General features: G+C 65.9%; 53 protein-coding genes and 1 pseudogene (2 of these 54 only partly in view). 28 read left to right on the top strand and 26 right to left on the bottom strand.

What is annotated here, in order from left to right; genetic code table 11:
* Positions 1-437, bottom strand: partial view of a proteasome-activating nucleotidase Pan1 gene (gene pan1 / locus NKH51_RS02560; protein WP_254763672.1) — the beginning only. Its footprint begins 781 nt before the window's first position; the window shows 437 of its 1,218 coding nt (coding positions 1-437); it begins with the start codon at positions 435-437; its stop codon lies off the left edge, out of view.
* A gap of 126 nt (positions 438-563) precedes the next feature.
* Between pan1 and NKH51_RS02555 the strand changes: the two genes are divergently transcribed.
* From NKH51_RS02555 to rad50, 4 genes are all read left to right on the top strand, one after another.
* Positions 564-833 carry a MarR family transcriptional regulator gene (locus tag NKH51_RS02555; protein WP_254763671.1) on the top strand — a complete coding sequence of 90 codons (270 nt, stop codon included), beginning with the start codon at positions 564-566 and terminating at the stop codon, positions 831-833.
* A 158-nt stretch (positions 834-991) separates the two neighbouring features.
* The gene (locus NKH51_RS02550; RefSeq protein ID WP_254763670.1) at positions 992-1,708 is read left to right on the top strand and encodes a hypothetical protein; all 717 of its coding nucleotides are present in this window, start codon (positions 992-994) and stop codon (positions 1,706-1,708) included.
* A gap of 97 nt (positions 1,709-1,805) precedes the next feature.
* Entirely contained in the window at positions 1,806-3,113 is a 1,308-nt protein-coding gene (gene mre11 / locus NKH51_RS02545) for a DNA double-strand break repair protein Mre11 (RefSeq protein WP_254763669.1), read from the top strand.
* The gene (gene rad50, locus NKH51_RS02540) at positions 3,110-5,794 is read left to right on the top strand and encodes a DNA double-strand break repair ATPase Rad50 (protein ID WP_254763668.1); all 2,685 of its coding nucleotides are present in this window, start codon (positions 3,110-3,112) and stop codon (positions 5,792-5,794) included. Before mre11 ends, rad50 begins: the two co-directional genes overlap by 4 nt.
* A gap of 21 nt (positions 5,795-5,815) precedes the next feature.
* Here the strand turns inward: rad50 and NKH51_RS02535 are convergent, their stop codons facing one another.
* From NKH51_RS02535 to NKH51_RS02525, 3 genes are all read right to left on the bottom strand, one after another.
* The gene (locus tag NKH51_RS02535) at positions 5,816-6,265 is read right to left on the bottom strand and encodes a DUF7346 family protein (RefSeq protein ID WP_254763667.1); all 450 of its coding nucleotides are present in this window, start codon (positions 6,263-6,265) and stop codon (positions 5,816-5,818) included.
* 105 nt (positions 6,266-6,370) lie between these two features.
* Positions 6,371-6,802 carry a DUF7322 domain-containing protein gene (locus tag NKH51_RS02530; RefSeq protein WP_254763666.1) on the bottom strand — a complete coding sequence of 144 codons (432 nt, stop codon included), beginning with the start codon at positions 6,800-6,802 and terminating at the stop codon, positions 6,371-6,373.
* A 51-nt stretch (positions 6,803-6,853) separates the two neighbouring features.
* Positions 6,854-7,039 (bottom strand): DUF7331 family protein, encoded by a 186-nt coding sequence (locus tag NKH51_RS02525; RefSeq protein ID WP_254763665.1) that lies wholly within the window; start codon positions 7,037-7,039, stop codon positions 6,854-6,856.
* 187 nt (positions 7,040-7,226) lie between these two features.
* Between NKH51_RS02525 and NKH51_RS02520 the strand changes: the two genes are divergently transcribed.
* The 7 genes from NKH51_RS02520 to NKH51_RS02490 all read left to right on the top strand — a co-directional run bounded on the left by NKH51_RS02520 (position 7,227) and on the right by NKH51_RS02490 (position 16,646).
* Entirely contained in the window at positions 7,227-8,795 is a 1,569-nt protein-coding gene (locus NKH51_RS02520) for a carboxylesterase/lipase family protein (RefSeq protein WP_254763664.1), read from the top strand.
* A gap of 75 nt (positions 8,796-8,870) precedes the next feature.
* A complete protein-coding gene (locus tag NKH51_RS02515; RefSeq protein WP_254763663.1) occupies positions 8,871-11,609 on the top strand; it encodes a DNA-directed DNA polymerase in 2,739 nt (912 codons plus the stop codon).
* Positions 11,610-11,844: 235 nt separating this feature from the next.
* The gene (locus NKH51_RS02510; protein WP_254763662.1) at positions 11,845-12,753 is read left to right on the top strand and encodes an ABC transporter ATP-binding protein; all 909 of its coding nucleotides are present in this window, start codon (positions 11,845-11,847) and stop codon (positions 12,751-12,753) included.
* 61 nt (positions 12,754-12,814) lie between these two features.
* Positions 12,815-14,245, top strand: coding sequence for a Fe-S cluster assembly protein SufB (sufB, locus tag NKH51_RS02505; RefSeq protein WP_254763661.1), 1,431 nt, complete (start codon positions 12,815-12,817; stop codon positions 14,243-14,245).
* Between the two features lies 1 nt (position 14,246).
* A complete protein-coding gene (gene sufD / locus NKH51_RS02500) occupies positions 14,247-15,467 on the top strand; it encodes a Fe-S cluster assembly protein SufD (protein WP_254763660.1) in 1,221 nt (406 codons plus the stop codon).
* A 131-nt stretch (positions 15,468-15,598) separates the two neighbouring features.
* On the top strand, positions 15,599-16,093 hold the full coding sequence (locus NKH51_RS02495) for a ferritin-like domain-containing protein (protein ID WP_254763659.1): 495 nt from the start codon (positions 15,599-15,601) through the stop codon (positions 16,091-16,093).
* A 124-nt stretch (positions 16,094-16,217) separates the two neighbouring features.
* Entirely contained in the window at positions 16,218-16,646 is a 429-nt protein-coding gene (locus tag NKH51_RS02490) for a metal-dependent transcriptional regulator (protein ID WP_254763658.1), read from the top strand.
* 24 nt (positions 16,647-16,670) lie between these two features.
* Here the strand turns inward: NKH51_RS02490 and NKH51_RS02485 are convergent, their stop codons facing one another.
* From NKH51_RS02485 to NKH51_RS02475, 3 genes are all read right to left on the bottom strand, one after another.
* Positions 16,671-18,476, bottom strand: a complete 1,806-nt coding sequence (locus NKH51_RS02485; RefSeq protein WP_254763657.1) for a phospholipase D-like domain-containing protein — start codon at positions 18,474-18,476, stop codon at positions 16,671-16,673.
* A 67-nt stretch (positions 18,477-18,543) separates the two neighbouring features.
* Complete coding sequence (locus NKH51_RS02480) at positions 18,544-19,884, bottom strand: HEAT repeat domain-containing protein (protein ID WP_254763656.1); 1,341 nt, start codon at positions 19,882-19,884, stop codon at positions 18,544-18,546.
* Between the two features lie 66 nt (positions 19,885-19,950).
* On the bottom strand, positions 19,951-20,676 hold the full coding sequence (locus tag NKH51_RS02475; protein ID WP_254763655.1) for a protein sorting system archaetidylserine synthase: 726 nt from the start codon (positions 20,674-20,676) through the stop codon (positions 19,951-19,953).
* 109 nt (positions 20,677-20,785) lie between these two features.
* Between NKH51_RS02475 and NKH51_RS02470 the strand changes: the two genes are divergently transcribed.
* A complete protein-coding gene (locus NKH51_RS02470) occupies positions 20,786-21,223 on the top strand; it encodes a cupredoxin domain-containing protein (RefSeq protein WP_254763654.1) in 438 nt (145 codons plus the stop codon).
* 84 nt (positions 21,224-21,307) lie between these two features.
* Complete coding sequence (locus tag NKH51_RS02465; protein WP_254763653.1) at positions 21,308-21,613, top strand: putative quinol monooxygenase; 306 nt, start codon at positions 21,308-21,310, stop codon at positions 21,611-21,613.
* Positions 21,614-21,736: 123 nt separating this feature from the next.
* Here the strand turns inward: NKH51_RS02465 and NKH51_RS02460 are convergent, their stop codons facing one another.
* From NKH51_RS02460 to NKH51_RS02420, 9 genes are all read right to left on the bottom strand, one after another.
* Complete coding sequence (locus tag NKH51_RS02460) at positions 21,737-22,378, bottom strand: 30S ribosomal protein S3ae (protein WP_254763652.1); 642 nt, start codon at positions 22,376-22,378, stop codon at positions 21,737-21,739.
* Positions 22,375-22,680, bottom strand: a complete 306-nt coding sequence (locus NKH51_RS02455; protein WP_254763651.1) for a KEOPS complex subunit Pcc1 — start codon at positions 22,678-22,680, stop codon at positions 22,375-22,377. Before NKH51_RS02455 ends, NKH51_RS02460 begins: the two co-directional genes overlap by 4 nt.
* Positions 22,677-23,891 (bottom strand): exonuclease, encoded by a 1,215-nt coding sequence (locus NKH51_RS02450; RefSeq protein WP_254763650.1) that lies wholly within the window; start codon positions 23,889-23,891, stop codon positions 22,677-22,679. Before NKH51_RS02450 ends, NKH51_RS02455 begins: the two co-directional genes overlap by 4 nt.
* 6 nt (positions 23,892-23,897) lie before the next feature.
* Positions 23,898-24,371: a 30S ribosomal protein S15 gene (locus NKH51_RS02445; RefSeq protein WP_254763649.1), complete on the bottom strand. Its 474-nt coding sequence runs from the start codon at positions 24,369-24,371 to the stop codon at positions 23,898-23,900.
* Between the two features lie 238 nt (positions 24,372-24,609).
* The gene (locus tag NKH51_RS02440) at positions 24,610-27,024 is read right to left on the bottom strand and encodes a DUF2309 domain-containing protein (RefSeq protein WP_254763648.1); all 2,415 of its coding nucleotides are present in this window, start codon (positions 27,022-27,024) and stop codon (positions 24,610-24,612) included.
* Positions 27,014-28,498 (bottom strand): proton-conducting transporter transmembrane domain-containing protein, encoded by a 1,485-nt coding sequence (locus NKH51_RS02435; RefSeq protein ID WP_254763647.1) that lies wholly within the window; start codon positions 28,496-28,498, stop codon positions 27,014-27,016. The genes NKH51_RS02440 and NKH51_RS02435 overlap by 11 nt, the downstream gene beginning before the upstream one ends.
* 1,340 nt (positions 28,499-29,838) lie before the next feature.
* Positions 29,839-30,321: an Lrp/AsnC family transcriptional regulator gene (locus tag NKH51_RS02430; protein WP_254763646.1), complete on the bottom strand. Its 483-nt coding sequence runs from the start codon at positions 30,319-30,321 to the stop codon at positions 29,839-29,841.
* Positions 30,322-30,435: 114 nt separating this feature from the next.
* Positions 30,436-32,514 carry a type II secretion system F family protein gene (locus tag NKH51_RS02425; protein ID WP_254763645.1) on the bottom strand — a complete coding sequence of 693 codons (2,079 nt, stop codon included), beginning with the start codon at positions 32,512-32,514 and terminating at the stop codon, positions 30,436-30,438.
* Positions 32,511-34,325 carry a type II/IV secretion system ATPase subunit gene (locus NKH51_RS02420; RefSeq protein ID WP_254763644.1) on the bottom strand — a complete coding sequence of 605 codons (1,815 nt, stop codon included), beginning with the start codon at positions 34,323-34,325 and terminating at the stop codon, positions 32,511-32,513. The genes NKH51_RS02425 and NKH51_RS02420 overlap by 4 nt, the downstream gene beginning before the upstream one ends.
* A gap of 169 nt (positions 34,326-34,494) precedes the next feature.
* On the opposite strand from NKH51_RS02420, the gene NKH51_RS02415 reads away from it, so the two are divergent.
* The 5 genes from NKH51_RS02415 to NKH51_RS02395 all read left to right on the top strand — a co-directional run bounded on the left by NKH51_RS02415 (position 34,495) and on the right by NKH51_RS02395 (position 39,965).
* Positions 34,495-34,965: a DUF5793 family protein gene (locus NKH51_RS02415; RefSeq protein ID WP_254763643.1), complete on the top strand. Its 471-nt coding sequence runs from the start codon at positions 34,495-34,497 to the stop codon at positions 34,963-34,965.
* A 106-nt stretch (positions 34,966-35,071) separates the two neighbouring features.
* Positions 35,072-36,238, top strand: a complete 1,167-nt coding sequence (locus tag NKH51_RS02410; RefSeq protein ID WP_254765105.1) for an ABC transporter ATP-binding protein — start codon at positions 35,072-35,074, stop codon at positions 36,236-36,238.
* Between the two features lie 133 nt (positions 36,239-36,371).
* On the top strand, positions 36,372-37,016 hold the full coding sequence (locus NKH51_RS02405; RefSeq protein ID WP_254763642.1) for a DUF998 domain-containing protein: 645 nt from the start codon (positions 36,372-36,374) through the stop codon (positions 37,014-37,016).
* 69 nt (positions 37,017-37,085) lie between these two features.
* A complete protein-coding gene (locus NKH51_RS02400) occupies positions 37,086-37,364 on the top strand; it encodes a UPF0058 family protein (protein ID WP_006181940.1) in 279 nt (92 codons plus the stop codon).
* A gap of 57 nt (positions 37,365-37,421) precedes the next feature.
* Positions 37,422-39,965: a DUF7527 domain-containing protein gene (locus NKH51_RS02395; protein ID WP_254763641.1), complete on the top strand. Its 2,544-nt coding sequence runs from the start codon at positions 37,422-37,424 to the stop codon at positions 39,963-39,965.
* 196 nt (positions 39,966-40,161) lie between these two features.
* Here NKH51_RS02395 and NKH51_RS02390 read toward each other — a convergent pair whose 3' ends face one another.
* On the bottom strand, positions 40,162-40,467 hold the full coding sequence (locus tag NKH51_RS02390) for a hypothetical protein (protein ID WP_006429686.1): 306 nt from the start codon (positions 40,465-40,467) through the stop codon (positions 40,162-40,164).
* Between the two features lie 358 nt (positions 40,468-40,825).
* On the opposite strand from NKH51_RS02390, the gene NKH51_RS02385 reads away from it, so the two are divergent.
* The 3 genes from NKH51_RS02385 to NKH51_RS02375 all read left to right on the top strand — a co-directional run bounded on the left by NKH51_RS02385 (position 40,826) and on the right by NKH51_RS02375 (position 43,122).
* Entirely contained in the window at positions 40,826-42,205 is a 1,380-nt protein-coding gene (locus NKH51_RS02385; RefSeq protein WP_254763640.1) for an adenylosuccinate synthase, read from the top strand.
* Positions 42,206-42,327: 122 nt separating this feature from the next.
* Positions 42,328-42,522: a methytransferase partner Trm112 gene (locus tag NKH51_RS02380; RefSeq protein ID WP_254763639.1), complete on the top strand. Its 195-nt coding sequence runs from the start codon at positions 42,328-42,330 to the stop codon at positions 42,520-42,522.
* A gap of 15 nt (positions 42,523-42,537) precedes the next feature.
* Positions 42,538-43,122, top strand: coding sequence for a DUF7524 family protein (locus NKH51_RS02375; protein WP_254763638.1), 585 nt, complete (start codon positions 42,538-42,540; stop codon positions 43,120-43,122).
* Between the two features lie 6 nt (positions 43,123-43,128).
* Here the strand turns inward: NKH51_RS02375 and NKH51_RS02370 are convergent, their stop codons facing one another.
* The 4 genes from NKH51_RS02370 to NKH51_RS02355 all read right to left on the bottom strand — a co-directional run bounded on the left by NKH51_RS02370 (position 43,129) and on the right by NKH51_RS02355 (position 46,148).
* Positions 43,129-43,545 carry a hypothetical protein gene (locus NKH51_RS02370; RefSeq protein ID WP_254763637.1) on the bottom strand — a complete coding sequence of 139 codons (417 nt, stop codon included), beginning with the start codon at positions 43,543-43,545 and terminating at the stop codon, positions 43,129-43,131.
* A gap of 87 nt (positions 43,546-43,632) precedes the next feature.
* Positions 43,633-44,796 (bottom strand): DR2241 family protein, encoded by a 1,164-nt coding sequence (locus NKH51_RS02365; protein WP_254763636.1) that lies wholly within the window; start codon positions 44,794-44,796, stop codon positions 43,633-43,635.
* 3 nt (positions 44,797-44,799) lie between these two features.
* The gene (locus NKH51_RS02360; RefSeq protein WP_254763635.1) at positions 44,800-45,699 is read right to left on the bottom strand and encodes a CbiX/SirB N-terminal domain-containing protein; all 900 of its coding nucleotides are present in this window, start codon (positions 45,697-45,699) and stop codon (positions 44,800-44,802) included.
* A 104-nt stretch (positions 45,700-45,803) separates the two neighbouring features.
* Positions 45,804-46,148: a BsuPI-related putative proteinase inhibitor gene (locus NKH51_RS02355; protein WP_254763634.1), complete on the bottom strand. Its 345-nt coding sequence runs from the start codon at positions 46,146-46,148 to the stop codon at positions 45,804-45,806.
* A gap of 123 nt (positions 46,149-46,271) precedes the next feature.
* On the opposite strand from NKH51_RS02355, the gene NKH51_RS02350 reads away from it, so the two are divergent.
* The 4 genes from NKH51_RS02350 (at position 46,272) to NKH51_RS02335 (ending at position 49,769) form a co-directional block, all read left to right on the top strand.
* Positions 46,272-47,033 (top strand): DUF2797 domain-containing protein, encoded by a 762-nt coding sequence (locus tag NKH51_RS02350; protein ID WP_254765104.1) that lies wholly within the window; start codon positions 46,272-46,274, stop codon positions 47,031-47,033.
* A gap of 380 nt (positions 47,034-47,413) precedes the next feature.
* Complete coding sequence (gene fen / locus NKH51_RS02345) at positions 47,414-48,391, top strand: flap endonuclease-1 (protein ID WP_254763633.1); 978 nt, start codon at positions 47,414-47,416, stop codon at positions 48,389-48,391.
* Between the two features lie 130 nt (positions 48,392-48,521).
* The gene (gene sp36, locus NKH51_RS02340) at positions 48,522-48,737 is read left to right on the top strand and encodes a Sp36 family protein (protein WP_254763632.1); all 216 of its coding nucleotides are present in this window, start codon (positions 48,522-48,524) and stop codon (positions 48,735-48,737) included.
* A 51-nt stretch (positions 48,738-48,788) separates the two neighbouring features.
* Positions 48,789-49,769 (top strand): DUF7972 family membrane protein, encoded by a 981-nt coding sequence (locus tag NKH51_RS02335; protein WP_254765103.1) that lies wholly within the window; start codon positions 48,789-48,791, stop codon positions 49,767-49,769.
* 176 nt (positions 49,770-49,945) lie between these two features.
* Here NKH51_RS02335 and NKH51_RS02330 read toward each other — a convergent pair.
* The 3 genes and pseudogenes from NKH51_RS02330 to NKH51_RS02320 form a co-directional block, all read right to left on the bottom strand.
* Positions 49,946-50,104 (bottom strand): annotated as a pseudogene (locus NKH51_RS02330) (NAD(P)/FAD-dependent oxidoreductase); the annotation flags it as partial.
* A gap of 433 nt (positions 50,105-50,537) precedes the next feature.
* Positions 50,538-51,521: a phosphomevalonate decarboxylase MvaD gene (mvaD, locus tag NKH51_RS02325; RefSeq protein ID WP_254763631.1), complete on the bottom strand. Its 984-nt coding sequence runs from the start codon at positions 51,519-51,521 to the stop codon at positions 50,538-50,540.
* Between the two features lie 40 nt (positions 51,522-51,561).
* On the bottom strand, positions 51,562-52,203 hold the full coding sequence (locus tag NKH51_RS02320) for a hypothetical protein (protein WP_254763630.1): 642 nt from the start codon (positions 52,201-52,203) through the stop codon (positions 51,562-51,564).
* A 129-nt stretch (positions 52,204-52,332) separates the two neighbouring features.
* Between NKH51_RS02320 and nth the strand changes: the two genes are divergently transcribed.
* A complete protein-coding gene (gene nth / locus NKH51_RS02315; RefSeq protein ID WP_254763629.1) occupies positions 52,333-53,016 on the top strand; it encodes an endonuclease III in 684 nt (227 codons plus the stop codon).
* Between the two features lie 85 nt (positions 53,017-53,101).
* Entirely contained in the window at positions 53,102-53,359 is a 258-nt protein-coding gene (locus NKH51_RS02310; RefSeq protein WP_254763628.1) for a hypothetical protein, read from the top strand.
* Positions 53,360-53,398: 39 nt separating this feature from the next.
* Here NKH51_RS02310 and NKH51_RS02305 read toward each other — a convergent pair whose 3' ends face one another.
* On the bottom strand, positions 53,399-54,214 hold the full coding sequence (locus tag NKH51_RS02305; RefSeq protein WP_254763627.1) for an NAD(+)/NADH kinase: 816 nt from the start codon (positions 54,212-54,214) through the stop codon (positions 53,399-53,401).
* 109 nt (positions 54,215-54,323) lie between these two features.
* Entirely contained in the window at positions 54,324-55,634 is a 1,311-nt protein-coding gene (locus NKH51_RS02300; RefSeq protein ID WP_254763626.1) for a M28 family peptidase, read from the bottom strand.
* A 139-nt stretch (positions 55,635-55,773) separates the two neighbouring features.
* On the opposite strand from NKH51_RS02300, the gene NKH51_RS02295 reads away from it, so the two are divergent.
* Positions 55,774-56,733, top strand: partial view of a polyprenyl synthetase family protein gene (locus NKH51_RS02295; protein WP_254763625.1) — the 5' portion only. 105 nt of this gene lie beyond the right edge of the window; only the first 960 of its 1,065 coding nucleotides appear in the window; the start codon lies at positions 55,774-55,776; its stop codon lies beyond the right edge, outside the window.

The raw sequence follows: 56,733 nt of genomic DNA, 5'->3' as shown, positions 1-56,733 counted from the left end.
ACCTCGGGGCTCTCGGTAACTTCCATCACGCGAGCGCGCACGTCGGTCTCGTTCGAGAGGGGCTTGACGATAGACAGCGAGTTGTTGACCGCGACCCGCGCGTCGGGCTCGAGATCGTCGCGCATCTCGTCTGTGACCTCGGTCAGGGCCTCCTGGTTGTTCCCGTGCTGTTTGATGATGACGCCCTCGTCCGTGATCTCCTGGACTGTGGCGACGAACAGCGGGGACTGCTTGAGTTTCTTGTTCTCGTGCGTGAGTCGCTCGAGTTTCTGCTGGTACTTGTTGTTCTCGGCGTTGGCGTCGAGGAGCTTGTCCCGCATCTCCTCGTTTTGCGCCTCGAGTATCTCCAGCCGTTCCTCGAGCGACTGGATTTTCTCCTGTTGGGACGCCTCGTCCTCGTCGTATGGGAGGTCGACGTCGTCCACAGTGTCGCTCATCACCCGACCTTTGGGTGTTGGTTCTTAAGAGGCTTCGGGTAGGTGCACTCAATCGCACGGAATTACTGCAGTGCATTAATTAGAATGGAAAATATTATCACCTCGTATTCGGAATGGGAGGGTAGGATGAGCGCTTCAGAGCCGCTTCGACAGGAGACCAGCGAGCGGGGAACGTGGGACGACGTGCGCGAGTTGCCGCCCAGTGCGAAACTCGTCGCGAAGGTCCTCGAGTACAACGACACGATGACCCAACAACAGATCGCCGACGAGACGCTGCTGCCCTCCCGAACGGTCCGGTACGCACTGAACCGCCTCGACGAGCAGAACGTCATCGACTCTCGCTTCTCGTTCTCCGACGCGCGAAAGCGCCTCTACAGCCTCGAGATCGAGTCCTGAGCGATCGATATCGCTCGGAGCCCTCGACGCTTCTCCTCTCGTCGCTTTGCCGATTCGGTTTCGCGGTAGAACAGTTAAGACACCGTAGTGTCTCTGCTCCGGAAACGATCGATCCATGACCACGATTGGCACGATTTCCGCTCGAGCGGGGAGAGACGATGCGTAACGCCGCCGCGGACCCGCACTGTCCGGAGTGTGGCGAACCCGTCGGGCAGACGGCGGCGTACTGTATGCACTGTTGGACCGACCTCCCCGACGGGCCCGGGGATACCGGGTCGGCAACCCTCGACACGGCCCCCGACGAAGCGTGGGGCGACTCGAACGCGGGGCCGGTGACCGCGAACGCGAGCAACGCCGTTTCGGGTACCCCGTCCGCCGCAACGGGCAGCGTTGATGCGACGTCGAGTGGCACCGCCACGGGTTCCGTCGATACTCGCCCATCCGTCGACGCGGAAGCGGACGAACTGCTGGACCCGAGCGGGCTCGTCGACAACACGCTCACCGCCGTCGTCGGGATCGTCGGCGGACTCATCGTCGGGATCGTCGGCATCTTCGTGCTCTCCATTATCGCCGGGGGGAGCTGGGCGGGGACGTTCGGTCTCATCGCGTGGCTCGGATCGACCGGCTACCTCGTCCGCCGCCGAACCGTCCAGGAAGCGGTCGCGAAGAGCGCCTACGCCGTCGCCCTCGTCCTCCTCTCGGTGCCGATCATCGCGTTCAGTCCCGCCGTTACGATGCAAGGCGGGCTCGAGGAACGCGGCGGCTTCTTCGTCGTGCTGTGCATCTTCGTCGCGGTTCCGGCGGCGGTCGCCGCCGCGATCGGCTGGGTGGCCTCGCGGTTCGTACCCTCCACGCCCGACGATGCGGCGACGTGACCGCTCTCGACGAACGTCTCGGTTCGAGTGACGTTCCGGCTTTAGTTTCACTCCGGTGACGGAACCCCTTTAGGGGCGACTCGCCAACGGGGGGACAATGACGCGGGTTATCCATACGGGCGATACCCACATCGGGTACCAGCAGTACAACTCGCCCGAGCGACGACGGGACTTCCTCGAGGCGTTCCGGAACGTCGTCGACGACGCGGTCGAAGACGACGTGGACGCCGTGGTCCACGCCGGCGACCTCTTTCACGACCGCCGACCGAGTCTGGTCGATCTGCAGGGAACCGTCGACGTACTTCGAACCCTCTCGGACGCCGACATCCCCTTTCTCGCCGTCGTCGGCAATCACGAATCCAAACGCGACGCCCAGTGGCTCGACCTCTTCGCGGACCTCGGCCTCGCAACCCGGCTCGGCGCCGAACCGGTCGTCGTCGGCGACGCCGCTTTCTACGGGCTGGACTTCGTCCCCCGATCGCGTCGCGAGGACCTCGAGTACGAGTTCGAGTCCGTCCCCGACGACGCAGATCACGCCACGCTCGTGAGCCACGGCCTCTTCGAACCCTTTGCCCACGCCGACTGGGATACCGAGACCGTCCTCGAGGAATCGACGGTCGATTTCGACGCCGTCCTGCTGGGGGACAACCACGCGCCCGATACCGCCGAAGTCCGCGAGACGTGGGTCACCTACTGCGGCTCGACCGAGCGCGCGAGCGCCAGCGAGCGCGAGGAGCGGGGCTACAACCTCGTCGAGTACGACGAGTCGGTCGCGATCAGCCGACGGGGACTCACCGACACCCGCGAGTTCGTCTTCGTCGACGTCGAACTCGAGGACGGCGAGGGAGTCGACCGGGTACAGGAACGCGTCCGCCAGCACGACCTCGAGGACGCGGTCGTCATCGTCACCGTCGAAGGCGACGGTCGGCCGGTCACGCCGGCCGCGATCGAGGAACTCGCGATCGATCGCGGCGCGCTGGTCGCCCGCGTGAACGACCGCAGGGAACTCCCCGACGAGGACGAGGAGGTGTCGGTGAGCTTCGCCGATCCGGACGACGCCGTCCGGAAGCGAGTGCGTGAACTCGGGCTCAGCGACGCCGCCCTCGGCATCGACGAGACCGTCCGGAACGACGACGTGGCCGATTCGAACGTCCGCGAGTCCGTCGAACGCCGGGTCCGGGAACTGCTCGAGGACGACGAGTCGGCGTTCGAACCCGCCCCGGAGCGCGAACCGGGCGACGCGGACGTGACGACGGTCGCCGATCAGCTCGCGGAGCCGAGCGAGTCCGCGGGTAGTGACGGTGAGGGCGAGACGGCCGCCGAGGCCGAACCAGAGGACGACGGGACCGACACCGGAGACGCAGACGGCGGGGCCGACACCGCATCGCTGGGTGATTTCGCGTGAGGGTCGACCGCGTTCGCCTGCTGAACTTCAAGTGCTACGGCGACGCCGACCTCTCGCTCGAGCGCGGCGTCACCGTCGTCCACGGCGTCAACGGCAGCGGGAAGTCGACGCTGCTCGAGGCGGTCTTCTTCGCGCTCTATGGCTCGAAAGCGCTGGACGATCGCACCCTAGACGACGTGATCACGACCGGCGAGGAGGAAGCCGAGGTCGAACTCTGGTTCACCCACGACAATCGTGAGTACCGCGCCGAGCGCCGACTGAAGCTGCGCGGCGACCGCGCGACCACGACGAAGTGCGTCCTCGAGACGCCCGACGGGGCGATCGAGGGGGCTCGCGACGTGCGCCGCGAGGTAACCGAACTCCTGCGGATGGATGCCGAGGCGTTCGTCAACTGCGCGTACGTCCGCCAGGGCGAGGTCAACAAGCTCATCCACGCCTCGCCGAGCGACCGACAGGACATGATCGACGACCTCCTCCAGCTCGGGGCCCTCGAGGAGTACCGCGAGCGCGGCAGTGAGGCCCGGCTGGGCGTCAAGACCGTCCTCGACGGGCAACGCGAGGTTCTCGAGAACGTTCGCAAACAGGTCGAGCAGAAAGCGGACAAAGACCTCCACGAGCGGCTCAACGGCCTCGAGTCGCGCCGGGCCGAGGTCGGCGAGGAGATCGACCGTTACGAGACCCAACGGGATCAGGCCGAGGAGACGCTCGAGACCGCCGAAGACGTCCTCGAGCGCCACGAAGAGACCCGCGAGGAAATCGCAGAACTCGAGGGGGAGATCGACGACCTCCGCTCGAAGATCTCCGAGACCGAACGCGAGCGCGAGGACGCGTCCGAGGAGATCCGCGATCTGCGAGAACGGCGCGAGGAACTCGCCGACGAACGCGCCGAGTTGCTCGCCGAGACTAATCTCGAGGGGACCAGCCCGGACGAAGAGACGGTCGCGGATCGCATCGCGGACCTCGAGGCCCGCGACGAGGAACTCCGCGACGACCTCGAGGACGTTCGGGTGACGATCACCGAGGGGAACAACGAGGCAGAGCGGCTCCGTGAGGAGGCCGACGACCTCGAAGTTCAAGCCGAGGCGGCTCGCGACGATGCGGACGATCTCGACGAGCGGATCGAGGCCGACGAGGAGGCCATCGCGGAGCGCGAGGCGAAACTGGAAGACTTCGACGAGCAGATCGAAAACGCGCGTGCGGCGTTCGACGACGCGCTGGTCGCCTTCGGCGAGGCGGACTCCCATCTCGAGGAACTCGAGGCCGAACGCGAGGATATCGTCGCGGACCTCAACGACGTGACGGCCGACATCCGGGCCGCGGAGAACGCCATCGAGGAGGGCGAACGGTTACTAGAGGAGGGGAAGTGCCCCGAGTGTGGCCAGCCGGTCGCGGACTCGCCCCACGTCGACGTACTGGACGACCGCCGCGAGGAACTGGCCGACCTCGAGGCGCGCCGCGAGGAACTCGAAGCCGAACGCGACGGACTCGACGAGCGGATCGAACGCGCCGAAGGGCTGCGAGAGGCAGAGCGGCGGGTCGACCGGCTCGAGGAGAACCGCGACAACCTGAAGCAGCTACTCGCGGAGAAACGCGAGGCCATCGACGACCGGCGCGACCAGCGCGGGCAGCTTCGGGCCGACGCCGAGGAGTACGAGTCAGAGGCGTCGGAGAAGCGATCCGCGGCCGCGGAACGCGAAGACGAGGTGGCCGACGCGCGAGCCGAACTGGGCGAGATCAACACCGAACGCGGGGAGATCAAGGAATCTCTGGAGGGGCTTCGTCGCGTCTCGGAGATCACCGACGAGCGCGACAGCCTCGAGAGCGAGATCGAGACCCTCCGCGAGCGCCGCCGAGACTGGGAGACGATGAACGACGAGCGCCGCGAGACGCTTTCGGCAAAGCGCGAGCGCAAGCGAGAGCTCGAGTCCAAGTTCGACGAAGAGCGAGTCGAGACCGCCCGTGCGGACAAGGAAAACGCCGAAAGCTACATCGGACAGGTCGACGCGAAGCTCGAGGAACTCGAGGAACGGCGCAACGAGATTCAAAACGCCATCGGAGCCGTCGAGAACGAACTCGACGAACTCGAGCGGCTCCGCGAGCGCCTCGAAACGGTCGAACAGCGCTGCGAGCGCCTCGAGTCGCTGTACGACGAGGCCGAGACGTTACAGACGACCTACGGCGAACTGCGGGCGGAACTGCGCCAGCGAAACGTCGAGACCCTCGAGCGGCTCCTGAACGAGACGTTCGATCTGGTCTATCAGAACGACTCCTACGCGGCGATCGATCTCGACGGGGACTACCGGCTGACGGTCTATCAGAAAGACGGCGAGGCTCTAGAGCCCGAACAGCTCTCGGGCGGCGAGCGGGCGCTGTTCAACCTCAGCCTGCGGTGTGCGATCTACCGGCTGCTCGCCGAAGGCGTCGAGGGGACCGCGCCGATGCCGCCGCTCATCCTCGACGAGCCGACCGTCTTCCTCGATTCGGGCCACGTCACGCAACTCGTCTCGCTGGTCGAGTCGATGCGGGATCTCGGCGTCGAACAGATCGTCGTCGTCAGCCACGACGAGGAACTCGTCGGCGCGGCGGACTCGCTCGTCCGCGTCGAGAAAGACGCCACCTCGAACCGCTCGCGCCTCGAGCGGGGCCAGCCGCCGGAGACGGCACTGCTCACGTCCGATTGAGCCCCGCGGCGGCGATCGACGCTACGTCGAGTCAGCGGGCTGCTCGAGGTTCGATCGAAGCACCGCGAGCGCGGTTTCACAGTCCTCGGAGAGTCGGTAGCCGCGCTCGCCAGCGATCTCGGTTTCCTCGAGCAAGCCGGCCGCCGAGAGGACGGTGAGCCGGCCGTGGAGGTCGCTCTCGCAGAAATCGTAGGCGTCGAGCAGCGTGCGAACGTCGAGCGGTCCCCGCTCTCCGAGTTCGATCAAGAGGCCGAGCGTCTCCTCGTCGTGGACGTTGGTCAGCAGCGTCAGTATCGGGCCGTCGACGCTTCGGGCAGCCGTCTCGAGGGGCGACTCGCCGTCGACGCTCTCGAGGCGGTCGTTCTGGATGTAACACTCGTTGCCGGTTTCGGGGTCGCGAACGAGACTCGCCTCGGTGGAGTGTTTGAGAAGGAGATAGCGCTTGCCGGTGTCGTCCTGGACGGATTTCATGATGAGCCTGAATCGTCGGTCGATCGCGTATGAGCTGTGTCGGAAGCGTCGGTATTCAGCGTTTCGCCCGTTCGTCCGTGGTGGCCGCGTCGGCCGTCTCTGCCGTCAGTTTGCGTCGTCCGTTTCGTCGGCGTCGGTGGTCCCCGTCGATTCGGCCGCAACGCGCTCGTACTCTCGGTAGCGGCGTGCGGCGAATCCGCCGAGAACGAGCCCGATCGCGAGCAGCAAGCCGCCTCTGTTCGTATTCCCCTCGAAGATGATATAGAGCGCCCCCAGCGAGGCGGCGAGGATCGCGCCGTTGATGACGAGCACGACGACCCAGAACGCCTCGAGGAGGTCCTCCGGTGCGTCGAGTTCGTCGGTGGTGACGGTCGGGATCCTGACCGAGTCCGCGTACGGTTCGTCGTCCGTCTCCGGCTTGGAATCCGGCGGCTCGATGCTGGGAATCGTGAGCGAATCGTGGTCCGGATCCCGAAACTGCGCTTCCGGGTCCGGCTCGTGATCCGCGGACTCGTCGTCGGACGGGTCGAATACCACGTCCGACCCAAGGTGAAACGACAGGAAAAACGTTCGCGTTTGGATTGCCGCTCAGGCGAGTTCCTCGAGGGTGAGGGGCCGGGTGGCCTCGACCCACGCGAGCGGATTCTGGGCGTCGTAGAAGACGACGCCGTCCTCGGTCTCGTAGGATTCGATGGTTGCGGTACCCTCGGGCACGCTGGTCGGTTCGGGCTGGTCCGTCGCGTCGTCGTTCACGTGGGTGGACACATCGATCACCTGTTTCTGTGGTATGTGTTACCACGTTAAATGTCTTCTTGCTCCCGCAACGCTTAGGACCGGAGCCCGCACATAAATAACACAGTATTAGAGGCAATGTATTAATATTATATGGTAAAGTATTATGTCTCGAAGTACGATAATGACACTACACAGGCGACGTTACGTCCGAGCGCTCCTCGGCGCGATGGCGATCGGCACCACCAGTGGAGTCGGCAGCGCATTCACGGGGTCCGGCCCCGAGGTGACGACCGAGAACGGACCGGTCGTCGGCGAAGAAGTCGGCGATACGAACGTGTTCAAAGGGATTCCGTACGCGAAACAGCCGGTCGGCGATCGCCGCTGGCGGCCACCGGAGAGGCCCGGCGAGTGGGAGGGGACGCTTGACGCGACCGAGTACGGCCCGGCCTGCGTCCAGAGCGGCGGCCTCTCGGGGGTTACCGGTGGCGAGACGGAGATTCGCGGGAGCGAGGCGTGTCTGAACCTGAACGTCTGGACACCGACCGACGCGACGCCGGACGAGCCGCGGCCGGTTATGGTCTGGATCCACGGCGGCGGCTATACGAGCGGGAGCAACCGGTACGAATCGCGACGGCTCTCCGAGTTCGGCGACGTGGTCGTCGTCACCATCAACTACCGCCTGGGACCGTTCGGCTTTTTCACCCACCCGGATCTCCTCGCGGAGAACCCACGAAACGTCAATCAGGGGTACCAAGACATGCAGGCGGCGCTGCGCTGGGTCCAGCGTAACGTCCGGGCGTTCGGCGGCGATCCAGACAACGTGACCATCTTCGGCGAGTCGGCCGGCGGAAACGCCGTCCTGACGCTGATGAGCGATCCGGCGACGGAAGGGTTGTTCGACCGCGTCATCTGTCAGAGCGGTCCCGTCGTCGGCGACCTCTACGACCGCGAGGAAGCAACACAGAACGGGGTCGAACTCGCGACGGAGCTGGGCTGTTCCGGGAGCGATCCGAGCGAGTGTCTGCGCTCGAAATCGCCTGCGGAGATCCTGAACGCGAACGCGTCCGGCTCCGGTCAGAGCACGTTGGACGGCCCGCTCGGCGTCACCGTCGACGGCGAGGTCATCGAGAAACACCCCGCGAAGCGGTTCGCCGACGGCGAGTTCAACGACGTGCCCCTGATCACGGGCGGCAACGCCGACGAAACGCAACTATTCCTCCTGCAGACCGACGTTCCGTCGGCCGATGCTTACGAGTCGATCCTCCGCGAGCGCTACGGCGAGATCGCCGATCAGGTCCTCGAGACCTACCCCGCATCTGCCTACGAGACGCCGAAGAAAGCGCTCATCGACGCGACGACCGACGCGACCTTCCTCTGTGCCGACCGACTGGTCGCGAAGTGGATCGACGAGAACGGCGGTACCGTCTACCGCTACCTGTTCGACGATAGGCCGACGTACCCGCTCACGGCGCTGTCGCTGCTCGCCGACGACGTGGGCGCCTACCACGCGTCGGAACTCGCCTACGTCTTCGGCGGCGAGGTCACGCAGGGCGATACGACGCTGGCACGACTCGGTATCAAGGATAAACTCCTCTCACGGCGGATGCGGGATTACTGGACGACGTTCGCCGAGACCGGCGACCCGAACAGCCGACTGCGCCCCGACTGGCCGCAGTTCTCGGCCGACGGGCAGGAACAGGTTCGACTGACCGAAGACTGGATCATCGAGCAGGCCGGACCGAAGCCGGAGTGTGCCCTCTGGGAGCCGGTCTATCGACAGCAGATCGGGCTCTGATCGGCCGCGGTCGGCGCCTCGAACGCGGACGGGGATTGCAGGGGTTTTTATCCGCCGCCTGCCAACCCCAGCACCATGACTGAGGCGGGCCAGACCGGACTTGCGGACTTCGGCGGCGAGCCCGACGATGCCGACGACCGGCCGGACGAGGAGGCCGTCGCCATCGCCGGCAACGGCGGCTCCGACGCCGCGGAGGTGATCGACGTCCTCGAGGAGACACTCCCCGAGGCCCAGGGCGAACTCGAACTCGCCGTGATGCAGGTCGACTACACCATCGCCGGCTACGGCGACGAGGAGCGACCGATCATGCACGTCTTCGGGCGCACGCCCGACGGCACCCTCGAGCACGTGCAGGTCGTCGGCTTCCGGCCGTACTTCTACGCGCCGACGGAAACGCTCGAGCGGACGCCAGAAGAACAGTACGACCGGCTAACCGGCAGCCGTGAGGTCGGCGAGGACGGCGAGCCCTACGAGAGCATCCGGGGCGAGAAGTTGACCAAGATCTTCGGCCAGACGCCCCGCGATGTCGGGCAGGTCCGCGACGAGTTCGAACACTACGAGGCCGACATCCTGTTTCCGAACCGGTTCCTGATCGACAAGGACATCCGCAGCGGCTTCCGCGTGCCAGAGCGCCGCGCGGACGACGACTCGCTGGTCGTCCCCCACGACGAGGTCGAGGCGACGCCGGTCGACGCCGAACCGCGCATCAACACGTTCGACATCGAGGTCGACGACCGCCAGGGCTTCCCGGAGGACGGCGAGGAGCCGATCGTCTGTCTGACCAGCCACGATTCGTACGACGACGAGTACATCATGTGGCTCTACGAAGCCCCGATCGGCGACGGCGAGATCCCGACCGAGATCACAGACTACGATCCGATCGAGGGCGAGATCGACCACGAGGTGCGGACCTTCGAGGAGGAAGAGGCGATGCTCGAGGCGTTCATCGAGTACGTCGACGAGACCGACCCCGACATCCTCACGGGCTGGAACTTCGAAGACTTCGACGCGCCGTACTTCCTCGATCGACTCGAGGAACTCGGCGGGCCACACCACGAGTACGACCTCTCGATCGACCGGCTCTCGCGTGTCGACGAGGTCTGGCGGAGCAACTGGGGCGGCCCCGACATCAAGGGTCGGGTCGTCTTCGACCTCCTCTATGGCTACCAGCGGATGGTTTTCTCCGAACTCGACTCCTACCGGCTCGACGCCGTCGGCGAGGCCGAGCTCGGCGTCGGCAAGGAACGGTACGCCGGCGACATCGGCGACCTCTGGGAGGGCGATCCGACCCAACTGCTCGCGTACAACCTGCGGGACGTGGAACTCTGCGTCGAACTCGACCGCCAGCAGGAGATCATCCCGTTCTGGGGCGAGGTGCGCTCGTTCGTCGGCTGCAAGTTAGAGGACGCCCCCACGCCCGGCGACGCGGTCGACATGTACGTCCTCCACGAGGCCCACGGCCGCTTCGCGCTCCCCTCGAAGGGCCAACAGGAGGCCGGCGAGGAGTACGAGGGCGGCGCCGTCTTCGAGCCGATCACGGGCGTCAAGGAGAACGTCACCGTGCTCGACCTGAAGTCGCTGTACCCCATGTGTATGACGACGATCAACGCCTCGCCAGAGACAAAAGTAGACCCCGACGAGTACGACGGTGAGACCTACGTCGCGCCCACGGAACCGGAGCCGATCCACTTCCGGAAGGAGCCCGACGGCGTCATGCGCGAGATGATCACGGAACTGCTCGCCGAGCGCGAGGAAAAGAAGGAGTTGCGCAACGAGCACGAGCCCGGAAGCCTCGAGTACGAGCAGTACGACCGCCAGCAGGGTGCGGTAAAGGTTATCATGAATTCGCTATACGGAGTGTCGGGTTGGGAACAATTCCGCCTATATGACAAAGAGGCAGCATCCGCAATCACGGCTACCGGGCGCGAAGTAATCGAATTTACGGAAACAGCTGCAACCGAACTCAACTATCAAGTAACGTATGGAGATACGGACAGCGTCATGCTCGAGCTCGGCCCCGACGTCTCGACGGAGGACGCCATCGAGCAGTCCTTCGCCATCGAGGAGCACATCAACGGCCGATATAACGATTTCGCGCGCGAAGACCTGAACGCGGATTCACACCGCTTCCAGATCGAGTTCGAGAAGCTCTACCGACGGTTCTTCCAGGCGGGCAAGAAGAAACGCTACGCCGGCCACATCGTCTGGAAGGAGGGGAAAGACGTCGACGACATCGACATCGTCGGCTTCGAGTACCAGCGCTCCGATATCGCCTCGATCACCAAGGAGGTTCAACACCGAGTCATCGAGATGATCGTCCGCGAAGGCGACATCGAAGGGGCAAAGGAGTACGTCAACGGCGTCATCGAAGACGTCCGGACGGGCGACATCTCCCTCGAGGAGATCGCCATTCCAGGCGGGATCGGCAAGCGACTCGACAACTACGACACCGACACGGCCCAAGTCCGCGGCGCGAAGTACGCCAACCTCCTGCTGGGGACCAACTTCCAGCGCGGGAGCAAGCCCAAGCGCCTCTACCTCGATCGGGTCGATCCGACCTTCTTCGAACGACTCGAGGACGAAGAGGGGTTCGACGCCCGCACCGACCCGCTCTACGGCGCGTTCAAGCGCGACCCGGACGTGATCTGCTTCGAGTACGAGGATCAGATCCCCGACGAGTTCGAGGTCGACTACGACACGATGCTCGAGAAGACGCTAAAGGGTCCGATCGAGCGCATTCTCGAGGCGCTGGACGTCTCCTGGAACGAAGTGAAAAGCGGCCAGGAGCAGAAAGGGCTGGACAGCTTCATGTGATCTTCCGAAGCACCTCGCCGAAACTCCTCGTTCAGGGGTTGTATCGACTCGATTACGTCCGTTTCGAGACGACGACCGTCTCCGACGTGCGGCCGGAAATCGTCGCTCTCGGTCGCGGCCCGGCCGCGACCTGGATTTCTATTTCGGAAAATTATTTTTGTTAAGCGGAACCGTATCCAATTGGATACGAAACCGTTATCAGTCATACGACCCACCATTCAAGTGACAGAGTACTATGGCACGTCTCGAACTACGCAACCTGCACGCGGAAGTAGCGGAGGGCGACGAGAAAATTCTCGAGGGCGTCGATCTCGAGGTCAAATCCGGCGAGATCCACGCCCTGATGGGGCCGAACGGCTCCGGGAAGTCCACGACCGCGAAGGTCATCGCCGGCCACCCGGCCTACGAGGTCACCGACGGCGAGGTCCTGCTCCACCTCGAGGAGGGCGAGTTCGGCGACGAGATCGAGATCGACGAGGACCAGCGCACGTGGGACCTGCTCGATCTCGAGCCCAACGAGCGCGCCGCGCTCGGCATCTTCCTCGGCTTCCAGTATCCCGCCGAGATCGAGGGCGTCACGATGACGAACTTCCTCCGCACGGCGCTGAACGCCAAGATCGAGGAGCGCGAGGAGCTCTTCGAGGACGAGGAAAGCGAAGAAGCAGAGGCCGAGGACGACGGCTTCGAGACCTCGCCGATGGAAGGCCCCGCCGACGAGGGCGAGGTCGGCGTCGCCGAGTTCCAGAAGATCCTGCAAGAGAAGATGGAGCAACTGGACATGGACGAAAAGTTCGCCCAGCGCTACCTCAACGCCGGCTTCTCCGGCGGCGAGAAGAAACAGAACGAAGTGCTGCAGGCAGCCATCCTTGAGCCGTCGATCGCCGTGCTCGACGAGATCGACTCCGGGCTCGACATCGACCGGCTGCAGGACGTCTCCGCCGGTATCAACGCGCTTCGCGACGAGCAGGGCACCGGCATCCTGCAGATCACCCACTACCAGCGCATCCTCGATTACGTCGAGCCCGATCACGTCCACGTGATGCTCGACGGCCAGATCGCCAAGAGCGGCGGTCCGGAGCTCGCAGAAGAGCTCGAGGACAAGGGGTACGACTGGGTCCGCGAGGAAGTCTACGGCACCGCGTAACCGGATTCGACTAGAACAACCGTAATAACGCTACAGCCGTAACCACTAACCACATCAACCAATGAGTTCCGATCAAGACCATCTCAAAGAGACCGACACCGAGGCCCGGTTCGAGTTCAAGAAAGAGCAAAACGCCGCGGTCAAATCCGACAAGGGCCTGACCGAGGAGGTCATCCGCATGATCTCCGAGGACAAAGACGAGCCCGAGTGGATGTTAGAGCGCCGCCTGCGCGCGCTCAAGCAGTACCACAACATGCCGATGCCGTCGGACTGGCCCGGCATGCCCGACCTCTCCCAACTGGACGTCGAGGAGATCATCCCCTACATCCGTCCGGACGTCGACAAGCGCGAAGGCGTCGACGACTGGACGGAGCTGCCCGACGAAATCAAAGACACCTTCGACAAACTGGGCATTCCGGAGGCCGAGAAGAACGCGCTCTCCGGCGTCGGCGCCCAGTACGAGTCCGAGGTCGTCTACCAGAACATGCAAGAACAGTGGGAGGAGAAGGGGGTCATCTTCATGAACATGGACCGCGCGGTCCAGGAGCACCCCGAACTCGTCAAAGAGCACTTCATGACGACCTGCGTGCCGCCGAGCGACAACAAGTTCGCCGCGCTGCACGGAGCCGTCTGGTCCGGCGGGTCGTTCGTCTACGTCCCCGAGGGCGTCACCGTCGAGATGCCCGTGCAGGCCTACTTCCGGATGAACTCCGAGGGGATGGGCCAGTTCGAGCACACTCTCATCATCGCTGAGGAGGGCTCCGAAGTCCACTACATCGAGGGCTGTTCCGCGCCCAAGTACGGCACCCACAACCTGCACTCGGGTGGCGTCGAAGTCTTCGTCGGCGAAGACGCACACGTCCAGTACTCGACCGTGCAGAACTGGTCGAAAAACACCTTCAACCTGAACACCAAGCGCGCCATCTGCGAGGAGAACGGTACGATGGAGTGGGTCTCGGGCAGCATGGGCTCGAAGGCCACCATGCTCTACCCGTGTACGATCCTCAAAGGGCGCGGTGCGACCGACACCCACATCACCATCGCCTTCGCGGGCGAGGGTCAGGACATCGACACCGGCGCGAAGGTCTACCACAACGCGCCCGACACGAGTTCGACCATCGAGTCCAAATCGATCTCCAAAGACGGCGGCCGCACCAACTACCGCGGCCTCGTCCACATCGCCGACGGCGCCGAGAACTCCTCGACCGCCGTCGAGTGTGACGCGCTGATGTTCGACAACGAATCCACCTCGGACACCATGCCGTACATGGAGATCGAGGAGTCGAAGGTCGACGTCGCACACGAGGCGACCGTCGGCAAGATCGGCGACGAGGACATCTTCTACCTCCAGAGCCGCGGTCTGGACGACGACGACGCCAAGAAGATGATCGTCGCCGGCTTCATCGAGCCGATCACGGAGGAACTGCCGATCGAGTACGCCGTCGAACTCAACCGTCTCATCGAACTCGAGATGGAGGGAAGCCTCGGATAATATGAGCGCCGGAACACAGGTACACGCCAATCTGACGGAAGCACAGGTACGCGAGATCAGCGAGGGACTCGACGAGCCCGACTGGCTCACGGAAACGCGTCTCGAGGCGCTCGCGGCGCTCGAGGACCTCGACATGCCGGACGTGATCCGGACGCCGGGCCGAGACTGGACGAACCTCCACGAACTGGACTTCGAGTCGCTCGTGGACCCGCTGAACGCGGCCGAGGACAAAGACCAGGTCGGCCCCGAGGACGCGGAGGTCCTCCCGTGGGCCGAGGCGGTCCAAGAGCACGAGGAGCTCCTCAAGGAGCACTTCGGCTCCATCGTCGATCCGCAGGAGAACTACCTGACGGCGCTGTCGACCGCACTCTTCAGCACCGGGACGGTCATCTACGTCCCCGAGGGCGTCGACGCCGAAGACGTCACCGTCCGCACCGAGCAGAACTCCCGCTCGCTGTTCAACTACACGCTCGTCGTCACCGAGGAGTCGTCCTCGGTCACGATCCTCGAGCGCCAGTCGACCGGCGCCGAACAGGACGAGCAGTACTACAGCGGCATCGTCGAGGTCGCCGCCGGTGAGAACAGCTACGTCCAGTACGGTAGCCTCCAGAACCTCTCGGAGGAGGCCTACAACTTCACCGTCAAGCGCGGCGTCGCCGACACCTACGCCACTATCGACTGGATCGAGGGCAACCTCGGCACCCAGCTGACGAAGACCGAAGTCTCGACGACGCTCAGCGGCGACTCGTCGGAAACGCAGATCGTCGGGGCCTTCTACGGCCACAACGACCAGCACTTCGACCTCGACGCGAAGGTCTGGCACCGGGCAGAGCACACGACGGCCGACCTCGTCACCCGCGGCGTCACCGACGACGTGGCCCGCTCGGTCTACGAGGGCGTTCAGGACGTCGGAAAGGACGCCTGGGACACCAGCTCCTACCAGCGTGAAAACACGCTGATGCTCTCCGACGAGAGCGAGGCCGACGCCTCCCCGAAGCTGATCATCAACAACCACGACACCGAGGCGAGCCACTCCGCGACGGTCGGCCAGATCGACCAGGAGGACCTGCTCTATATGACCTCCCGCGGCGTCAACCCGCGTGCCGCGCGTAACATGCTCGTCGAGGGCTTCTTCGTGCCGGTCTTAGAGGAGATCGACGTCGACGAACTCCGCGACGACCTGCAAGAACTGATCGGCGCTCGGCTGCGCCAGCGCGAATAGTCGGCCGCTTTCGTTCGATCCGTTTCTCCCGCTTTCGACGACCGACGGCGACATCACCGGACCCGGAGACCGTCGGCCGCCCCGTCTCGGCAATAGGGAAACATAAGTACCGACGGTCCAGTATGTCATCCATGAGTCTGGGACAGCGCGTCTCGAGCGACCACCAGCTGACCCGATTGCTCCAGATCGGCGTCGTGCTGGAGGAACTCGTCGAGTCACGCGCCGCCCACCACATCGAGTCCCTGCCCCCCGAAGAGCGGGCGGAGTTCGACGAGGAGGTGGAGGAGTTGCTCGCCGAGGCCGCCGCCGAGTCGGCCGACCACCGCGAGCGACTCGAGGCGCTGATCGACGATCTCGAGGCCGAAACGGTCGGTTACGAGGAGATCAATGCGCTGGTCGACGCCCAGTACGGGCCACCGGAGGACACGGACGGCGTCCTCTACGACCAGTTAGCGAACGAGGAGACGGCGTACAAGTTCTACGACGACCTGATTCAAGCGATCGAGGCATCCGACGCCGAATTCGCGGTCGATCGCGACCGCCTGCTCGAAACGCTGTACGCGATTCGGGAGGAGGAAAAAGAGGGCGTCGAGGAAGTGACCGAGATCATGGAACACAGAGCATGATCGGAACGGCCACCGCGGCGGTCGCGACCGTTCCGACGCCGTCCGACGCGCGCATCGAGTCCCGGAGTCGATTATCCCGGCGAGTAACCAACGCGGCGCGCAGCGACACTTCCGGAGGGTGGCTATGAACACTGCCGACCAATATCTCAAAGCGATCTACTTGGCTCAGCGCATCGAAGATGGCCCCGCATCGACCGGCACCCTCGCCGACCTACTCGAGGTGAGTCCGGCCAGTGTCAACGAAATGATCGGCAAACTCGAGGATCGAGACCTCGTCGACCACGAGAAGTACAAGGGAGCCAGCCTGACCGACGAGGGCCTCGAGCGCGCCCACAACGCGTTGCAGACCTACTGTATCATCGAGCGGTTCCTCGCGAACGTCCTCGAGGTCGAGGAGTTTCGTGACGAGGCCCGCGCGCTCGAAAGCGTTATCGACGGCACCGTCGCCGAACGGCTCGATACGATCATCGACCGCCCCGACCAGTGTCCTGACTGTTTCGACCCTGACGCAGACTGCTGTGAGCTGCTCGAGGTCGGCGGTCGCGCGGACTGAGCCTGTTCTCGAGTCCCGTTTTGCTCAGGTGTGTTCTGACGGCAGCTCGCCGAATCTGAGATAGCGTCGGCCGACGAGGGCTGCAACCGCGAGTGCCACGATCACTGGGACGACGAGACCGACCGGGAACCGTCGCGAGTCGCCCGACCAGTCGGCTTCGAAGACCTCGGCGTAGTAGTCCGCGGCCGCCTCGCCGTGGAGGGCGACCAGCACCTCGCGGTTGTTCTCGAGCGAGTTCGCGTTCCAGTTGGCGCTGCCGACGATCGCCATATCCCGGTCGATGACCACGCCCTTCGCGTGGATCTTCTCGAATCGATCGGTGTCCTCGACCAGTCGCACCTCGAGCGGAAGGTCGTCGGTCGTCGCGAGGCGCTCGAGGTCGGCGACGAAGCGCTCGTTTTCCTCGGCGTTGTACCACGTCGAGCCGAGCAGGATGCGGACCTCGACGCCGCGGCGGGCCGCCTCGACGGTCGCCTCGAGGAGCGAGACGTCGGCAGCGATGCTGGGCTGAACGACGAGAAGCTCGTCGTCGGCCGCAGCGATCAGGTCTCGCATTCGGCGGTCGGCGTTGTCGGGGGCGACCAGCAGTTCGGCCGATTCGATCGGGATCGTTTCGGGTTCGTGTGTCGTCGGAAAGTCTGGAGCGGACGAGGCGAAAACCGAGGTCTCGTCCTCGACGAACGAGGCGTTCGCGCGATAGGCTGCCCCGGAGACCGTATCCCAGCCCCCGAAGTCGGCCTGAAATACCCTCGCGAGGTCGGCTGCGAGGTCCGCGTCCTCGAGCCGGACACCCCAGCCGCGGCTGCTTTCGCCGCCGACACCCGCTGGTTTCCAGTTCTCGGTCGTAACTAGGACGCTGTCGTCAGCGACAGCGTACTTGGGATGATGGTACCGATAGCGCGCATCCTCGCCGCCGATGACTCGTACGTCGACGTCACCTGCCTCGAGCCGCCGGATGAGGCCGTCGGTCGCCGCGGGCGTTCCGCCGACCGGACTCGCCTCGAGGAGGACAGACACGTCGACGCCACGCTCCGTGGCGGCGACGAGTTCGTCGGCGATCGCGTCGGAGGTGACGGTGTAGCCCGCCAGCAGGAGCCGATCGTCGGCAGTTCGGATCGTCTCGCGCGGTACGCCCGGTGCGTCGGGGAGGACGAACGCCGTGGCCTCGTCGACGGCGGCGCTCGAGACCGGAAGGCAGGTCGCGTCCCGTGGCCACCACTGGCCGCTGACGCGGTCGCTCCCGGCCTCGTGCGTCGTGGAGTCGTCGCTGGAGGTCGGCACCGTCCGATACCACCGTTCTGCCGCTGGCGCACTGTCGTACGATGCTGAATCGAGGGTCGCCGTCGCGTTTCGCAGGCGAAGGTCGTCGCCGTCGTCCGCGAGTTGGAGGTGCCCCTCGAGGCCGAGGACCGGCGCGTCGGTCAGTCGCTCGGTGACGTTCGGAGCGGTACTCAACGCGACCCGCCCGGAAACCGTTGCGTTCGGGAGCCGTGCCGTCGTGTGACCGTCGGTCAGCGTTACGGTCTGGAGACGGGTGTCGGGTGGCGTCTCGAGGACGACGAACTCGCCGACGTCGTCGTCGGTGGTCGGGTTCGGGTAGAGGCCGACGATGGTCGGGTGCGCTGGTAGCTCGGTGCCGGTATCGGTCGTTGCGGCTCGAGTTGGGCAGGAGAGAGCGGACGAAGCCGGGGGCGTCGCTTCGGTTGCTCGAGCAGCAGCCGATCCGTCCACAGCCGTCCCGTCGACGGTCGCGAGTCCCGAGCACAGTGCGGTACCGGTGACGAGACAGCAGCCGAAAACGGCAACGAGGGTGGCCCGACGAGCGTCCATCACCGCGGTTGGCCGCGGTTTCGTACTTAAAGTAGCGGAGTCAACAGCGAAGAGGAAGTCACAGTCGTCAGGCCGCCGGCTCGAGGTCGACGCGCTCGGCTTCGGCCTGCACGAGGTAGGCGCGATCGTCGTCGTAGTCGGCGACGATCTCGAGGGCGTCCTGGGTGCCGACCCGCTGGAGCGCCCAGGCGGCGCTGGCCCGGACGCGATCGGCCTCGTCGTCTTCGAGGACGTCCGCGAGCGGCTCGATGGCGCGAGTGTCGCCGATTAACCCGAGGGCACGGGCGGCCCAGCTTCGGACATCGGCTTCGTCGGCGACGAGCTGCTGGGCGATCGGTTCGACGGCTGCTTCGGCGCCGATTTCGCCGAGCGCGCGGAAGGCTGGCTGCTGGAGGTTCGGGTTGGAGTCGACGTAGTCGAGCAGCGTCTCGACGATCTCCTCGTCGTCGACGCCGATCTTGCCCAGGATTCGCATCGCCGCCTGATCGCGGCGGTTGGCCTTCTGGAGCATCGGCTCGATGGCTTCCTCGGGGCCCATCCGCTCTAGGGCCTCCATGCAGTGTTCCTCCATGAAGTCCGAATCGAACGTCTCGAGGGCGAGCAGGATCATGTCGACGTTGCCCCGCTTCTCGTGGACCTTCAGCGCGTGCCACTCCGGCGGGAAGTCCTTGACGTGGTCGAGCACGTCGTAATAGCCCTCGCGACGGAGCTGTTCGCGGATCTCGAGGTCGGCCCATGCCGTGGCATCGTCGACATCGTTCTGGAGGTCGTCGGTCGCGGAGAGCAAGTCGGCGATCGTCTCGGCGTCGTCGTCCGCGTCGAGGTCGGCGCGCTCGACGGCTTCGGCGGCGTCGTCGAGGGTCGCGTCGAGCTGATCGGGGACGGTTTCGCCCTGGTTGACCAGCGTGACCGAACTCCCGAGCAGGTCGTTCAGGTCGTCGAGGAAGTCGTCGACCGCTTCGATCAGTTCGGCGTTGCCCTCCTCGGTCCAGCGGGTACCGGTGATCGTTCCGCTCGCGCTCTCGATTTCGCTGATCACGTCCTCGCCGTAGGGACCGCGCTGGTCCTCGAGGTCGGACTCCAGATCCGAGAGATCGCTCTCGATCTCGTCGTACTGGTCCTGTAGCTCCTCTTCGGGGGCGGGTTCGTCGTCGTCTTCGTCCTCGTCGGTCTCGGGCGGCTCCGGAATCTCGACGCTCTCTAGGTCATCGCGGAACGACTCGAGGTCCGCCTCGACGGCGTCGAGGTCGTCCTCGGTCTCGGCCGCCTCGAGGTCCGAGTCGTGCTCCTCGAGTCCGACGGCCAACGCGTCGAGTCGCTCGCCGATTTCCTCGAGATCGGTGGACTCCGCCTCGTCTGCGCCCTCTGCGTTGGCCGCGTCGTCACCGTTCGCTTCGTCTTCGCTCATCGTCCCACCTCGAGACGACGCCGACGCGTGACAGTGCTCATACGCTACGGTCGTGTCAGCACGGCCCTAAGCGTTTCCATGCACGTCGACCTCCGAGGAACGCTCCGTCTGGCCCCAGTAGAGCCACGGACTGAGCGTCATGTAGGCCAACCCGAGCGTCAGGAGTGCGTAGGGGAACGTTCGCCCGGCGAAGTCGGGGACGAGGATCGCGAGCGCGTGAACGACGCCCATGATCGCGGCGTCGCGGGCCAGCAGGTCCGGATACCGGATCCGCGAGACCATCAGGTAACAGAACGCGCCGGTGACCGCGAGGACGAGCCAGGGGTGGGTCTCGCCGGCGAGGATCGCCGCGCCCAGCACCGTCGCGGCCAGCGTGGTCTGGACGCCCTCGGTGTAGCTGCCCGAGATATCGTAGGCGGTGTACATCCCCAGCCGAGTGACGGCCATCGCGACGAACAACGCGCAGATCCCCGTCACGAGTAGCAGTTCGGCGGTGACCGCGTCGAATTCGATCTCGAGGCCGCCCGTGACGACGACGAAGGTGAGAACGGCGGGAGCGACCGCGAAGGAGGCCACGTCGGCGAGCGAATCGAGGTAGGGACCGGCGTCGGTGCCGCCATACCGGCGCGCGAGGATGCCGTCGAGACCGTCCGCGATCGCCGCCAGCAGAATAATTCGGGCGGCCAGAGCGATATCGATAGTAGCGACGACGACGGCGACGAACCCCAGGGCGGCGTTGGCGATCGTCACCGCGTCGGCGACGCCCAGCCGACCGACGAACCGGGGGAGCATATGCCCGGATTCGACGGGGAGCTACCTTACGTGTTTTTGTTTCCGAGGCGTTCCCAGTTTCGGGGAGCGAACCAAGACGGTTATACCGCGACTCTCCCAACGATCCGGTATGAACCGGCGTGTCTATCTCGCCGCCGTCGGCACCGCCGCGTCGGCGGGCCTCGCGGGGTGTTCGTCCGCCCTCAGCGTCATCGAGAGCGACCCCTGTAGCGGCGGGGACTGTCACATCGGGATGAACCGCACCGAGTTCCTCCCCGATAGCTACGAGGTCTCCGTCGGCGACACCGTCGTCTGGAAGAACACGAGCGAGGCCGACCACACCGTCACGGCCTACGACGAACTCATCCCCGACGAGGCGGCGTACTTCGCCTCCGGCGGCTTCGAAAATCAGGAAGACGCGTACAACGCGTGGCACGGCGAGCGCGGCGGCGGTCTCGGATCGCGCGAGACGTACGAACACACGTTCGAAGTCCCCGGTACGTACGAGTACTTCTGTATCCCTCACGAACGCGCGAACATGACCGGCGAGATCGTCGTCACCGAGTGACGACCGACGGCTACCGACCCCTGTGCCGGCACGGGTTCCCGGGAGGCGGAGCTTTATCCCCCGACGGGCGGACATCACTGTCGCATGATCGTCGTTCACGCGAGTTTCCCGATCGATCCCGACAGCCGCGAGGAAGCGCTCGACCTCATCGCCGACCTCGTGACCGAATCGCAACAGGAAGACGGCATGATCGACTACCGCGCCGCGACCGATGTCTCCGATCCGAACGTCGTCCGGTTCTTCGAGCGCTACGAGGACGAGGCGGCGCTCGGTGCGCACAGTCAGTCGGACCACTTCCGAGAGTTTTCGGCGGCGCTGCCCGACCTGCTCGCCGGCGAGCCGGAGGTCACCAGGTTCGACGTGGAGTCGGCCGAAGACGTCGACCTCTGAGCGGCCGCTCGCGCCGACTTTCCGGTGCCCACATGTGGAGCCGCGGCTCCAGACTCGAGTCGAGCGTCTCGAAGCGGCACCGAAAATAGCTGCCGGCGAAATCGAACGTTTTCGCCCGCGAAATCAGTCGTCGGCGGCGACGTCTTCGTCGTCGACGTCGACCGAGGTCGCTTCCTCTTCGGCGACTTCCTCGGGGTGGGCCTCGAGGGTGGACTTCTGGATCTCGACGCGGCGCAGCGGGTAGATCGTCTTGGCCTCGCCGTAGATGCCAGAGGAGAGGCGACCTTCGACGACGCTGTCGATGAGTTCCTCGAAGGAGCGCTCCTCGGCGGCCTCCTCAATCATCTCGACCATCGTCTCGCGGATGGCTTTCTCCTGGCTCGCGTCGGCCTTCTTGGTCGTGAAGGCGACTGGCTGGATCTGGACGCGGTAGTCGTCCGTCGTGAGGACGGTGACGTAGGCCTCGATCTTGGAGGCACCGCGGCGGACCAGCGAGCGCAGGTAGTCGCGGGTCAGCGCGTGTTCGACGAACTCCGTGTAGGCGCTGTCGCTGCCCACGTCGGTCACCTTGAAGGTGAGCTTCGTGTTGTTCTCGCTGGCGTTGTTGGTCAGTTCGCCGAGCGTCGTTTCGATGGTTCGGTCGTAGACTTTCTCCGGTTCGTCAGCGGGGGTCTCGCCGAGTTCCTGGCGGTCGAACTGCTCGGGTGCCAGGACGGTGTACCACCGCTTCTCCTGTTTCGCGCGTGAAACTGATCGTTCGCTCATTGTGTATCGTGTGTTGAGTCGGTATCGCTGTCGGACGCAGGTCCCGCGTCCGTCGGTCGTGCGTGCTGTGCGTTCGTCGCGACGTCGATCGCGACCGCGAGGTTGACGACGTAGTCGTCGACGGTCGAGCGAAGGCCGCTGGTCGTCTCGCGGTCGATCCGCGTGACGACCGTGCCGCCAGACGAGCCGTCGGCGTTACGCTCGACGGTCGTCTCCATCTCGTCGGTGTTGTCCGGGGCGAGCGAGCGCGCGACGAGGTCGGGGTCGTCGCAGTCCGTTCGGATCGTCGCTCGCCGGCTCATAGCAGGTCCCTCACTGCCGCGATGATCGTCGATTCGTCCGTTTCGGGGTCGTATCCCAGGTAGCCGCGCCGGTGGCCGACGTCGTAGTCGACACCGACGGACGCCGAGTCCGCCGGTGGTTCCGACGCCGCGCCCTCGAGTTCGCGAGCGACGCCCTCGACGATCGCGCCAAGGGAGCCGGCCTCGCGGGTCGCGATCGCGGCCTCACCGTCACCGACGGCGAGAACGACCGGCTCCGGCGACAGGTAGGCCGCCGCGAGCCGTGCGACTGCCTCGACGGGACCGCCGTCGATGCCGACGACGAACAACCCGTCGTAGCGGCCGGTCGACGCGTCCGCGAGCGTCGTGTGCGCGCGTCGACCGCGTTCGCGCCAGGCCTCGAGTGCGGGCTCGCGAGCGTCGTGGCCCATCGCGAGCGCCGTTCCCGTGCCGGGCTCCGTTCGGGCCGTCGCCTCGAGCACGTCGGCGAAGCCGCCCAGCGTCGCGAATGGGGCCTCGGGCGTCGCGTACGGCCGTAGTAGCCGAGCGATCGACGCTGCAGCGGCGTCGGTCGCCTCGTCGGCACCGACGGCGTCGAGCGCGACCAGCGAGCCGATCGCGCGGTGATCGTCCGCCTCGAGGGAGTTAGAATCACCCACGGCGTCCGCGAGCGCTTCGCGGGTCGCCGCTGGATCGCCCGACCACGGCGCGCGAACGCGCGTCGAGTACGCGAGTCCATCGATCGGGTCCGCGGTGGGCACCGCGACGCCGGGTCGCCGCTCGAGGAGACCACGTTCGGACGCAGTCTCGGCGAGCCACTCGCTTTCGCCCGCGCCGGGTTCACCGCCTGCAGCGACGACGCCGGCCAGCGCGAGCACTGGATCGGGCGTCGCGCCGAGGTCGCGGACGAGATCGACGGCCTCGAGCGCGGCGGGTCGATCGGTCGCGGCCAGTCGGACCACGTCGTCCGCGTCGGCGGTCCCGTCGGCGGCGCCGACGACGACCGTCACGTCGCCGTCAGCCGTCGGCGCGCGGAGGCGTTCGGATCGCTCCCCGACCGTCCGGCCGACGGTCACCTGAAACGGCGTCTCGGCGGCGGCGAGGGCGCCCGCGACGAGTCCGCTCGCCGCGAGCGCGTCGCCGTCGGCGCGGGCAACCAGCCGAACGAAGCCGGCGCTCTCGAGTGCGCCGGTGGCGACCATCGACTCGGCGGATCGACCCTCGGTGGACATACGACGTTACTCGAGGTCCTCGAGCAGTTCTGCCGCGAAGTCGGGCGTGTACGTGAAGTCGGGCTCGAGTTCGTCGCCGCGGTAGTAGTCGACCAGGCGGCGAACCTTCGCTTCGGTGTTCTGCAGGGCGCGCTTGTTCTGGGCGTCCTGAGGGTTCTGACGGACGTGCTCGCGCAGTCGCACCGCACGCTCCATCAGGTTCCGGAGGTCCTCGGGGACCTCTGCCGTGGCGTCGTTCTCCTCGAGGATCTCGCTGATCTTCTTCCCGGTCGCCAGCTTGACGTCCGGGACGGGCGTGCCGGTGACGCCTTCGTCACGCAGCGTCATCCCGATCTGACTGGGATCGTAGCCCTGCTCTGCCAGTTCGACGACCCGGTCTTCGATGTCTTCGGGGTCGACGTCGCTCCACTCCGGCGGTTCGTCTGCCGACGGCTTGTCCGAACCGGACGAGCCGCGACGGCGGGTGTGCATTCGTGCCATTGTTGAGGATAGGAACCGCACTGACCGCGCGTAAATACGGCTCTCGCCGTGCACTTCCGCAATCCCAAGCCGCCCGAAAGAGCGGGCGGCAGAGTCGGATTTGCGGCCGTGCGTTTCCCACTGGAGATTCCGTCGTGGGTGACTAAAGGGTTTCTACATCGACACCGGTCGAGCGCTCACGTCCGGCGCCCGACCGTCGTCGTTGCGATCGTGATTGCCGTCGTCAGCGCTCAGCGAGTTAATCGTCCGAAGCCGCTTGGACGGGGGGTTCGGCCGGAGTCCGTTCGGAGCCCGTCGACTCCCACTCGAGGTCCGCCTGATAGTGAAACGGCGCGTCGTCTTGCTCGGGATCGACGACCGTCAGCTGTATCCAGCCGTTGTCGAGCAACTGGACGAGCTGGTCGTGCTCACGGAGAATCTCGGTGACCTGATCGACCGGTGCGTGGATCACCGCCGTCAAGCGCAACGGCTGGTGGTGTGGCTGCTCGGCGTCGGCGTAGAGCGACTGAAGCGGGAGCCCGGTCATCAGGTCGCCTCCGTTGCCCTGGAAGACACCGACGTTGCCGACCGGGTTCTGCGTCACTTTCGACCCGCTGCCGTAGACGGCGTTGTCGACCGTGGCGAAGTAGTACTGATTGTTGATCCACTGGGTGACCACGAGCGGCCCGGCCATGATCGCCTCGAGCGCCTCGCCCTCCGGATCGGTCTGCCAATCGTAGGAGTGGAGGAACGTGCGACCGTCGAGGGAATCGCCCGCGGTCAACTCGCGTGGCCCGATGACGAACGAGGCGTTCCCGGCCAGCCCCCACTCGGGGCGGGTCTCGGCCCAGTCGGCGGCCCGACGCTGGGTCTCGCGAACGCTATCGTCGGTACCGTCGGTCATCGACTCGGTTCGTTCCGCAGTCGCGCGATCCTGAGCCTGCGCGAGGTCGTCGCGTAACTGCGCCACGTCCGCCTGATGGCCCTCGGGCACCTCGTCGTCGAACAGGGTGATTTCGTCCGTCGTCGTGTTGTGTTCGGCGGCGAGGAATACGGTGTCGGCAGGGATGTCGATCCCATGGTCGCGCAGTTCGTCCCTGACCTCCTCGTCGTTACAGATCGCTGCCAGCACGCGGGCGTTCGGGCCGCCGGGATTCCCGGCGCAGGCACCACAGTCCAGACTCGAGTCGAACGGATTGTTCGTCGTCTCGCTCGTGTGGCCTGTGAAGACGACGAGTCGGGCGAACTCCTCCCAGCCCATCAGCTCGAAGGCGGTCTGGGCGTACTCGACTTTCTCCTCGAGCATGAGTCCTTCTCGGAGGTCGTGGACGGAGTCGGGGTTGTAATCGATCGACGGCTCACAGAACTCGTGGTGAGCGGGCGCGTGGTCTGCGTCGTGGGCAGCGTCGTAGACTCGGCCGGGAAGCAGCGTGCGGGCGGTGAGCGCGGCGCCGTACCCCGGCCCGACGTTCTCGACGAAGCTAAACGCCGTCGCGGTGTTGGACTTGAGCGTCTTGAATAGCTGCTTCCCCGCATCCAGAACGCCCTGCCAGCGGTCGTGTCGGTCGTGTTTAGCGTCCGCGTCCCCGGTAGGGCGGTCCGTGATCCGATGCTGGGCCTCGAGGATCGGCGGACAGGCGTCGACAGCCACGTCCGCGTCGTACCCCCGGTAGCGCATCGGAATCCCAAAGAAGCCCGCATAGCCGTGCGTTTCGTACGGCCCGACCGATTCGATGTGGCGACGGATGATCTCCGAGCGCGTGTCGATACAGAACACGAGCTGTGCGGCCGGGCGATCGGTCTCGTCCGAGGGAACGGGCTCCTCGGCCGGCTCTGACACCTGCTCCAGCAGGCGGCTCCGGTGGCTCTTCTCCCACGCCGTCAGCCAGACCTCCGGGAGCGGCACCTCGTCGGTCTCGACCGGGTCGGTGGAGTGCTCGTCCGGCTCGAGGGGCGCCTCGAGGAAGTCCGCGATGAGCAGGCGGACGGCGAGATAGTCGGTCAGCGAGATGGGGTACCTCGACTGCCACGGATCGGCGTCGTCGCTGGCGCGCTGTTTGATGAAGCCGGTCCAGCCGGGGAGCGCGGCGAGGTGTTGCTCGAAGATCGTCTCCCACTCTCCCTGCGGATAGTCCGACAGGACGGCTTCCAGCGCCCCGACAGGTGTGTCCGGGAGGTCGGACGGGCTGGTGCAGTTGGGGAGCTCACCGTCGTAGGGAGCCACCCCGCGCCAGGCGGCGTAGAACCCCTGCTCGCGATCGGGCATCGACCACTTGGCGCTCCCGTGGTCCAGGAACGCGGCGAGCCACTTCGAGAGAACGCGATCGACCTCGTCGGTGGCGGACTCGCTCTCGGCGGAAGCGGCGGATTCGGACGCCGCCATCTCGTCTAGCGACGGCTCCGGATCCTCGTCGAAGCCGTGGGCGTCCAGCTCGCTGGAGAGCACGTCCGGGTCGATCTGGCCGCTCTCCCAGGCCTGGCGGAAGACGGAGGGATGTGGATAGCCGCGGCCGCCGAACAGCTGTTCGGCCTCGGCGACCGCCTGATGGAACGGCTGGTCTTCGAATCCGGACAGCGGGTTGGCCGTGACGAACGAGTGGAGCGGCCAGACCTCGCCGATGTTCGCTGCTGCGCGATCGATACTGTTCTCGAGGTAGTTTTCTTCAAGCGTCATTGTAGTCCTCCTTCGTGGTCAGCACGGTCTTCGGGGCCGGTTGCGAGTGGTTCAGCAACGCGACGTAGAGACGCTTGCTGGAGCGATGCCAGCCGAGTTCCACCGCGATGTACGAGCCCACGAAGAGGGCACCGACAGCGAGGTGAACGACCGAGAGTTCGGTCGGCGCGTTGGTCATCGGAACCGTCGCCAACAGCGCCGAGATGGTCTCGAACAGGAACCCGTAGACGGCGATGGGAACGACGACGATGAACGGGATACCGACGAGTTTGATCCTCGAGGGAAGCGTCGACCGCTCGAGCAGATCTCGCGTCGCGTGCAGCGTCGTCAGGACCACGATGAACGCCAGGAACGCGCCGGAATCGAGGTGCGCTCCTTTGCCGGTGATGGCGACGAAGAGCGCGCCACCGCCGGCGGCAGCGCCGAGGCTGACGATCAGACCCGGCAGTCCCAGATCGGTACTGGCGGTTTTTTTCGGGGCCGTCTGTTCGACCGTGGCGCCGGCGGAGAGGAACAGATACGCCTTGTAGAAGCCGTGGAGGATGAGGTGGGTGATGGCGGCGGCGAAGAAACCGAGCCCACATTGGAGGATCATGAATCCCATCTGAGCGACGGTGGAGGCGCCGAGCTTGCGTTTGATGTCGGACTGGACGAGCAACAGCGCCTGTCCGAACAGAGCGCTCGTCGCGCCGACGACGACGAGCAGCGACATGGCCGTCGGCACATCGGCGAACAGCGGTGCGAAGCGGGTAAGCAGGATGCCGCCCGCGTTGACGAACCCGGCGTGCATCAGGGCGGAGGCCGGGGTCGGTGCCGTCATCGACGACAGCAACCAGCCCTGAAACGGGAGCAGCGCCGACTGGAGCATCGCCGCGAGGAAGAGTCCCCCGAGAGCGAGCATGGTAAGTTCGGGCGGGAGACTCCCCGCCTGGTCGACGATGCGGGAGATCGAGGTCGTTCCCGTCGTCCAGGCCAGCAGCGCCAGACTTCCCGCGAGCACGGCGCTGCCCGCGACGAAGTATCGACGGGCGATCGCGGCAGCGGCCTGCGCCTGCTCCCAGCCGCGAACGTGGCCGATGAGAGACGCCATCGTGAGTCCCATACCCAGCCACGCCGCTGCGAACAGCGCCACGTGGTCGGCCGCGGTCACGGCCATGACGATGAGCGTGAAGGCGAAGATCCGACCGAAGAACTGGTCGATGCGGCCATCACCGGCCATATAGCGGCGAGAGTAGGAGTGGACGATACCGCTGAAAAACGTGGCGACGACCCACATGACCATCGCTAGCCCGTCCACGACGACGTAGCCCGGGATCGACCACTCGTATCCGCCCCAGACCGAGACCACGAGCGCTACCGCGCTGAGCACGAAGAGCGCCCAGACGCCGACAGTCGCCGCTCGCGGCACTACTGCGGAAGACGGCGTCGTCTCAGGGAGTTGTACGTGATCGGTCGATTGCGATTGTCCAGTCATGTTCTCTTTCTCTCTGGGACCAGTCACGACCGGCCTGGCCGTTTCTACGACATTACTCGAACACACTGGTTATTATAGCCTTCGATGCGACCATACTGTTCGACTAAGGTCCTAATATAGAACGGTATGGTAAAGCGTGACGCGGGGATTGACGTGAGTCGCGGTTTCGGCGCGTCCGGAAAGCGAATCAGTTTCGGACGCTGTCTACGGCGATATCGCGGCTATCGGGAACGCGTGATTTGAGTCTCCTGACACGCTGTTCACCGTTCAAACTGACGAGGTACGGCGTCTCGGGAAATCCGCCGTAGATTCCGTCATCATCGTGAACGTACCCTGCGACCGGTGCCGTGACCGCTTCGTTCTCGAGAAGAAACTCGACTTGTCTGGCGATGGTATACTCGACGAGACGGGCGAGAAGCGTTTGACGGGGACAATCGACTCCGACACGGTCCGACTCGAGCGCCTCGCGTACCGTCGCGACGAGGGGGTCGATTCGCGTTTCGACACCTGCGGACAGTGACCGGTCGGGGGCGACGTACTCGTCGTATGCATCCGCAACGACGTCACAGCCGGAGTGACCGATTACGAGTATCGTCTCCAACTCGTGTGTGCGCGTGATATGAACCAGATCGGGTGCGAGTACGCGGTCGTCTTCGACGAATTCCCACGTTTGACTCCCGAGTCGAGTCACGTTTAGCACCGTATCGATCGGGCCGAGCGGCCACAGCCGTCTCGACGTTCCTCGTACCATCGGACAACAGACGGCGAGACCGACAGCCGCTTCGCCACATGATCCACGGCCGCTGTCTGCGGGGGTGGCGAAGTCCCTCTCTCCCTCGAGGAGCCGCACTAACACGTTATCCTTCATAAGATTCCTCGACGTGGACGATCGTTCGTATCCGCTCAGTTAGAGCAGAGCGAAGATAACTCCCTCCATAGAGGCCGACCCGGTTATTAGAGTGGATATATCGAACGAAGTGTTCGATCCTCCGTCCCGCTGTGCCAGCGTGCTGTCGTCGTGGTGGTCAGGCAGACGGCGACGACGAGTGATCGTCTAGAGCGGTTTCGTGGTCGTGACAACTCGAGCGACGACAGGGCCGGACGGTTGCAGCAAACTCGAGGACTCACACACCACCCCCATCCGGACCCCGTTACGATGGACACACTGGGCGTTTCAGTCGTTATGATGGTTCGATCGTCCGATTTCGAGGGCGTCCATCGTACCGGCGGCAGTCGAAGACGCTGCCGCTTGGCGGCTGTCTCACGGAGAGCACCGATTACAGCGATGTGGAGACCGATAACCGCACAGAGAAGACAGGCGCGATAGTTCCGAACTGCACTCACTCGTCGCTTGGATTCGATCGAGACGAAAAATCATCGAAGGGAGCCGTCTCGTGACTTCGGACGAGTACTTCGTCAGCGACGGTTAGGTCCATGTCGAGGAGCGCTTGGGCGACCGGCGTGATGTCGTCGTCGGTTTCACCGACGGCCGTCACGAGCAAGTTCTTCTCGCCGGTGACCAGTTCTTGGACTGAAACGACTCCCGGGATCTCGAGGATATCGTCGATCAGCGTGCCGCGTTCCGGGATCGACGCCGTACAGAACAAGAGCATTCGGAGCGGGTATCCGGATTGCTGATAGTCGACGTCGGCACTGTAGCCTTTGATGACGCCTTCCGATTCCAGTCGCTGGATGCGCTTGCGAACGGTACTCGATGACGCCTCGGTTCGGTCGGCTATCTCGGCGGACGAGAGATTACGGGCGTCCGCCTGTAGTGCGTAGATAATTTCTCGATCGATATCGTCGAGTTCGTACTCGCCCATACCACCAGTTGGTCGCGATACTACAAGGATTTTCGGCCGCCGTGACAGTTCTCGAGCCAGAATCGATGCTGTAGCGCGCCGCCAGAGAGGGGGAAGTCGTATTGCGACGACCGTTCAGAGGACGAGCGCGAACAGTCCCACAGAAAGCGCGAGCATGATCGCGGCGTGTTTCGCACCTGCTCGAACGTCGCCGGTGCTCAACTGGCCGGCGATCAGCCCCGAACACAGCCCCTGGACGAGCGCCGCGTGGTAAAACAGCGTGGCGTAGGCGTCGGTATCGGCTCCGGAGAACCCGCCGAGTTGGGACGCGGCCGCACCCGACCCCAGCTCCGCGCCGTCGGACGGGAGATTCGGCAGCAGATAGCCCGCCAACACGGCGATGATGAAGAGGAAGACCAGAAACGAGACGTAGACGACGACCATGTACTCGAGCATCGCCTGTCTGCGTTCGCGCTCGAGCCGGCGATCGGCCGCCGCTCCGCGCGCGGCGATCCGGAGCGTGGTCGCGAGGTTCCCGCTGGCGTTCATCGATTCGGTCAGCAGCGTGACGACGCGCGAAACGGAGCGCGTCCCGACGCGGGCCTCGAACCGGTGCAAGGCGGTCTGGAGGTCGGCGCCCCACTGCACGTCGGCCCAGACCCGGTCGAGTTCGTCGCTGAGCGGCCCGAGGTCCGATCCTCGCACTCGGTCGATCGACGAGACGATCGAGAGGCCGGCTTCGTTGACGCTCGCGAGACGATCGAGCAGGTCCGGCACCGCGGTCTCGATAGCCTTCAGACGACGGCGGTGGATCTCGTAGGCGACCGCGAAGACGGCTACGATGCCGAGGGTTCCGACGGCGACGGCGTCGTCGATCGCCGTAACGGTGAGGCCGTCCTCGAGTGCCGCCGGAAGCCGCGCTCCGATCGCCGCGAGGGCGATCGGGACGGTGATTGCGAGCGTGAGCGACGGCCGCGCGACGAGGGTTCGGAGCGGATTGCCGAACCGCTCGCGCAGACCCGCCAACCGGCGGTAGTACCGCACTCGTTCGACGTTGGGGTGGGTGGTCGGAACGGCCGCCGCGCCGTCGCCGTCGGCTCGCACCGTTCGGGCTCTCTCGACGGTCGGCGCCTCGAGGGCGGCCGGCTCCCCGTCGACCCCGTCGCTGGGATCGAGCTTGTCGGTCACCATGCTCAGGTACACCACGAAGCCGAGGTTGGCCAGCGGCAAGAGCAGGTAGACCAGCGCCTGTAGCTCCCCGAACGTGTCGCCGGCGGCAATCCCGATGACGACGAGGATCGTGATCAGGAACAGCGGGCCCGCGACCAGCACCGTGACGTAGGCCTCCGCCAGCGTGGCGAGCAGTTCGAGGATCCCCTCCTGCTGGGATTCGGCCTCCTCGCGGTACTCCTGATACTGGCGCTCGAGGAAGCCCGAGAGCCCCTGCCCGCTCTGGAGGACGCTGACGAGGTTCTCGGTGAACTCGCGGAACTGCGGGCTCGGCGAGCGCCGGCCCATCGTCTGGAGGGCGGTGACGACATCGGTGCCGAACGTGTCCATCTGCCGGACTGCGACGGCGAACTCCGCGGCGGTCTCACCGTAGGTGTCCTCCTGTGCCGCGACGACTCGAACCACGTTCGGGAACGCCATCCCGCTCTTCGAGAGCGCGTAGATGAACGCAACCGTCGCCGGGAGCCCCGCCTCGATCCGGCGGGAGCGACCGTCGGCGACGTAGCCGGGATACCACCACCGGAACCAGTAGGTGCCGGCTCCGGCGACGGCCCCTACCGTGAGCGCCGAGACCGAGAACAGGGCGATCAGTTCGCCGGCCGACAGCGACGGAAGCCCGCCGAGGGTCGCGAGGAACCCCAGGGAGCCGGGCAACGCCGCGCGCATGGTTTCGGGGCTGACCGAGAGAACCGTCAAGAGCCCCCAGACGGCGTAGACCCCGAGGATCGACCCGACGAGCGCGGCGACCGCGGCCGACAGCATCGTTCTCGAGCCGTACTCGCGGTCGGTCGTGGGGACGTGTGCGCCGCGCAAGGCCGCCCGCCTGTCCGGGTGCACGCTACCGAAGACGTCGGCGTGGGCGCCGAACGCACGGATCGCGATCCGAGTCAGCGCGCGGTCGACGCGGTCGGAGTACCTGGCGAGGGCGATCGGCGAGCAGAGGAGCGCGGCGATCGCCAGCGGGACGAGGCTACCGAGGGTCATCGGTCCGTCGGCGTCTCCCCTCCGGGTGCTGGTTCGCTCTCTGCTTGCCGCTCGGTCTCGTCCCGCCCGTGGGACTCCTGCTCGCGAACGCGCGCGAGGTCACCGTCGTGCTCCTCGGCGATCCGCTCGAGGACGCGGTCGGGATCGCCGTAGTACTCGTTGACCAGCGCGGTGAACCGCCGGTAGTCCGAGATGCCGTTGTCCCGGAGATAGGTGAGAAATTGCTCGCGGTGCTCGAGTTCGCTCAGCAGTTCCTTCTGGCTCCAGCCGCGTTCGTCCCGAATCTCCGAGAGGACGTGGCTCGAACTGCTCCGGAAGCTGTCGGTCTCGCTCTCCCAGGTGTAGGCCGTCGAGTAGTCGAGTTCGCCGGTGCGCTGGTCGATCCCTTCGATCTCGGCGAGCACCTTGTTCCGCCGGACCCGCTGATCGCCCGACCGAGTGAGCGTCTGCACGGAGAGGATGTCGAGGCTGCGGACCATCGACCGGGGGACGTTGATCGGCTCGTTCTCGAGCCGGTTGATCGCCGTCTGGACCGAGTCGGCGTGCATCGTCGAGTAGGTCGTGTGGCCGGTATTCATCGCCTGAAAGAGGGTCATGGCTTCTTCCCCGCGGACCTCGCCGACGACGATGTACTCGGGTCGGTGGCGCAGGGCCGAGCGCAGCAGATCGTACATCGTCACGTCGGTCCCCTCGTGGATGCGCTCGCGCGTGACCGATGACAGCCAGTTGCCGTGGGAGAGCTGGAGTTCGCTGGTGTCCTCGATGGTCACCACCTTCGAGCGCGGCGGGATGAACATCGAGATGGCGTTCATGCTCGTCGTCTTTCCCGACGCGGTGCCGCCGGCGAATATGAGGCTCTTGTTGTGTTCGATCGCAAGCCAGAGGTAAGCCAGTTGCTCGACGCTGAACGTGCCATACTCGAGCAGATCGATCGGCGTGAACGGGTCCTCGGCGTACTTCCGGATCGTGAACGCGGACCCGCGCGGCGTCACTTCCTCGCCGAGTGCGAGTTCCGCGCGGGAGCCGTCGGGGAGGGTCGTCTCGACCATCGGATCGCCGATGGAGATGTGCCGGCCGGAGTGTTGGGCCAGCCGGACGACGAACTGGTCGAGGGAGGCTTTCTCGAACGAGACGTTCGTCTCGATATCGGTGTACTCGTCGTGGTAGACGAAGATCGGGAGCCCGTAGCCGTCACAGGAGACGTCCTCGACGTGCGGGTCGTGCATGATCGGATCCAGACGACCGTACCCGCGGAAGTCCCGGTGAATGTAGTAAAACAACCGGTAAAACGTCGCCGCGTCGACCTCGGCCCCGTAACGCTCGAGGTACTCCCGAACCGTCTCGCGCAGCAACCCGTCGATATCGTCGCCGTCGGCCTCGCGGTAGAGCAACGGATCGCGCACGTCAGATAACAGCGTCTCGAGCAGGACCGCCTCGTCTTCCCGCAACGAGGGCTCGACCGCCCGATACCGGTGTTCGTTCGCCTCGCGGTCGTAGCCGATCGAGACGAACGAGAACGGCGCGTCGACCCAGTAGCGGTCGACCTCCGCTACGCCGTCGGGGTCGTCGAAGGTAACCAGCGGGCCGTGAGCGTCGGGCTCGTACTCGCCCACGTCGACGGTCGATCCGCGCAGCGTTTCGACGACACGCCGGATCGACCGCCGGGCGGCCTCGAGCGTCGACGCCGGGCGCTCGTCGTCCCGCACCGGGTCGCGGTCGCCGCTCTCGGCCGGCGCGTCGGTTCGGGGCGCGCCGCCCGCGCTATCGACGGGCGCGTCCACGGCCGCGTCGGTGTGATCTGGAGGTGCCATTGAACGCAGGGTTCGTGACACGTCCGGGCGCAACCCTGATAAGTGAGATGGCCGATCGGCGCTTCGGGTCGTCGTTCGCTCCTCGACCCCGCGCCGCCCGAACCGCGTCGCCGGCGTGTCCGTCGTGCGTTACGTTCATACTGCCAGAGGTCGAAGCGACAGGTACGGAATGAGGCGCGAGCACTTCACATTAGACGTCAACAATATCGACTGGGTCGAAACCGACGGGGAACCCGAAAAGCCCGCGGTATCGATCGACTTTACCGGCCCGGCGACGATGCTTCGCGAGCGCCTGACTGGTCCCGACGGCGACGTTCTCGAGGCGAGCGAAACGGACGCGGCCCTCCGACTGCAGGGACCACTCGGGGACGACAGCGCGGGAGTGGTGAGCGTGACCAACCGCGTCACCGGCGAGTTCATCCTCGAACTCAACGAGGACGCCGACGACGTCCTCCAGTTCATCCGCGCGGCGCGGGGCTACGGCGAGACCGCCGCCGACGACGAGGGTCGATACGAGGTCGAAATCACGCTCGACGGCGAGCCGTTCGTTACCTACGACAAGCGGACGTTTCTCGTCTACGACGACGAAGGGAGCCTGCTCCGACAGCACAGTTTGATCCCCAGCGGCGTCGAACTCTAGCGTCTCCACCTTCTTCGGTTCCCGGCAGGCGGTACGGACCGGCAGCTATAAGCGTTTAGGCATGCCTAAAGAGGACGAACGCCGGCTCGCGCCGGAGAGTCGATTTATGGGGAACGGAGAACTGCTTACGACGGCGGTCGAAGAACCGACACCGGAGTCGACGACCGAGGAACCGGTACTCGAACTCGACGGCATCGCGAAACGGTACGGCAAACAGGACGTCATCGGCGACCTCTCGCTGTCCGTCCGCGAGGGCGAGATCCTGACCCTCCTCGGGCCGTCGGGGTGTGGCAAGACCACGACGCTCCGGCTGATCGCCGGCCTCGAGCGGCCGACCGCCGGCCAGGTCCGCCTCGAGGACGAGACCGTCTCCGGCGACGGACGCTTCGTCCCGCCCGAGAACCGCGATATCGGCGTCGTCTTTCAGGACTTCGCGCTGTTTCCCCACCTGAGCGCCCGCGAAAACGTCGCCTTCGGCCTGCAGGACTGGGACGACGCCGACCGCGAGGCCCGCGTCGACGACCTCCTCGAACTCGTCGGCCTCGAGGCCCACGGCGACCACTACCCCGACGAACTCTCCGGCGGGCAGCGCCAACGGATCGCGCTCGCGCGCTCGCTAGCCCCCGAACCCGAGATGCTATTGCTCGACGAACCCTTCTCGAGCCTCGACGTGGATCTGCGCGTCGAGATGCGCGAGGAGGTCCGCCGAATTATCAAGGAGACGGGCGTCACGGCCATCTCCGTCACACACGATCAGGAGGAGGCGCTGTCGATCTCCGACCGCGTCGCCGTGATGAACGACGGCGACATCGAGCAGATCGATCGGCCCCAGCGGGTCTTCCAGCAGCCCGAGTCGCGGTTCGTCGCCGGCTTCCTCGGCCACGCGAGTTTCCTCTCTGGCGAGGTCCGCGGCGACAGCGTCGACACCGCGCTGGGTCGCGTCCTCCGGGACGACGTGCACGGACTGGCCCACCAGTACGACGGCTCCGCCGTCGACCTGCTCGTCCGCCCGGACGACGTGACGGCCTACCCTGCCGACGAGGCTGCGGCCGACGGCCGCGTCGTCTACCGGCGCTATCTGGGCCCGACCGTCCTCTATCGCGTGGAACTCGACGGCGGCGAGACGATCGAGTGCATGCACAACCACTCTGACCGGATCGATCTGGACGAGCGCGTCCGCGTCCGCGTCACCGCCGACCACGAGCTCGCGTGGTTCCCCGTGGACCATCGCGAGGAAGCCGACGCGGACGCGGCCCCCGCCGGCGCCGACTGATCGGCTCGTCCGCGGTCTCCCTACCGCTGTCCCCACCGCAGCCTCTCGTTTCCGTTACCGACGATATTGATTACTGATAGCATCGACGATCCGAAGAGCCACCTTGATATGGCATCGCTTCCCAGGCCACCGCATGACCGATCGGAAACGGATCGCGACGTACTGCGGCGCTACCGGAGCGATCCTCTCGCTCGGGGCGATCCTCCTCGCGACCCTCCTGGCGCCGCCGGAGACGTTCACCTGGTCCGACCGGGCGCTCTCGGACATGGGCCGGTACGGTGCCCCGACGTTTCCGATATTCAACGGCGGCCTGATTCTGGGTGGGCTCGTCGGACTTCCCTTCGCCTGGCGGCTATGGGTCGAGAGTCGGAACGCTCTCGAGCGCCTCGGCATCGTCCTGCTCGCGGTCGCCGTCGTCGGACAGATCGGCGTCGGAATCTTCTTTCTCGAGCACACAGCCGTCTACCTCGAGACGAGTCTCCACGGGCTCGCGGCGCTGGCCGTGTTCGGCGTCGCGCCGTTGGCGAGCTGGGTCTACGGGACCGGAGCGGCGCTGGCTGGCGATGGCCGGCTCGCGATCGTGTCGTTCTGGTGTGGCAACGTCCATCCGGTGGCCTGGCTGGTCTGGGTCCTCTCGCTCGGCGGGCGCGTCGACACCGGGACGTGGTTTGCCGTCCCCGAGTTCGTCGCCGCCCTCGCCTTCGGCAGCTGGGTCCTCGTGCTTGCGGTCGTCGTCTACCGCCGGACCGACGAAGATCCGGACGGTCCGAGTCGCTGACCGGTTACGGCATATTTTGCGACGCTGGGCCACACAACGCTTAAATCGAAACCGTTCGTACAGGCGCGTATGCATAAGGACGAACTCCTCGAGCTCCACGAAGAACTCGTCGTCATCATGGAGTACTTCTCGGAGCGCGAGGAGGTCGACGAAACGCTGTTCGATCCCTACCGCCAGCTCGACGTCGACCCCTCGCACGTCCACAAGTCGAAGAGCGAACACAAACATGCGGTCTTCGTCCTCGGCAACGCGCTGGCGAGCGCGATGAGCGAAGACGAGTTCTCGAGCGCCGGTCGGATCGGCAAGCGCATGAAGGAACTCGCCGAGGATGCGGAATCGAAGATATAGAAAATAGCGACCTATTCTAGGCGAAACGTATTTGGTGCGGTTCCCGCTTGTTGACGTATGGACCCGCGCACGCAAGAGCGCGTCGAGGAGTGGGACGCCCGCCCGTTCAACGGCGGTTTCGATGGCCTCTCCGATCTCGCTGCTGCTGATTTCTCGGGTGCCGTCTCCGCGGCCGGTACGTGGCTCTTCATGCTCAACGGCCGGATCGTCGGCGTCTTCGACGGCGACATAGAGGACTTCGAGACGGCCTCGGGAACGCAGTACGAGGCACCCCACCCGTCGCTGCCGTTGCTCTGTACGATGGAGGAACGCGGCGGCGAGACACGGGCGAACTATTATACCAACGAGACGCCGCTCCGAGAGGTCGACAACACCCTCCAGAGCGGGTCGTTCACCGGCTACGTCGAACTGAGCGAGAACGTTCTCAGTGGCGACTACTACGCCGTCTACTACGGCGGTCGTCGGATGGCAGCCGCCTACATCGGTAACGCCGAACGCCTGCTCACCGGCGACGAGGCGTTCGATCGGGCGGCCGACGAGGTCGGGATCTACGAGGTCGTCGACGTCGAGATCGATGTCACCGACGTACCGGGGACGGGCGGTGTCGACGCCGCCTCGTCGTCGGACACCGGTCGGACGACGACCGAGGACGCTGATGCCGGCGCTAGCGGAACGTCCACAGTCGAGGACGCCGAGCCGACGACCGATCCGACGACCTCGGCGATCGATCCGATCGACGTCTCGAGTACGGAGCCGACCGCGACCGACGACGCGGCCGCCGACCCGATCGAGGACGTGACCGCCGACGCTGAGTCGTCGTTGACGGGCGAGATCGACCTCACGGGCGATCCGTCTGGAATCACCGCGACCGACGAGACCGAGGTCGAATCGGAGCCGATGTCGGCCGGCATCACCGAGGCCGAACCGTCCGCCGATCCCGGCCCAGCGTCCGACTCGACAACGTCGGACGAGGGCTCCGAATCGGCGGAGGAGAACAGCGGCGAGGCACTCGAGGGGGCGAGCGAGACGGAGTCCCCGTCGTCGACCGGCGTCGAAACCGAGTTCTCGGAGGTCGACGCCGCGACGGACGCCCCCGCTGGCGACGCGTCGGCGATCGATTCCGCGGTGGCCGATGGCGAACCCGACGACGAAGAACCCGAGCGGCCGACGGATCCGGATCTCGCGGAGGTCGAGGCGGCGGCCGAGGAACTGGACCGGAACATCTCCTGGGTCGAGGAAGACGACGACTCGGACGCGGCCGAGACGACGCTCCAGGACACCGCCAGCGAGCCGACCGCCGGATCGACGGCCGAAACTGACCCCGACGAGGACGATCTCGAGGAGCAGTTCGAACGCGAAGAGCAGTGGCGCGAGACGCGGCGTATCCCGTCGATCGATCCGGACAGCAGCGAGTCACAGTCGGACTCGAGCGGTGAGAGCACGCGCTCGAGCGCGACGCGGTCGTCGACGGCGACGAGCGCCGGCACGGCCGGCGGCGGGGCGTCGACCGGCACTGGGTCGGACGCGTCCTCGACGGCGTCGTCCGGCGGTCACAGCGGGCAGTCACAGCCCCAGAGCCGCCAGCGCGAGACGACCGACTCCCGGTCGGAAACGGCCGGACAGGGGAGTCAAGAACGGACCGCAGCGCTCACCGAGAAGGTCGAGACCCTACAGGAGCAACGCGACGCGCTGGTCGCGAAAGCCGAAGAACTCGAGGGCGAGCGCGACCGACTGCGCTCCGAAAACGAGGATCTCTCCGCGACGGTCGACCGGCTCCAGAACCGGATCGAAAGCCTCGAGACGGAACTGGAACAGGCTCGCGCACAGGAAGCGGGTGCCGGCGCCGCGGCTGCCGACGCGACCGCGGGACGGGGTACGCGACTCTCGCCCCAGCAGGCCCTCTCGGGGACGAATCTCTTCGTCCGCTACGCGTCGAAGAGCCAGCCGACCCTCGAGACCGCCCACGACGGCGCCGCCGACCGCAGCGAGGTCGCCTCGAACCTGCGTCTGGAACATCACACGCAGTTCGACTCGGCCGACGCCGTCGTCGACGGCGAGCCGTACGACGACTTCCTCGCCTCGACGATGGAGTACCGATTCGTCGACTGGCTCACCGAGATGGTCCTCTACGAGATCCGCGATACCGGCAACGCCGACGGGCTTGGCGACCTCTACGACGCGATCCCGCGGATCGACCGGGCCGAGCTCGGCGCGACCATCTCGTTGGAAGACGACGACACCGAGGACGTGCCCGATCAGGTCACCTTCGACATCGTCGCCTTCGACAAGATGGGGAACCCGCTCGTGCTGGCCACGCTCAACGATTCGCGCGAGCCGGCGTCGAAGGCCTTACTCGAGGAACTCGAGGAGGCTGCCTCCGCGGTGAAGGCCAACTACCCGTCGCTCGCTGGGGCCATCGCCGTCACCTCGAGTTACTTCGAACCCGGCGCGCTCGAGGTGGCCGAACAGGCCACCAGCGGCGGCTTGCTCAGTCGTGGCTCGAAGCTGAGCTACGTGAACCTCTCGCGTAAAGAGGGGTATCACCTCTGTCTGGTCGAATCGCGCTCTGAAGGCTTCCATATGAACGTTCCCGAGCTGTAGCCGGCGGGCTCGGTTTTTTCGCTCGCCGTCTCGAGGTGACTCGTCACTGCGGCGTCGTGTCGATAGCGGAGGCGATATCACTCTCGCGTGCCCGCCAGTGCGGGCGCTCGACGGAACGAGAACGAACGAAAAGCCTGTCCAGCCGCGCCGAGGGCGGTAGCGAGGACGGGCGGCAGCGACCGAACCGGGCGAGAGATTACCCTTCGATCTCGGCGACGTCTTCGATCTTCATCCCGTCGAGTTTGTCGACGATGTCGTCGATTTTACCGTCGAGTTCGTCGACGAACTCGGCGGTGCGCTCGGTCTTGATCGCACCCTGGCTCGAGGGCTCGATGAGGTTCTCCTCCTCGAGGACGCGCAGGGAGTAGCGGACCTTGTGATGCGGGTAACCGGTTTCGTTCGACATCTTGACGATCCCGATCGGTTCGTTCTCGATCACCATCTTCAGGACCTGCAGATGGCGTTCCAACATATCGACTTCCTTCTCAAGTCGGTCTATCATGGCATTTGTTAACTTGTCTTTGGACCTTTTAAAAGTTACTCTCGCCGAGTGAAAGGACCACTCTCAACTGCGTGCTCGTTCCTGTCAGTAGTTAACGTTTCCGATCACGGCCATTTCTTGCAGGAACTTGGCGCCGTCGATACCCCCGATCGACGGCCCTCGTGCGAACGACCGCGGGTCCGGAAGCGCCTCGGGCGACGGAGACCGCTCCTCGGGGCGGTCGAGCCGTCGGTCGGGCATTTCGATCGATCGGCGATACGGCTTGCGTTCGCCGGCAGTGCTGACACCGGTGGCGGGACGGTCTGCCCCCGTCCATACCGTAATCTGTTTATCGGCCCGGCAAGAACCCGCCGCTGTTATGACCGTCACTATCGTCGGGTCGCAACTCGGCGACGAAGGCAAAGGTGGGGTCGTCGACCTGTACGGCGACGCTGCCGATGTCGTCGCCCGCTATCAGGGCGGCGACAACGCTGGCCACACCGTCGTTCACGACGGTACGAAGTACAAGCTGTCGCTCGTGCCGTCCGGCGCCGTCCGGGGCAAGGTGGGTGTCCTCGGCAACGGCTGCGTCGTCAACCTGCGGACGCTGTTCGACGAACTGAACACGCTCCGAGAGAAGGGACTCGATCCGGACGTCCGGGTCGCGGAGCGCGCCCACGCCATTCTGCCGTTCCACCGCGTCCTGGACGGCATCGAGGAGGACGTGAAGAGCGAATCCGACCAGGAGGTCGGGACCACTGGTCGCGGCATCGGACCGACCTACGAGGACAAGGCCGGACGCCGCGGCGTTCGGATCGGGGACCTGCTTGATCCCGACGTCCTCCGCGACCGCCTCGAGTACGTCGTCCCGCAAAAACGCGCGCTCGTTGAGGAGGTGTACGGCATCGACGTCGACGATCTCGACGATCCCGACGCGTTTGACGTGGAAGCGCTCTTCGAGGAGTTCCGCGAGTTCGGCGAGCGCCTCGAAGCAGAGAACATGACCGTCAACGCCGGTTCATTCCTCTCCAAGGCCATCGACGACGGACAGAACGTCATGTTCGAGGGCGCACAGGGGACCCTCATCGACATCGATCACGGCAACTACCCGTACGTCACGTCGTCAAACCCGACGGCGGGCGGCGCCGCGACGGGGACGGGACTCAGTCCCGGCGTCGTCGGCGACGGGGAGATCATCGGGATCGTCAAGGCCTACCTCACGCGGGTCGGAAGCGGTCCGCTACCAACCGAACTCGGCGGCGTCGCCGGCGACACCCCCGGCTACGACGAGGAGACCGAGGGGCGGAACGAGGAACTCGCCACGTACATCCGCGACGAGGGTGGGGAGTACGGGACCGTCACCGGTCGTCCCCGCCGCGTCGGCTGGCTCGACCTCCCGATGCTTCGCCACGCCTCTCGCGCGAACGGCTTCACTGGCCTCGCAGTCAATCACATCGACGTGCTCGCGGGGCTCGACGAGGTGAAGGTTGGCCACGCCTACGAACTTGACGGCGAGGAAGTCCGAACGATCCCCTCGACGACCGAGGAGTGGGGCCGGTGCGAGGCCAAGTTCAAGGCCTTCGACGGCTGGCCCGAAGTCGACTGGAGCGAGGTCGCCGAGGAGGGCTACGAGGCGATCCCCGAGAACGCGCGGACCTACCTCGAGTACGTCAGCGACGAACTCGACGCGCCGATCTACGCAGTCGGCGTCGGCCCCGGACGGGGCGAGACCGTCGTGGTCGAGAACCCCTACGAATAGCGCTCGAGCCGGTTTCGACGACCGATTTTCGGACCGGATACCGCCGTCTGAACGGCGTCGCGACCGTCGCTCACGAGCGACGTTCCCGAAACCTTTTGCTGGAGGCGACGAGCCTACGTAGTATGAAGGAGTCGTTACTGGACATTCTCTGCTGTCCGCTCGACAAACACGACCTCGAGCTCGAAGACGCTGCCTACGAGGAGGGGGAAGTCGTCGCTGGCGATCTCGTCTGCACCGAGTGCGGCGAGCGGTACCCGATCGAGGACGGGATTCCGAACCTGCTCCCGCCGGACATGCGTGAGGAGACGCCGGCCTGATCGGCCACGTACACGATGTCCGGGTCCGAGGTCACCGTCCACGTCAATCGCGGTTCCACAGACCAACTCGAGGCGTCGAGCGCGACGCTCGAGTGCCACGAGTCGTTCGCCCTCCGTTTGCAGGGCCACGAGTCGCCCGCGCACGTCCACTGCCGCCTCGACGGTGGCCTCGAACGGATCGCATCGATCGAGGGATCCAACTATTACGTCGAGCCCGACGCCGTCACGACGGTCCCGATCGCCGTTGAGCCCGTCGAACGGCCCGTCGACGGGACCCTCGAGGTACTGACCGGCTACGGCTCGGAGTCGGTCTCGATCGCCGTCACCGTCGCGCCTGGACCGCCCGACGTCGATGTCGACGAGACGCTCGCCGAACCGGCACGCCGGGAGCCCGAGCCGACGGCCCTCGAGCGGACGATCGACCGCGTCACCGACGTCAGCGGACTCGAGCCGGCGACGCTCGCGGTGCTGGGACTCGGACTGGTCGCCGTCGCGGTCGCCGCGGCGACGGCGGCGACGATCGCCAGCCCGGTGGCGACGGCCGGACTCGGCATCGTCGTCGTCGGGGTCGTCGTCGCGGTGCTCTTGCTCGTCTGGTAGCGCCCGCTACCGTTCGCTCGTTACGTCGACAGCCGCCCGATAGCGTTGCCCGTCGTACCGACACGGCGTGGCAAACGACGCCGTGCGGTTGATCTCCGGGTCACGACCGACGTGGCGGGCGATCAGCTGGATCACCGTCCGGAACTCCATCGTGATCCCCGTTCGGCCCGGAAACGAACTCCAGTTGACCCCCGCTTCGCTGTAGGACCCGGTTCGGATCGCCTCCTCGAGGACGGCGGACTGGCCGGAGGCCAGCCCCGTCGCATCGAAGTCGAGGACATCGCCCGCCGCGTCGTCGCTATCGTCGGCGACCGAGAGCGTATACGTCCGGCCAGTCTCGTTCGAATCACTCCGCGAGCAGCCGGCGATCGCCGCGAGAGACGCGGTCGCTATCGCGGTAGTGAGACACGTGCGACGGTTCACGAACGGCGGTTTCGACGCCCGAGATACGAATGTTGCGGCCGTCCGCGCGATGGGGACCGGTAAGCCGCTGCCGATCGCGGCGGGAGCTCAGTCGTCGACCCGCGTCGCCTCGAGCTCGCCGTCCTCGTCGAACCGCTTGGCCCGGAGGTACCGCGCCCGGTAGCGGTTCGCGCCGTCGTTGACGTCGGCTTCGCGGATCTCGTCGACCCGGCCCTCCGCGACGGCGTCGATCAGCTCCTCGAGCTGATTGAGTTCACTCGTCGTCAACTCGAGTTCGTAGGTGTGTTCGTCTTCGGATTCGAGGATGGCCCACTTTCGGGCGGCAGCGACCACGAGCGAGCAGGGTTCGCGACAGGGGAAGGGGCCGTCGCCGCCGTCGGTGTCGAGGTCGTCGCCCTCTTCGTACTGCCACTCGCGGCGGCGCAGACACTGCGAGTCGACACAGCAGGCGTCGGCCATCCAGTCGACGGCCTCACGGGGGAGTTCGTCGATCACGTCGTAGATGCCGGTCTGTCGCTCGGCGGTCTCGAGCCAGTGGTCGACGTCCAAGTTCCCACGCAGTTCGCGGTGCCAGTTGGCGACCGTCGCCGGGTAGAAGAACTCGACCGTCTCGACGAGTTCGTCGCCCGAGAGGCCCGTGAAGGCCCAGCCGCCGGGAAGCGTTGGAGCCGTCTTCAACGGCCGGTAGCGGCCGTCCGCGTCGTAGGTCGCGAGCTCGCGGGCGTCGCGGGGGTCGTCGTGGACCGCGAGGTCGGCGAGGTCGCTCTCGGCGTCGTCGACGTGCCAGAGATCGTAGACACGCTCGCCGTCGGGGTTTGCCACATCGACGAAGCGAGTCGTGATACACAGTTGGCCCCACCGGCGATCGATGCCGTCGCGCAGCGCGTCGTAGCGCTCGGGGACCGCGAGAGGATTGGGGTCCGCCGCCTCGCCGAGGTCGTTCCGCGGCCCGGATGGGGCCGCCCCCAGGTCGGCGTCCGCAATTGGCGCGTGCTCGCACCACCGGAGGAACGCGCGGCGGGCGGTCCCCTCGCCGCCGACCGTCTCCTGCCAGTAGCGCCAGTTCGTGACGTACTCCTCGCAGGCGGCGAGCGCGTCCTCGAGATCGTCCTCATCGAGCCCAGTCCACTCGTTGTCGGGCGTCTCGAGCGTGAACTCGCCGTCCGTCTCCTCGACGCGGAGCCCGTCGAACGCGACGCCCGACGATGCGCGGTCGGCCAGTCGCTCGCAGTCCTCGGTCGCCACCGTCACGCGTCAGTCCCCCGCGCCCGCTCCCGCGCTCGGTTCGGTGCCGGCGACCGACGCGGCCAGTTCGCGCACCGCCTCGCGGGCGTCGCCGATGTCGGCTCCCGCGTCGGCTGCGCGCTCTAAGAGCACGTCGGCCATGAGGTCCTCGGTGCCGACCGCGCCGGTGTACCAGATGCGGTGGCCGTCGACTTCGGCGGGCACGTCCCAGCCCAGCCGGTAGTCCTCTGTCAGGCCCATGTCCTCGGGGATGTCCTCCTGGGTGTGGTAGCCGTCGGCGATAAAGAGGGGAACGACGACGATATCCTCGCTCTCGAAGTAGTCGGTCACGTCGTCGACTTCGGGCTCCTCGTCCATGAACAGCGCCTCGGCCTCGTCGAAGCGGTCACGCTGGCGGATGCGCTCGGTGTGGTACTCGATGGCCTTCGCGGAGTTCTCGTTGCGCTCGGTGCCGTGACCGACGACCGCGAGGCCGACACCCTCGCCCACGTCGGGGTCCGCCATCGCGGTCTCGGCTCGCTGGACGATCACGTCGGTCATCGCGTCGTGGGTCCCCACCGGGCCACAGTAGTGGATCGTCTTCCCCACGTCCGTCGCCTCGAGCGTGGCCTGCGAGGCGTCGGTGCCATCGGAATTCCATCGCTCGGGATCCCAGTCCTCGAGACGTAGCTCTCGAGGAATGACCTGCTCGGTGAAGTAGCCCTCGCTGATGAAGAGCGGAACGACGAACACCTCGTCTGCCTCGAGGGTGCGGATCACCTCGCGGAAGTGCGGTTCCTCCTTCCAGAAGGCCTCGCGGACCTCGTCGAACGCGCCCGTCTCGCGGACGGTGTCCGCGTGGGCGTAGGTGGGGTCCGAGGCGTCCGGATTCAGGTGCGATCCGTGTGCCGCGACGACCAGCGCTTGCATGGGGGCGGCTTGGGATGCAGACGGTATATGGACTTCGCTGGCGGACCACGTCGCCGGGTCCACCCGCGTCGCTGTGGCCGGTTCGTTCCGTTACGTGACGAGCGTCACGACCGTACCGACAGGGTGGTTCGGGCCTCGCAGTCTTCGTCCTGCGCTCGCAGTTCGGCGACGGCCTCGTAAGTCCCCCGTTCGGGATCGGCCCACTCCGCCTCGTAGCTCGCGGACGCTCCGGGTCCGAGCGTCTCCGACTCGAGCACCTGCGCGAACATGCGACCCTCCGAGAACCGCCAAATCTCTTCCCCGTCGTCGATCACGACGAACTCCGCCTTGCACGCGTCCGAAAACCGAAGCTCGACCGGCTCGCCTCCCGCGTTGGTGACGGTGAACGCGAACAGCACGGCGTCGCCGGCGTCGTCGCCCGCCGTCTCGAGCGATCCCTCGAGTGTCATGGCTCGGCGTTGGCCGGCGTCGCGTATAGGTGTTCGTCCGCGCGGACCGCGGTGAACGGCGTCGGAGCGACGCGGCTCGGCGACAGCGAGGGGTATATTGGCGGTCGACTCCAACCCGAAGCCGTGCAACTGGTGGGCTACGAACCGAGCGGGACCGGCTCCGCGCTGCTGGTGAGCGACGGCGACGGAGCCGACATCGAGCGCCACTCCCTCGAGTCCGGCGACGACCTCACCTTTGCCCTCGGCGAGCGCCACTGCGCCGGCGCGATCGACGACGACGGTGCACACATCGCCTGCGACCGGCCGTCGGCTCCCTACTGCGAGTACCACACGAGCACCTGGGTCTGCGCTCGCTGTACCGGCACCTGCCTCAAAGACGAGATGGACTGCTACGAGGCCCACGCCGTCTACGTCGCCGCGTTCGCCCCGGACACGTTCAAGGTCGGCGTCACCCGCGAGTGGCGCCTCGAGACCCGCCTCCGAGAACAGGGGGCCGACCGCGCGGCCCACGTCCACACCGTCTCGAACGGCCGGATCGCCCGCGAACTCGAGGCCGAGATCGCGACCCGACTCACCGACCGCGTTCGAACCGGCCCGAAGGTCGCCGCGCTCGCGGCTGCCGTCGACGAGGACGCGTGGGAAGCGGCTCTCACGGAGTTCGACGCCATCGACCGGTTCGACTTCGACTACGGGTTCGACCTCGCGGCGCGTCCGGTCCGCGAGACCATCGCCTCGGGGACCGTCGTGGGGGTCAAGGGGCGACTGCTGGTCCTCGAGAACGGCGGGACGACCTACGCCGTCGACATGCGCGATCTGGTCGGCTACGACGTTACGGAGGGAGCGGCGGAGCGGAGTCTCCAGTCGTCACTGGGTTCGTTCGGATAAGTAGTCGGTGGCGGAGCGTCCCGAGTTCGTGACAGCTCTGAAATCGGAACGTGGTATTCGGGAAGTGCGTGACTGGGATGGGCTCCTCGAGCGAGAAGAAATTAAACGGGAACGCTCTGCTATCGTGGCGGCGAGACGTTTCCACGTCCTCCCCAGCCGATTCGCTCGTTCCGTCCGGTCACTCGCTCATCCCTCACACGGGGTCGTCGACTGCCTTCGCTCACGCTCAGGCAGCCGACAGCGCGCGCCACCGCACGGCCGTCGATCGGTCGGCGTGGCTCCTAGTGCGATCACCTGTATAACCAGCGATCGGCCACCACGCCCGATGGCGACGAGCGGAAGCCAACGATTCAAATCCCAGTCGTGCCAAGAGGTCGGTAATGGGAAACGCTGCACTCCGGGACATCGCCGTCATCGAGGAGATCCCCTTCGATGAGATCGAGGGCGTGGTCGCCGTCGACGCCCACAACTGGCTCTACCGCTATCTGACGACGACGGTCAAGTGGACTGACAGCGGGAAATACACGACCGCGGACGGCACCGAGGTCGCCAACCTCGTCGGCATCGTTCAGGGGCTGCCCAAGTTCTTCGAGAACGACGTGACGCCGGTGATGGTCTTCGACGGCGGCCCCTCGGAGCTCAAAACCGACGAGATCGAGTCCCGCCGCGAGCAACGGCGCAGCTACGAGGAGCAACTCGAGACCGCCCGCGAGGAGGGCGACGAGGTCGCTATCGCGCAACTCGAGTCCCGCACCCAGCGGCTGACGCCGACGATCCAGGAGACCAGCCGGGAACTACTTCGACTGCTCGACGTACCGGTCGTCGAAGCGCCCGCGGAGGGCGAGGCGCAGGCGGCCCACATGGTCAAACGCAGCGACGCCGACTACGTCGGCTCCGAGGACTACGACGCCCTGCTGTTCGGCGCGCCGCTGACGCTGCGCCAGCTAACGAGCAAGGGCGATCCCGAGCTGATGGACCTCGAGGCGACCTTGGAGCACCACGACCTCACCCTCGAGCAGTTGATCGACGCGGCGATCCTCATCGGGACGGACTTCAACGAAGGCGTGTCAGGAATCGGTCCGAAGACGGCGATTTCGGCGATCACAGAACACGGCGACCTCTGGAGCGTCCTCGAGGCCCGCGGGGCGCACATCGAGTACGGCGACCGCGTCCGACAGCTGTTCCGCGACCCGAACGTGACCGACGACTACGAGTTTGAGACGGCGCTCGAGCCGGACCTCGAGGCTGCTCGGGAGTACGTCACCGAGGAGTGGGGAGTCGACGCGGGCGAGGTCGAACGCGGCTTCGAGCGCATCGAAGAGAGCGTCACGCAGACGGGGCTCGACCGCTGGACGTAGGCGCGACCGCTCAGGACCCAGACGGAGGCCGGTTCGTGAACGTCACCGGTCTGGGGCGTATATCGGCGGTTCGGTCAGAATCGGTGGGAATGGCGCCAGTCTTACTGGCGTCGACCGCGTACTGACAACGGTGAGTAGAGCCCCGATCCGTCGATGGGAGTACAAGACGCTTCGGCCGCCTCGAGACGAGACCAAAAAGGAAGCGCAGAACCCTCAGGACGCCCTGAACGAGTACGGCGACGACGGCTGGGAACTCGTCGAGACGATCGAATACACCGGCGGCGGAACGAAGTATCTCGTGTTCAAACGGCCGGTTGAGGCCGGCGAGGAGAGCGACGAGGAGTGACGACGCGTGAGGGAGTCTTCCAATTCGAACGAGATCAGTACGGCCAACACCATGCGGGAACGGGCCGGCGAGAGCCGGCTCAAGATCTGGCTCCTCCTCGCCGCGAATCGGTTACACGTAACCGCTGCCATGGCACTGGTCGTATTCACGACGTTCGTCGCGGCCGTTACCCTCCTCCCGGAACCGCTGATGCCACAGCTTCGATCCGGCGACACGATCGAGACGATGTTTTCGACGATGATCGGCGCGATCATCACCGGGACCACGCTCGTCGTCACGATCGGCCAACTCGTCCTCTCACAGGAGAACGGACCGCTCGGCGAGCAGCGCGCCCGCATGGAGAACGCGATGGACTTCCGGGACTTCACCGAGGAACTGATCGGCTCCCCCAGTCCGGCCGATCCGTCGACGTTCCTGCAGGAGATCATCGGCCTCGCCCAGCAGCGAGTCGAAACAGTCCGCTCGGAGATCACCGGCAACGATAACGACCGGCTGTGCGAGGAGGTCGACGAGTTCGCCGACAGTTTCGTCGGCAACGCCGAACTGGTTCGCGATCAGCTCGAGGACGCCTCGTTCGGAAGCTTCGACGTGCTGTTCGCTGCGCTCAACTTCAACTACGGTTGGAAAATCTTTCAGGTCGAACGGCTCGCCAACGAATTCGAGGACGACCTTTCCGACGAAGAAATGGGGATGTTAGACGACCTGAAGACAGCGCTCAGCCTGTTCGGCCCGGCCCGCGAGCACGTCAAGACGCTGTACTTCGAGTGGGCGCTCGTCTCGCTGTCGCAGATGATCCTCTACGTCGCCGTGCCGGCGCTGGTCGTCGCCGGCATCATGCTCACGGTCGTGGACGCGGGCACGTTTCCGGGGCGTACGCTCGGGGTGACGAACATGACACTGGCGATCGGGGTGGCGTTCACCGTCACGCTCCTGCCGTTTCTGCTGTTTACGGCCTACGTCCTTCGAATCGTCACGATCGCCAAGCGGACGCTCGCGATCGAACCGCTCATCCTCCGCGACTCACAGCGGTAGTCGACGCCGTCGCGGTTCGGTTTCGACCCGCCCCCACCGAGCGCCCCTCATCCGTCGCGCTGGAGCCGCTCCGAGACGAACTCACGATACGCGAATCCGGTCACGCTCCGGGCGTCGCCGACCGCGGAGCGGTATCCCGCACCGATCGTCGCCTTCAGCGCCGCCGCGTGGCCGGTGACGACCCGCGGCAGCGAAACCGTGATCGCCGCGGCCAGTTCCGGCCGGCGACTCACCCGATGGAGTTCGTGCTGAACGAGGTGGTCCGGCGACTCGTCGACCAGCGTGAGGTCGATATCGTCGGGGAGCGATCGCTCGAGCGAGCGCGTCAGAACCAGCCCGGCCTAGCCCGCGCCGAGGACGACGACGTGCATGGGTCCGCGTCGGGACCTCGAGCGGTATAGGTTCCGCACCGCGGTCGAGACGACTATCGATGCCGACGGCGTCGACGTGGTCTCGTATTGAGCTGGTGGTTCGGCAGGTAACGGTTCGTTCGAACTCGATTTCACGTCTCCAAAACAAACACCTCGCTTGTACGCACTTCTCTGTCCCAGACAGTGGCCAGGAGCGGCGATCGTCTGCGCACTCCGTCCGATCGCGCGACTCGGGAGAGGGCAGGATGTTGTCCAACGTGCCCGTGAGCGACCGAAGGGGGCGAGCGGGCCGACGACCGATGTGAATGCCCTGTCGGGCCGGAACGGAGGGAGGAGTGGTTTAATCGAATTATTGCCGAAGGTTCGCTTCGGCGTACCCGCAGCGCAAAACTTCGGTTTAGAAGAGTTGTTTCTCTTCGTCGAGGAGTTTCGCGGGGCCACCGACGTTCCAGGTCGTCGTCGAGACGCCGCAGTCCGAAACCGCTTCCTCGACTTCCTCGGCGTACTCCTCGGTGGTGTTGACGTAGACGCTGGCGCCGGTGTCGGTCGAGAAGTAGACCGGGATGTCCTCTTCCTCGCGCAGTTCGCGCACTTTGTTGAAAATCGCGAGGGTGGCCGGTTGCCAGTAGACCCAGCCCGAGGGGCCGGTCATGGTGGTCGCCGCGAGGGAGAGCGAGTCGTGCTCGGCGAGTTCAAACACGCCCTCGAAGTCGTCGTTTCGCAGACCGTCGCGCATCTTCGCGATCTGCTCGTGGATGTGGGCGTTGCGAGCCTGGAACATGTGGCTGTCGGCGGCCTCGCGGTGGGCGTCGTCGGTGTCCTTGTGGTAGGGGACGAGGCCGACGATGATCTTGAGATCCTCGTGGAGGTTCGAGGGGATCCGCTCGGAGCGGCAGTCCTCGTCGTTCATGCCGGTCCGGAGATGCGAGAACGCGCCGGTGACCGCTCGCGCAGCCGAGGCCGATCCGACGCGGGCGATCGTCGAGATTTCCTGTTTCGAGACGTCGAGCTCGGCCGCCTCGGCCAGCGCCATCGCCGCGGCCGCGAATCCCGACGAGGACGAGCCCAGTCCGACGTTCGTGGGGAAGCTGTTCTCGCTCTCGAGGCGTACCGGGTACACCGTGTGGGCGGCGTCGGACATCGAGCGGGCCTTCTCGACGACGGCCTCGACCCGTTCGTACGCCCGGCCCTCGAGTTCCTCGCCGTCGACGACGAAGGTATCATCCTCGTAGTCCATCGAGAACTCGACAGTCGTCCGCGTGTGGCTGGGGGCCGTACAGACGCTGATGCTGTCGTGATAGGGGAGCCGCTCGATCTCGTCGCGCATCCCGTGGTACTTGACCAGCCCCTGAATGGGGTGGGCCATGGCGGTGGCTTTCATACCCTCATAGGTGGATGACGGCCGCTTAAAGTTCACGGCATCACGCTGACGAGTCGTCGGAACCGGCGTCCGCGTCGACACCGACTGCCGTCTCGAGCGCGGCCAGTCGTTGCTCGAGGGACTCGATGTCGGCCTGAAACGTCGCTTGCAGCGACTCGAGATCTCCCTCGACCTCCGACGTGACCGACCGGAACGCTTCGGCGACCGTTCGCTGGAGGTCGGTGAGATCGTCCGCGACGGCCTCGATGTCCGGGTCGGTCTCGCTGTCGGGTTCGGATCCAGGCCCGGACGCGGCCTCGAGCGAGTCGCGCACGCCGGTGACCTCCGTTCGGAGCCCGCCCGCCTCGGCTCGGACGTTCGTGACCTGGTCGTCGAGTTCGCGCAGTTGTCGCTCGAGGGCGTCGAGTCGGGGGAGCACGTCGTTTTCGATCGCCGTCCGTCGCTCCGTGTCGGCCGCGGCGAGATCGTCGACTGCGGCCCGGAGCGACGCGAGTTCGTCTTCGACCGCCTCGAGTCGCTCCGCGGTGGGCGTCGGCTCGGGCTCGAGGTCGAGGGTTTGCCGGAGCGTCGCCGTTTGCGTCCCGTCGTCGGCCTCGAGTTCGGCCACCAGTGCGTCGAGAATGTCGCCGCGCTGTCGCTGCGTCCCCGTCTCGTCCGCCATCTGCGTGTCGTCCTCCGTCATTGTCTGAACAGCCCCCGTCAACCGCTTTTTCGTACGGTGCGCGCGTGGCCTAATAATATTGCCCCTCCGATCGAACGGGGGCCGAACCGAACCCGAACGCTAAACCGGGGCGGCTCCCACCTCGTTTCCATGGGAACGCCACGCGAGACCACACACGAGCAGGCCGAGACGGTGGTCGACCGGCTCGAGGAGGAGTATCCCGATTCGACGATCTCGCTGCGATACTCGAATCGACTGGAGTTGCTGATCGCGGTGATCCTCTCGGCACAGTGTACGGACGAGCGAGTGAACAAAGAGACCGCCGCCCTCTTCGAGAAGTACGACGGTCCCGAAGACTACGCGAACGCGCCCCAGGAGGAACTCGCCGAGGACCTGAACTCGATCACGTACTACAACAGCAAGGCGGAGTACATCCGCGACTCCTGTGAGACGATCAGAGAGGACCACGACGGCGAGGTGCCGGACACGATGGACGAGTTGACCGAACTCTCCGGCGTCGGTCGCAAGACGGCAAACGTCGTCCTCCAGCACGGCCACGATATCGTCGAGGGAATCGTCGTCGACACGCACGTCCAGCGGCTCTCGCGGCGGCTCGGCCTGACCGAGGAGGAGCGACCCGAGCGGATCGAAGAAGCCTTGATGGAGATCGTCCCCGAAACGCACTGGCAGCAGTTCACCCACCTCTGTATCGATCACGGTCGAGCGGTCTGTACGGCCCGGAACCCGGACTGCGACGACTGCGTGCTGGCGGACATCTGTCCCTCCGAGCGAGGCGACACCGAGATCGACCTCGCGTCGGGAGAGCCCTGGTAAACGGCCGGGACCGTCGTCTCCGGCCCGCCGACCCTCGCAAGCCCAACGCCTTTTCATGGGTCACGGGTATCTCCGGTGGATCACTATGTCCGACGACATCGACGACCGCCACAACACCAAGGACGAACACGGGCGCGACGTCCAGCTCGAGCACGAAGCGACCGATCCAAAGGAAGACGAAGACGAAGCGGAACTCACCGAGGAGGAGAAAGCGGCCCGCGAGCGACAGGACGAGGAACAGCGTCGCCAGGACATCGAACACAAATCCGACGACCGGGAGAACGAGGCCCTCGAGAACACGAATCCGGACGACCACCGGGACGAGGAGCCGTACAACAGCTGAGAACCCGTCACCCGTCGTTCGCATCTCCTCGTCGTCAGCTCAGAGTCGCTCGCTCGGCACGGACAGCGTCTCGAGCGTGTCGACTACTGAGACGCTCACCAGCGACTCGACGGTGACCGACCCCACCGAGCGACCGTCGACGACGAGCGCCACGTCGCCCTCCTCGCGTTCGACCGTCATCGAGAGGTCGTCGTCCGGCAGCACCCATCGCCTGGTCTGAGTGACGAACGGGCCGATCGGCGCGACCGCGAGCGCGTCGACGGCCGCCGAGAGGTTCGGGGCGTCGACGGCGCTCGCGTAGCCGTGGCTGCCGGCCGGCGTCGCGGCGACGACGCCGTCGGCGCGAAAGGTCGCGACGGTCTCCCCGCGGCTGTGGACGCCGTACTCCGAGATGCGGGCCGGCTCGTCGGTCACCAGCGTCACGTCGAACAGCGCCCGGTCGCACCCCTCGAGATCGCTCGCGTCCGCTTCGGTCTCGGACTCGAGGGCGACGGCCAACACGGGGTGAGCGTGGCGGACGGCGTGGCCCTCGAGCGCCGCTGCGAGCGCGGCGGACAGCTGCACGCGATCGACCGACTCGATACCGGCGAGCGAGCCGACCGGAAGCACGGGGGCGTCGACGCCGGCGCGGGCGGCCCCAGACAGGGTTCCCTCGCCGGCCGCGACCAGCACCGAGGGGTCGGCCGCGAGGACATCCTCGAGACCGCCACGTACGACCGTCACATCACCGGCGAGCGCGCCCTCGAGGGCGTCCGTCTCGAGGCGAGCGCTGGCTTCCGCGGCGTCGCTCGGCGCGTCCTCGCGGTCGACGACGCCGACGACGGGGTCTTCGCCCGCGTGCCACCCGGTATCCATAGCCGTCAGTTCACACGGCCCGGTCAAAAGCGTACGGTTGTCGGTCGCCGATCGAGCGCCGGCGGTCGATCTGCGCCCGGCCGATCACCCCTTGCGCCGTCGCGTCGATCTACTCGTCGAAGGGCCAGTCGCCGGTGACCTTCATCCCTTCTGCGAGGCCCTGGTCCTCCAGGTCGGCCGCGATGTCGGCCGGTTTCCGGGATTCGATCGTCACGTCCTCGCGGGCGAGCGCGACGACGTAGGCGGTCAGCAGGATCGCCTGTTCGCGCAGATTGCGGGGCTCGAGCTTCTCGAGCGTATCGGCGAAGGTGTGGCCCCAGCCGCGGCCCGCGCCCTCGGAGATCGACTTGACGTGACAGCCGGGGACGCCGGACTCGACGAACGACCAGTGGTCGCTGTGGGGGCCGAGTTTCGGCACCGTTCCGATCGGGTGATCGTAGCGGTCTGCGACCTCGTTGGCCGTCTCGGAGAGCGCGTCGAACCCGTGGGTGATGATCGAAAGCGTTCGATCGCGGACGACGCCGTCGCTGTTGACCACCGCTTTGATCGCGTCGTGGTCGGCCCGCTCGGCGTACGTCGTCGAGCCGAGGAGGCCGACCTCCTCCGCGCCGAAGGCGACGAACTCGACGCGCGTCTCGAGGTCGTCTTCGCGGTCGGCCAGCGCGTTGGCGATCTCGACGATCATCGCGGTCCCTGCGCCGTTGTCCATCGCACCCTCCGCGATGTCGTGGGCGTCGACGTGGCTCGTCACGAGGAGGCGCTCGTCCGTGTCGGGCCCGAGTTCGGCGCGGACGTTCTGGCTCTCGGCGGGGTGGATATCGGCCTCGACGGAGAGCGTGATTGACTCGCCGTCGAACCGGCGTCCGAGACGCGCGCCGACCTCGCTCGAGACGCCGACGGCCGGAATCGGGCCGATCGGCTCGTCCTGCCAGCCGACGCTGCCGGTCGGCGGAAGACAGCCCTCGACGTGGTTGCGGTAGACGAACCCCACCGCGCCGCCCTCGACGGCGTGGTGGTACTTCTCGCGGCGGTGGAGGTACCGATCGTAGTAGCCGGGCACGTCGCTGCGGACCATGACGATCGCGTCCTCCACGTCGGTTTCCTCGAAATCCGCGGGCAGGCCGTAGCCGAGATCGACCAGCGGCGCGACGACGCGCTCGTCGGGGCTGCGCGGCAGCGCGATACAGTCCTGGGTCGTGTCGCCGGCCGAGATCGTGCTGTCTTCCCGCGTCCAGCCCTGTATCTCGAAGGACTCGAGGCGGGCGTCTCGCGCGCCGGCTGCGGCCAGCGCGTCGCGGGTCAGTTCGGCGGCCTCGCGTTCGCCCTCGCTGCCGGCCATCCGGTTCCCCACGTCGACCAGCGTCTCGAGGTGGTCCCAGCCGGCGTCGCTCTCGAAGATCGAACCGATCCAGTCGGACATGGATGAGGCGTCGAGACACGGCCGTGTAACTGTATCGCTCGCTCGAGACCGGGAGCCGAAGAACTGGCCGACGGTTGTTGGTCGTTGCTGACACGTCCAACTGCCAATCTTTTTCACGCCGCTCCGACTCGACACAGGTATGCGGGAGACGCTTGCCGACTGGCGGCCGGCCGTCGACGAGGCGATCGCCGACCTGGTCCCACGCGAGATCAACGCCGACTACCTCGAGTCACTTTTCGGGTCCCCCACCTACGAGTACGATCCCGACGGCATCCAGCGCGCGCTGTCGACGCCGCTGTGGGAGTTGCTCGACCGTGGCGGCAAACGGTGGCGCGCGATACTCTTCCTCGTCTTTATCGAGGGCTTCGGCGAGGACCCGGCCGAGTACTTGCCCTACGCCTGTATCCCGGAGATACTCCACAACGGGACGATCATCGTCGACGACGTCGAGGACGGCGCGACGATCCGGCGCGGCGAGCCGGCGTTACACCACGTCTACGGGCGCGATATCGCGCTCAACGTCGGCAACGCGATGTACTTCCTGCCGCTGAAGGTCATCACGCGGGACCCGGCAGACCTCCCGGCGGACCGGAAACTCGCCACCTACGAGATGCTGATGGACGAACTCAACCGAACCCACCTCGGCCAGGGGATGGATATCTGCTGGCACAACGAACGCGAGGTCCGGGTCGGCACCGAGGAGTACCTCGAGATGTGCGCCTGCAAGACCGGCTGTCTCGGCCGGATCGTCGCCCGGCTGGCCGCGATCATCACCGGCCAGCCTCCGGAGGTCGAGCAAGCGGTAGCAACGTATGCCGAGCTAACCGCCGTTGCCTTCCAGATCGGCGACGACATTCTGGACGTCGAACACTCTCTCGGCCGCGCCGGCGAGTTCGGCAAGGAGTTCGGCAACGACATTCGCGAGGGCAAGAAGACCCTCATGGTCATCCACGCGATAGACGAGAGCGACCCCGACCGCGCCTCCCGACTTCAGGACATCCTCGAGGCCGACGAGAACACCGACGACGAGATCCTCGAGGCCCTCGAGATCCTCGCGGATGCCGGCAGCGTCGAGTACGCCCGCGAACGCGCACTCGCG

The sequence above is a fragment of the Natrinema marinum genome (assembly GCF_024296685.1).
In the GTDB taxonomy this organism is placed as follows: domain Archaea; phylum Halobacteriota; class Halobacteria; order Halobacteriales; family Natrialbaceae; genus Natrinema; species Natrinema marinum.
This window is presented reverse-complemented; position numbering and strand designations above follow the sequence as displayed.

What these genes read in the sequence shown, in the direction of transcription:
- NKH51_RS02555 (WP_254763671.1), top strand. Translation starts at nt 564, where the DNA reads ATGAGCGCTTCAGAGCCGCTTCGACAGGAGACCAGCGAGCGGGGAACG.
- NKH51_RS02550 (WP_254763670.1), top strand. Translation starts at nt 992, where the DNA reads ATGCGTAACGCCGCCGCGGACCCGCACTGTCCGGAGTGTGGCGAACCC.
- mre11 (WP_254763669.1), top strand. Translation starts at nt 1,806, where the DNA reads ATGACGCGGGTTATCCATACGGGCGATACCCACATCGGGTACCAGCAG.
- NKH51_RS02535 (WP_254763667.1), bottom strand. Translation starts at nt 6,265, where the DNA reads ATGAAATCCGTCCAGGACGACACCGGCAAGCGCTATCTCCTTCTCAAA.
- NKH51_RS02520 (WP_254763664.1), top strand. Translation starts at nt 7,227, where the DNA reads ATGGCGATCGGCACCACCAGTGGAGTCGGCAGCGCATTCACGGGGTCC.
- NKH51_RS02515 (WP_254763663.1), top strand. Translation starts at nt 8,871, where the DNA reads ATGACTGAGGCGGGCCAGACCGGACTTGCGGACTTCGGCGGCGAGCCC.
- NKH51_RS02510 (WP_254763662.1), top strand. Translation starts at nt 11,845, where the DNA reads ATGGCACGTCTCGAACTACGCAACCTGCACGCGGAAGTAGCGGAGGGC.
- sufB (WP_254763661.1), top strand. Translation starts at nt 12,815, where the DNA reads ATGAGTTCCGATCAAGACCATCTCAAAGAGACCGACACCGAGGCCCGG.
- sufD (WP_254763660.1), top strand. Translation starts at nt 14,247, where the DNA reads ATGAGCGCCGGAACACAGGTACACGCCAATCTGACGGAAGCACAGGTA.
- NKH51_RS02495 (WP_254763659.1), top strand. Translation starts at nt 15,599, where the DNA reads ATGAGTCTGGGACAGCGCGTCTCGAGCGACCACCAGCTGACCCGATTG.
- NKH51_RS02490 (WP_254763658.1), top strand. Translation starts at nt 16,218, where the DNA reads ATGAACACTGCCGACCAATATCTCAAAGCGATCTACTTGGCTCAGCGC.
- NKH51_RS02485 (WP_254763657.1), bottom strand. Translation starts at nt 18,476, where the DNA reads ATGGACGCTCGTCGGGCCACCCTCGTTGCCGTTTTCGGCTGCTGTCTC.
- NKH51_RS02480 (WP_254763656.1), bottom strand. Translation starts at nt 19,884, where the DNA reads ATGAGCGAAGACGAAGCGAACGGTGACGACGCGGCCAACGCAGAGGGC.
- NKH51_RS02475 (WP_254763655.1), bottom strand. Translation starts at nt 20,676, where the DNA reads ATGCTCCCCCGGTTCGTCGGTCGGCTGGGCGTCGCCGACGCGGTGACG.
- NKH51_RS02470 (WP_254763654.1), top strand. Translation starts at nt 20,786, where the DNA reads ATGAACCGGCGTGTCTATCTCGCCGCCGTCGGCACCGCCGCGTCGGCG.
- NKH51_RS02465 (WP_254763653.1), top strand. Translation starts at nt 21,308, where the DNA reads ATGATCGTCGTTCACGCGAGTTTCCCGATCGATCCCGACAGCCGCGAG.
- NKH51_RS02460 (WP_254763652.1), bottom strand. Translation starts at nt 22,378, where the DNA reads ATGAGCGAACGATCAGTTTCACGCGCGAAACAGGAGAAGCGGTGGTAC.
- NKH51_RS02455 (WP_254763651.1), bottom strand. Translation starts at nt 22,680, where the DNA reads ATGAGCCGGCGAGCGACGATCCGAACGGACTGCGACGACCCCGACCTC.
- NKH51_RS02450 (WP_254763650.1), bottom strand. Translation starts at nt 23,891, where the DNA reads ATGTCCACCGAGGGTCGATCCGCCGAGTCGATGGTCGCCACCGGCGCA.
- NKH51_RS02445 (WP_254763649.1), bottom strand. Translation starts at nt 24,371, where the DNA reads ATGGCACGAATGCACACCCGCCGTCGCGGCTCGTCCGGTTCGGACAAG.
- NKH51_RS02440 (WP_254763648.1), bottom strand. Translation starts at nt 27,024, where the DNA reads ATGACGCTTGAAGAAAACTACCTCGAGAACAGTATCGATCGCGCAGCA.
- NKH51_RS02435 (WP_254763647.1), bottom strand. Translation starts at nt 28,498, where the DNA reads ATGACTGGACAATCGCAATCGACCGATCACGTACAACTCCCTGAGACG.
- NKH51_RS02430 (WP_254763646.1), bottom strand. Translation starts at nt 30,321, where the DNA reads ATGGGCGAGTACGAACTCGACGATATCGATCGAGAAATTATCTACGCA.
- NKH51_RS02425 (WP_254763645.1), bottom strand. Translation starts at nt 32,514, where the DNA reads ATGACCCTCGGTAGCCTCGTCCCGCTGGCGATCGCCGCGCTCCTCTGC.
- NKH51_RS02420 (WP_254763644.1), bottom strand. Translation starts at nt 34,325, where the DNA reads ATGGCACCTCCAGATCACACCGACGCGGCCGTGGACGCGCCCGTCGAT.
- NKH51_RS02415 (WP_254763643.1), top strand. Translation starts at nt 34,495, where the DNA reads ATGAGGCGCGAGCACTTCACATTAGACGTCAACAATATCGACTGGGTC.
- NKH51_RS02410 (WP_254765105.1), top strand. Translation starts at nt 35,072, where the DNA reads ATGGGGAACGGAGAACTGCTTACGACGGCGGTCGAAGAACCGACACCG.
- NKH51_RS02405 (WP_254763642.1), top strand. Translation starts at nt 36,372, where the DNA reads ATGACCGATCGGAAACGGATCGCGACGTACTGCGGCGCTACCGGAGCG.
- NKH51_RS02400 (WP_006181940.1), top strand. Translation starts at nt 37,086, where the DNA reads ATGCATAAGGACGAACTCCTCGAGCTCCACGAAGAACTCGTCGTCATC.
- NKH51_RS02395 (WP_254763641.1), top strand. Translation starts at nt 37,422, where the DNA reads ATGGACCCGCGCACGCAAGAGCGCGTCGAGGAGTGGGACGCCCGCCCG.
- NKH51_RS02390 (WP_006429686.1), bottom strand. Translation starts at nt 40,467, where the DNA reads ATGATAGACCGACTTGAGAAGGAAGTCGATATGTTGGAACGCCATCTG.
- NKH51_RS02385 (WP_254763640.1), top strand. Translation starts at nt 40,826, where the DNA reads ATGACCGTCACTATCGTCGGGTCGCAACTCGGCGACGAAGGCAAAGGT.
- NKH51_RS02380 (WP_254763639.1), top strand. Translation starts at nt 42,328, where the DNA reads ATGAAGGAGTCGTTACTGGACATTCTCTGCTGTCCGCTCGACAAACAC.
- NKH51_RS02375 (WP_254763638.1), top strand. Translation starts at nt 42,538, where the DNA reads ATGTCCGGGTCCGAGGTCACCGTCCACGTCAATCGCGGTTCCACAGAC.
- NKH51_RS02360 (WP_254763635.1), bottom strand. Translation starts at nt 45,699, where the DNA reads ATGCAAGCGCTGGTCGTCGCGGCACACGGATCGCACCTGAATCCGGAC.
- NKH51_RS02355 (WP_254763634.1), bottom strand. Translation starts at nt 46,148, where the DNA reads ATGACACTCGAGGGATCGCTCGAGACGGCGGGCGACGACGCCGGCGAC.
- fen (WP_254763633.1), top strand. Translation starts at nt 47,414, where the DNA reads ATGGGAAACGCTGCACTCCGGGACATCGCCGTCATCGAGGAGATCCCC.
- NKH51_RS02335 (WP_254765103.1), top strand. Translation starts at nt 48,789, where the DNA reads ATGCGGGAACGGGCCGGCGAGAGCCGGCTCAAGATCTGGCTCCTCCTC.
- mvaD (WP_254763631.1), bottom strand. Translation starts at nt 51,521, where the DNA reads ATGAAAGCCACCGCCATGGCCCACCCCATTCAGGGGCTGGTCAAGTAC.
- NKH51_RS02320 (WP_254763630.1), bottom strand. Translation starts at nt 52,203, where the DNA reads ATGACGGAGGACGACACGCAGATGGCGGACGAGACGGGGACGCAGCGA.
- nth (WP_254763629.1), top strand. Translation starts at nt 52,333, where the DNA reads ATGGGAACGCCACGCGAGACCACACACGAGCAGGCCGAGACGGTGGTC.
- NKH51_RS02310 (WP_254763628.1), top strand. Translation starts at nt 53,102, where the DNA reads ATGTCCGACGACATCGACGACCGCCACAACACCAAGGACGAACACGGG.
- NKH51_RS02305 (WP_254763627.1), bottom strand. Translation starts at nt 54,214, where the DNA reads ATGGATACCGGGTGGCACGCGGGCGAAGACCCCGTCGTCGGCGTCGTC.
- NKH51_RS02300 (WP_254763626.1), bottom strand. Translation starts at nt 55,634, where the DNA reads ATGTCCGACTGGATCGGTTCGATCTTCGAGAGCGACGCCGGCTGGGAC.